Genomic DNA, 56,134 nt, shown 5'->3' on the forward strand with positions numbered 1-56,134 from the left:
ACCGCCTGCAAAGGGGTCTGATGCGGATCGCAGGCCAGCAGGACGGGGCGGTCGTTCGACATGGACGCAACCTGTGGTCAACCGGGAATCGATTGACCACAGGTTACCCTTCCATACCGAGCCGCCTAGCTGGCAGAACTGTCAGGTAAGGGTTCAGCCCTGCCACTTGCCGCCTTCGACGATCACGCTCTCCGGCTTGGTGTCGTCGCTCAGTTCCTTGCGCACGTACTGGTCGTACAGCTTGAGCAGGTACTTCTGCTCGCCCAGGCGCGAAAGCTCGGCGTTGACCCAGTCGCGCAGCTCGATATTGCCCTTCTTCACCGCCGGTGCGATCGGTGCTTCCTCGCCCAGCAGCTGCGGCAGTACGCGGTAGCCCGGGTTCTGCTTGGACCAACTGAACAGGATCAGGTTGTCCTGCGCGTAGGCATCACCACGGCCGTTGGCCAGGGCCTGCAGCGACTCGCTGTTCTTCTCGAACTTGAGCAGTTTCCAGTCCGGGTGGTTCTTGGTCAGCCAGATATCCGCGGTGGTGCCGGTGGTGACGATGGTGGTCTTGTCCGCCAGGTCGTCGAGCTTCTGCACGCTGCTGCCGTCCGCCACCAGGGCCTGCACGGCGACGCGCAGGTTGGGGTTGGTGAACTCCACCGCTTCCTTGCGCTCGGGGGTGACGGTCATGTTGGCCAGGATCAGGTCGACCTTGTCGCTCTGCAGGAACGGAATGCGGCTGGCCGGTTCGACGGCGACGAACTCGACCTTGTTCTCGTCGCCCAGCAGCGACTTGGCGAAGGCACGACCGATATCGGTATCGAAGCCGACGTAGCGGCCCGTCTCGTCGACGAAGCCGAACGGCGGCTTGTCGGTGAACACGCCGACGATCAGCTTGTCGCGGGCCTTGATGGTTTCCAGGTAGCTGGAGGTGGCCGGCGCGGGTGTCGCGGCGGCGGCCTTGGGCGGTTCTTCGGCCTTGTTGCAGCCGGCGAGCAAGGCCAGGCCGAGCAGGGACAACAACAGTTTCGAGGTCTTGGCAGTTTTCATATCAGTTCCTTTTGAGGTCGCTCCGGCAGGTTTTCGACGTAGGAGAATTTCTCCAGGAACTGCTGCGCGCGTGCGGTCCGCGGGTTCGTGAAGAAGCGCTCGGGGGGGCTCTGTTCAAGGATCCTGCCGGACTCCATGAACACGATGCGATCGGCCACCGCGCGGGCGAAGGCCATTTCGTGGGTAACGATGAGCAGGGTCATGCCGTCGCGGGCCAGGCCCTGGATCACCTGCAGGACTTCCTTGACCATTTCCGGGTCGAGGGCCGCGGTGACCTCGTCGAACAGCATCATCCGCGGGTTCATGCACAGCGAACGGACGATGGCGATGCGTTGCTGCTGGCCACCGGAGAGCTGGCGCGGGTAGGCGTCGCGCTTGTCCAGCAGGCCGACCCGGGCCAGCAGCGCCTCGGCCTGGGCCTGGGCCTCGTGGCGTTCGCGCTTCTGCACCTTGAGCGGGCCGAGCAGCAGGTTGTCGAGCACGCTCATGTGGCCGAACAGGTGATAGCTCTGGAACACCATGCCGACCTGCTGGCGGATCTCGCGCCAGTCGGTCTTCGGGTCGAGCAGTTCGCGGCCCTCCAGGCGCAGGCTGCCGCTGTGGGCGGCCTCCAGGCCGTTGAGGCAGCGCAGCAGGGTGCTCTTGCCGCAGCCGCTGGGGCCGAGGATCACCACTACCTCGCCGGCCTGCACGCTCAGGTCGAGGTCGGCGAGCACCTGCTGCTCGCCGAAGAACTTGTTGAAACCCTTGAATTCGATCAGTGCGCTCATGCGTGCGTCCAACGCCGCTCCAGGGCCTTCGAGGCCGCCGAGAGCGGGTAGCAGATGAAGAAGAAAAACAGGAACAGCGCGCCGTAGATCAGCACCGACTCGTAGGTGCGCTCGATGATCTGCTGGCCGACCTTGATCACGTCGACCACGCCGATCAGCACCGCCAGGGAGCTGGTCTTGATGATCCGCGTGTAGACGTTGATGGTCGGCGGGGTCATGCGCTTCAGCGCCTGCGGCAGCAGCACGTAGCCGTACAGCTGCCAGGCGGACAGGCCGATGGACAGGCCGGCTTCACGCTGGCCGCGCGGCAGCGACTGCAACGCCCCGCGCACCACCTCGCCGACCTCGCTGGCGCCCCACAGGGCCAAAACCAGCACGGCGCACCAGAAGCTCGGCAGGCTGATCTTGAAAAAGATCGGCAGGCCGAAGAACAGCAGGTACAGCCAGACCAGCACCGGGATGGCGCGGAACAGCTCCAGGTAGATGCGCAGCAGCGCATTCACACCGCCCTTGCCGAGGGTCGCCAGCACGCCGTAGAGCACGCCGCCGAGGGTCGCGAACAGAATGCCCAGGCCGGAGATCGCCAGGGTTTGCGCGGCGCCCTTGCCCAGTTGCGGCAACGACACCACGAGCAGCTCAAGACCCGAACTGGCCATGTTGCAGCCTCCTTTCCAGACGGCTCAGCAGCAGCGACAGGGGCAGGAACAGCAGGACGCAGATCAGCGTCATCACCGCGAGCATTTCGTAGGTCTTGTAGTAGAGGGCGATGTAGCTCTTGGTGGTGTAGAGGACTTCCGGCACCGCCACGGCGGAGACCACCGTGGTTTCCTTGAGCAGGAAGATGAAGTTGGCGAACAGCGCCGGCAGGCTGAGCAGGCCGGCCTGGGGCAGGATCACATGGCGCAGCAGCTGGCCTTCGGAAAGACCGATGGAGCGCCCGGACTCCAGTTGCGCGGCGGGCACCGCCTCGACACCGGCACGCAGCACCTCGGTGAGGTAGGCGCCGCCGAGGAAGGTCATGGTGATGATCGCCGCCGCGAAGCCGGAGACTTTCACGCCCAGGGCCGGCAAGGCGAAGTAGACGAAGAACAGCTGGATCAGCAGCGGCGTGTTGCGCGCCAGCTCGACGTACAGGGCGACCAGGCGATGCAGGACGGGGGTGCGGTAAAGCAGGATCGGCGCGTTGATCAGTGCAACCAGCAGCGAGGTGGCGATGGTGATCAGACCGACCTGCAGGGTCACGCCGACGGCCTTGAGGAAGGCGGGGAGCGTGCCGAGGATGAAGGTGAAGTCGAAGCTCATGGGATGGAGTCTTTTCCGAACCGACCCGGGGGTAGACGGGTGGTGTCCACAGGTTTCGAGGCGGGTAAGCCTTACTGGGGAAAGACTCTAAAGGTATAAAAATAATTATTTAAATACCGTTATTGCATATTGATATGCACGTCGGATCCTAACGATGCCCTCCTTACCTGTTTCCACGAACAGTGGACACCATTCTCTCGAGGAATTCGTATAGTTCCGAACCTGGCTGAGACCGCTGCAACGTGCGCAAATCTTTCATTTTGAACTCATCGAATCTCGTTCTCGCTCTCGCCTGCGGACTTGATGTCGGTAGGTGCTCTTTCATTTTTCGCAATACATTCGGTCTATTGGGGCCCTCTCTGGCGTATCGGGATAACGTCGCGCTGTCGAGGTTATCGATCACAGCCTTCATCCATTCGCCATCGCCTCTCCTTCCGGGATAAGGGGGCGACAAAGTGGGTTCCGGGAAAGGCTGACGGGGGGCGCGCGCAAGCGAGGCGAGTCGCGACAATGGATCCCCGCCTTTAGGCAAGCTCAGATCCATAGGCTGTGTTTGCGGAGCTGGCACGGACAGGTCCAGTGGGTGTGTTTGCGGAGCTGACGAGGACAGGTCCAGCGGGTGGGTTTGAGGAGACGCCGAACGTCGTCTCCTTCCAGCAGCCAACATGCCCCCGACACCCACCATCGAGGCCACACCAAGACCGATGGAAAGCCACATCCATAGCGACGATCCTCCTCCACTTTCTCCCTGCGTCGACGTATCCGCCCGCGAGCCCGGGGAAGCCAGCAACATCAATGCCTCCAGCCCAACCCCGCCGAGCCAGGCCATGTGGCCGGTGGGGTCGCGAAAGTTGATCGGATCGCCCAGGCAGTACACGTAGGGATTGAAACCACCCGCTCCGAACGGACTCCAGCTGTCCGGCTGGTGAAAACGCATCAGCACGGGGTTGTAGGCACGGTAGCCGTTACCCAGCAGGTAAAGGCCTGTGGCAGGCTCGGGCAGTTCGCCGTTGAACCCGGGTTGCGCGACATGCGACCGCGCGTGGCGCTGGCCGTAGGGCGAATAGGCGGTAGCGTCGTGTGCTTCGGCGGATCGCGCCGCCAGCACGCTCTGCTGTGAGTCGCAGGCGAACAAGACCACCCTGGAGTCATCGTTTCGAACCGCCATCGCGCACCCTGGTTCCCGTGGAACAAGCATGTTCGCAGTGTATAGACAGGCCGAACGGCTCATAACTGGCAGAACTGTCAGGGCTAAAGCAATTGGGGCCGCTTTGCGGCCCTTCGCGAGCACGCTCGCTCCTACAGAGTCACGCGAATCCTGTAGGAGCGAGCGTGCTCGCGAAGGGCTGCAAAGCAGCCCCAAACAGCGTATTCAGAGACGAATCAGAACGCCGGCAATACCGCGCCGCTGTACTTCTTCTCGATAAAGGTCTTCACCTCAGGCGAAGTCAGGGCCTTGGCCAGCTTCTGGATCGCTTCGCTGTCCTTGTTGTCCGGACGGGCCACCAGGAAGTTCACGTAAGGCGAGTCGCTGCCCTCGATCACCAGCGCGTCTTTCGCCGGGTTCAGACCCGCTTCCAGCGCGTAGTTGGTGTTGATCATGTCCAGGTCAACCTGGTCCAGCACACGCGGGAGCATGGCCGATTCCAGTTCGCGGAATTTCAGTTTCTTCGGGTTCTCGGCGATGTCTTTCGGGGTCGCCAGGGCGTTCTTCGGATCCTTCAGGGTGATCAGGCCGGCCTTCTGCAACAGAAGCAGGGCACGACCACTGTTGCTGCCCTCGTTCGGGATGGCGACGGTGGCGCCTTCCTTCAGCTCGGCCAGGCTCTTGACCTTCTTCGAGTAACCACCGAACGGCTCGACGTGAACGCCGATCACGGTTTCCAGGTGGGTGCCCTTGCCTTCGTTGAAGTTCTTCAGGTACGGCAGGGTCTGGAAGTAGTTGGCGTCCAGACGCTTCTGGTCGACCTGCACGTTAGGCTGCACGTAATCGGTGAAGACCTTGATCTCCAGGTCCACGCCTTCTTTGGCCAGGGTCGGCTTGATCAGCTCCAGGATCTCGGCATGCGGCACCGGGGTGGCGGCCACCACCAGTTTCTCGCCCGCATGGGCAAAACCGGCAACCGACAGCGCGGCAGCCAGGGCAGTCATCAACAGAGCTTTTTTCATGTGCAGTCCTTATTGGTATTCCGCGCCTCGTGGGCGTCGATGTGTTGGTTCGCCAGGCCCGTGCTGCCCGGCGTGAGGCGGACAATATCGGGATTTTTTATTCCCGAACAATATCTTTTGGTTAGTCACTTATTCCTTTTTTTCACAAACCCCTCGATGCATGAAGCGCAACGCGCTAGATCACGTCTTGCGTAAGGCGCAACAAGGTTTGCTCAAGCAGCTTCTGCAATGCCCGTCGCTCCTGGGCATCGCCCAACTCGCTGAGGCGCTCCAGGCGCTGGGCCAGGGCATGCAGCGGGGTCGGCAGGTTCAGGTGTTCGGCGAGGATTTCGTCGCCACTGCCCTGCAGCAGGGCGAAGTGAATGACGTTCTCCAGTTCGCGGGTATTGCCCGGCCAGTCGTGCAGTTCCAGCACACGCTGGGCTTCCTCGCTGAGCAGCGGCACCGGGCGGTTGAGTTTCGGGCTGTAGATGCCGACGAAGTATTCGGCCAGCGGCAGGATGTCGCCGACCCGCTCGCGCAAGGCCGGCAACTCCAGGCGACCTTCGTGCAGGTAGTCGAACAGCCGTGGGTGGAAGTGCCCGGCGGCGACCGCCTCGGCCAGGTCGATGCTCGACGCGGCGACCAGGCGCACGTCCACCGGGTGCGGCTGCTGCGCGCCGACGCGATAGACCTCGCGGTTCTCCAGGGCGGCCAGCAGCTTGACCTGGATCGCCAGCGGCAGGTCGGCGATCTCATCCAGGTACAGCGTTCCGCCATTGGCCGAACCGAACCAGCCGGCGCGGCTGCTGGCGGTGCCGCTGTGGGCACCGGCGGTGTAGCCGAACAGCTCGGCATCGGCATAGGTCGGGCTGATCGCCCCGCAGTTGACCGAGACGAACAGGCCGCCGCGGTCGCTGGCGCGGTGGATCTGCCGGGCCAGCAATTCCTTGCCGGTACCGCTTTCACCGCGGATCAGCACCGGCAGGGCCAGCGGCGCCAGCAGTTCGAGTTCCTCGCGCAACTGGCGCGAGCGCGGATCGACGAACACCAGCGCCTTGGCGCGAATGCTCAGCGGGCTCTTGTCGAGTTCGGGAAAGGTCAGCAGCGGCTGGCCGAAGGTGTCTTGTGCAGTCATGGCAAAGCTCCCGCCCGGGCTCCTGGCCCGGGCGTTACGAAGAGAAAGATGAAGAAAGGCGGTGGCGGATCAGGCGCGACGCAGGGCGCCCTGTTCCATTCGACTCTGCAGGCGGTACAGGTAGGCGAAGCCCTGTTCCCAGCGCTGGTGGCCGGACTTGACGTTGATATGCCCGGCACCACCGAGCACCCCGGCTTCGGCGCCCCAGGCGCGGGCCAGTTGCATGGCACGCGGCGTGCTGACGGCCGGGTCGTTGTCGGAGGTCACCACCTGGCTGGGGAACGGCAGCAGGTTCATGGGAATCGGCGCGAAGTTGCGCAGAGCCGGCGAGCAGGCCGGTCGCTCGACATCCGCCGGCGCCACCAGCAGCGCACCACGGACCCGGCGCAGCAAGGCCGGGCTGGCCTGCGCGGCCCAGTGGGCGACGGTGATGCAACCCAGGCTGTGGGCGATCAGGATCACTGGCGCCGCGTCGGCGGCAATCGCCTCTTCCAGCGCCGCGACCCAGTCCCCGCGCGTCGGCGTCAGCCAGTCGGCCTGCTCGACACGGGCGCTGTTGGGCAGCGTCCGGTGCCAATGGCTTTGCCAGTGCTGCTCTGGCGAACCCTGCCAGCCCGGCACAATCAGGTAACGGATCGACTCGTTGCGCATGGGGAACTGCCTCCTGCTGCGGTTGCTTGCATGCGAGGAAGTATTGGCGAGGGAGTTATATCCGTAAAGGAATAAGAAGCTATTTATTAATAACCATATTGAAAGCGGGACCACTGCGGGTCCCGCCAGGCGTCAGGCGGTGGGCTGCTGCCAGTCGCGGCTTTCGTAGCCGTCGATCAAGGCGTCGACCAGGCCCTTCGCCGCTTCCACGGCATGCATCGTCAGCCAGGGGAAGCTGCTGGTGCCGGGTTCCGGGGTGAGGGAGAGCTGGGTGGATTCGTAGGCGCAGCGCAGGAACATGGAGATGTGGATCAGGGTGCTGTGGGGGTCGATGCCGGGGTTTACGGAGAAGAGTGGCGGGTGGGTGGGGCATGTGCCGAAGGGGCGGGCGCAGGTTGGGGCCAAAGGTGGGTCGGGGACTATTTTTTTCATCGATACCTCCAGTGATGGTTGGGACCGACACCCGATCGTTTCCACACGAATTGGGTGGCAGCTGCACGCGGGGTGGAAAACCGGGTCACTGGAAAACCCGGCAGACCCAAAGGTCTCCCGCGCACAGCCGCCGTAGAGGCTGTCTTCCAAGTGATTCCCAATGGGTTTCCACACCCACTCGCCAGTGCATCAGCGAACGGAGAAGACTAGAAGGTGGGGTTTCCATGGGCAAGGAAGACAGGATCGACAGAACGCGTAGGTTACGTCCTAGGATTTTCAGCTTCCACAAACTTTATGTTTGCAGGTGTCTGGAATGGGCCTGCTGCGCAGGCCTTCGCGGTGGTTCGTCACACGACAAGCCACGCTCCTACGGAGGTACAGTCATACGAAATATCGCGGTTGATTGCCCTCCCCCGGTAGGAGCGAGGCTTGCCCGCGAAGGACCGTAAAGCGGTCCCGGAAGGTGGCCACTGCATAGGCGGTGGAAAACCGAGGGGTAAGGACAAACCCCGGCAGGCCATTACGCCTCACCCATGCAGCAGCCATTGAGCCAGGAAACGGTATCCCTCCAGCCCAGACCCGGCCAGCAGCTTTGTGTTTGGAAATCTGTGATCTCCCGGCTTGCCGAAGCCGGCGTGGGAGCGGAATCGCATCAGGGCTGCCAGGTGTTCGCCTTTATAGGTGCAGCGTCCTCCAGATCGAGCGCCGCCCGCGCGGCGCATCGCGGGCAAGGCCCGCTCCCACATCTTTTGCAACGTGCCATGGCCTGTTGGATTTGAGTTGTCAGCCTTTGTTTTTTCGGCAATGCATCGCGGGGAGGCTGTTGGGCTCGACTCGGTATCGCGTCGAACCAACAAGGCGGTCAACCATGGCCTGTCAGGCATAGGTACGTTGCAACCGATGTGGGAGCGGGCCTTGCCCGCGATGCGCCGCGCGGGCGGCGCTCGATCTGGAGGGCGCTGCACCTGTCAAGGCGAGCACCTGTCAGCCCTGATGCAGTTCAATGTCAGGCTTTGGGGTTTGCGGAGATACCCATGCTCTTGAGGACCAGCCACTGAAAAAATTCGGTATTTCCGAATTATCTTTCCCACTGAAACGCCATCAACCGAAAAAAAAGCCAGCCCCTGCCACAGGACCGGCCTCAAATGTGCCTGAGTTGCGTGTTGCTCAGCGTGCAGTGATCACCGACAACTTGGTGATCCCCGCCCGTTCAATGGAAGCCATGGCACGCGCCACCTCCCCGTAATTCACTCCATCGTCCGCCTGCAGTTGCACCCGTACCTCGGGGTCCTTGGCCTTCGCCGCCTGCAGGTTGGTTTCCAGCAGATCCGGCTGGATTTCATCCTTGTTGATGAACAGCTTCCCTGCCCCGTCGATGCTCACCACCAACGGATCCTTCTGTTCCACCGGGGCCACGGCCTCGGTCTTGGGCAAGTTGATCGGGATGGCGTTGGTCAGCAGCGGCGCGGTGACGATGAACACCACCAGCAGCACCAGCATCACATCCACCAGCGGGGTCACGTTGATCTCGCTGAGTACCTCGTCGCTGTCCTGGGTCGAAAAGGCCATGTCACACCGCCTCTTTCACGGGCTGGCCCGCGGCGTTACCGGCCTTGAGCAGCGTAGGGTGGGCGATGACGCGGAAGGCGCTCTTCTGCGCGAGGCTGTAGAAGTCGTGGGCGAAGTCGTCGAGGTCGGCGGCGGTCAGCTTCAACCGACGCAGGAAGTAGTTGTAAACCAGCACCGCCGGCACCGCGACGGCGATACCCACGCCAGTGGCGACCAGCGCCGCGCCGATCGGCCCAGCCACGGTTTCCAGGCTCGCCGAGCCCGCCGCGCTGATGCCCTTGAGTGCTTCCATGATGCCCCACACGGTGCCGAACAGGCCGATGAAGGGCGAGGTGCTGCCGATACTGGCGACCACGGCCAGGCCGGTTTCCAGCGAGCGACGCTCCCGCACGATCTGCTGGCGCAGGGCCCGCTCCAGGCGATCCTGGTGGTTGATGGCGTGGCTCAGGTCGGTGGCCTGGCCCGGCTCGCCGACGGCGATGGCGGCGTAACCGGCCTGGGCGACACGGGCCGCCGAGCCTGGTTGCGAGTGGGCCAGTTCAGCCGCCGAGTCGAGACTGGAGGCGGCCCAGAATTGCTTGTGGAAACGCTTGTCCTGGTTCTTCAGACGGACAAACTGCACGGTCTTGACCAGGGCCAGGCCCCAGGTGACCACGGAGAAGCCGACCAGCAGCCAGATCACCGCGCTTTCGATGGATTCAAGGGGGGAAGCCAATACGCTCATGATGTGTTCTCTCTCTCGTTGCGCGAATTTGGGTTAGCGAATCTTGAAGTCGATGGGCACGCTCACCCAGCCTTCCTGGGGTACATCGCCCTGCTTGGCCGGCACGAAACTCCAGCGCTTGACCGCGGCCAGCGCGGCGTCGTCGAGTTGCTGGCGACCACTGCTCTGCTGGATCTGGATCTCGCCCGGCTTGCCGCTGGCGAGCACCTTGACCCGCAGCAGCACCGTGCCTTCCCAGCCGCGACGCTGGGCCAGCGACGGGTACTCCGGTGCCGGGTTCTTCAGGTACGCGGCGTTGGCCGAGGCCGGCGTCACCGGTGCCGGCGCGGGTGGCGCGGGCGGCTGCGGCGCGGCGACCGGCGGGGCCGGGGTTGGCGGCTGTTCCACCGGTTTCGGCTCGGGCTTGGGCGTTGGCTTGGGCACGGGCTTCGGTTTGGGTTTCGGTACCGGTTTGGGCGGCGGCGGTTTCACCGCCAGTTCGTCCTCCACCGGCGGTGGCGGCTCCACCACCGGCGGCGGGGGCTCGACCACGGGTGGTGGCGGTTCGATCACCGGCGGTGCGGGCTGGGAAAACTCGATGGTCATCGGTGGAATTTCCGGCGGCACCACGGGCAGCACCGGGGTCGGTTTCTGGCTGATCCAGTACGCGGCCGCGCCATGCAGAACCAGGGCGAAGACGCCGAGCAGGACTTTCTCGCGGCGCTTCAGCGCACTGCGCGGCGCCCGCTGCAGGCGCTGTTGGCCGAGCGGCGAACGGTGCGGCCGGCCGAGATCGACCAGTTCGCCCGGCGTCGGGCGCCACAGCACGTCAACGGCACTGGCGGCGGTCTGGACATTACCCATTGATAAACTCCTGGGGGTTCGGTGCATTCCATCGAAGGGGATAAGGTGGGCCTTCGCTTGGCTGGAATGATCCGGGTCAGACGCTTATCTCTGAAAGTAATCTTTAAAGTTATAGATAGAATTTTTGGGAATATATTGTTTTCACCGATCGCTACAGCCCTTGCAGATCAAGGCCTGCAGCGGCGACGGTATTTTCTGATGCCTTTGCGGCATTAAAAATATTCGCCAAAGGCATGGAAAATCGGGGCTTTGCCTGACCGAAATCATATGCATTTCAGTTATTTATTTATGTTTTTACATGCTTTTACTGAATAAATGATTGCCTTTATAAGGTGTGCCATGCACATCGACCTGCGCCAGTTGCGCCACCTCCTCGCCCTCGCCGAACACCGCAGCTTCGTTGCCGCGGCGGGTTCGGTGCGTCTTTCCCAGTCCGCTTTCAGCCGCAGTATCCAGGCCCTCGAACACAGTGTCGGTTGCCAGCTGGTGGACCGCGCGAGCAAGGACCTGACGCCGACCCGGCAAGGGCTGGTGGTGCTGGAGCATGCGCGGCGGCTGGTCAGTGGCGCGCATCAGCTGAGCAACGAGATTCGCCAGTTCAATGATCTGGAGACGGGAGAGCTGCGCTTTGGCCATGCGCCGGCGAGCGGGCTGGTGACGCGGGCCGTGGCCGGGTTCGTCGGGCGGTATCCGAAGGCACGGGTATGTGTCCAGACAGCAGAACTGGGCAAGCACTTGCTGGCGGATAAGCTGGAGTTCTTCGTGGCCGACAGTCGTGGTTTCGATGGGGATTCTGCGTTCCAGGTTCTGCGGTTGAAGCCGAGGGCCTGGCAGTTCTTCGTTCGCCACGGGCATCCGCTGGCCGAACAGGCCCGCATCACGCAAGAGGACCTGAAGGCCTGGCCGCTGGCCATTTCCGCCGGGGAGCCGAGCCTGGTCGAGCTGGGTGCGACGATCGAATGCGCGGAAGGCTTGCAGGCGCTGGTGGCCGGGTCGGATGCGATCGGGGTCAGCCATGACGGGGGCGGGCTGGTGCGGTTGCAGGTGAGCGGGGTCGAGGTGCCGGAGGCGCGGTATGCGATCGTCAGCCGGGCCCGGCAGAGATTGTCGCCGTTGGCGGAGGCGATGGTCGGGGAGATTCTGCTGGTGGATCAGGCCGAGGACGGGGCAAGCCTGGAGAGGATGGCGGTGTAGGTGGGGACCGCGTTGCGGTCCTTCGCGAGCAAGCTCGCTCCCACAAGCATGGAGTGATCCTGTGGGAGCGAGCTTGCTTGCGAAGGCCTGCGGAGCAGGCCCAACGGCCTCAGATATTCTCGACCTTCTGCCACACCTTCGGCTTGAAGAACAAAGTCTCACCCCGCGCCAGACCGCTCAGGCTGTCATGGTCCTTGACCACTTCCGCCTCGATCAGCTCGCTCTGCCCTTCCACCTTCAGGGTCACCCGGGTGGTCGCGCCCAGCGGACGGATATCGCGCACCTCGGCGACGTGGTGCCCTTCCATTTCATGCCGCGACAGCGACACTTCGTGCGGACGGAACAGCACGTGGTGGTTCTCGCTCAGGTGCAGGCGGTTGGAGTCGCCGAGGAAGTGATAGACGAAATCGCTGGCCGGGTTCTCGTAGACCTCGCCCGGCGAACCGATCTGCTCGATCACGCCCTTGTTCATCACCACGATGCGGTCGGCCACTTCCATGGCTTCTTCCTGGTCGTGGGTGACGAACACCGACGTCAGGTTGATGTCCTCGTGCAGCCGCGCCAGCCAGCGGCGCAGTTCCTTGCGCACCTTGGCGTCGAGCGCGCCGAACGGCTCGTCGAGCAGCAGCACCTTGGGCTCCACCGCCAGGGCGCGGGCCAGGGCGATGCGCTGGCGCTGGCCGCCGGACAGTTGCTCCGGGTAGCGATCGGACAGCCAGTCGAGCTGGACCATGTTCAGCAGCTCATGGACCTTCTCGGCAATCCTGCTCTCGCTCGGGCGCTCGCCCTTGGGCTTCATGCGCAGGCCGAAGGCGACGTTGTCGAACACGCTCATGTGGCGGAACAGCGCGTAGTGCTGGAACACGAAACCGACGTTGCGATCACGCACGTCGTGGCCGGACACGTCTTCGCCGTGGAAGACGATATTGCCATTATCCGGGGTCTCCAGGCCGGCGATGATGCGCAGCAGGGTGGTCTTGCCGCAGCCGGACGGGCCGAGCAGGGCCACCAGCTCGCCGCTGTTGATATCCAGGTTGATGTTGTCCAGGGCCTGGAAGCTGTTGAAGCGCTTGCTGACGTTACGAACTTCGATCGACATGAATTATTCCTCCGCCGCACTGTGGCGCAGACGGTTAATGCGGTTCTCGCTCCACTGCTTGAGCAGCAGGATGAAGAGCGCCAGGATCAGCAGCAGGCTCGCCACGCTGAACGCCGCGACATGGTTGTATTCGTTGTAGAGGATCTCGACATGCAGCGGCAGGGTGTTGGTCACGCCGCGGATGTGCCCGGACACCACCGACACCGCGCCGAACTCGCCCATCGCCCGCGCGGTACACAGCACCACGCCGTAGATCAGGCCCCATTTGATGTTCGGCAGGGTCACGTGCCAGAACATCTGCCAGCCGTTGGCGCCGAGCAGGCGCGCGGCCTCCTCTTCCTGGGTGCCCTGCTCCTGCATCAGCGGGATCAGTTCACGGGCGACGAAGGGCACGGTGACGAAGATGGTCGCCAGGACGATGCCCGGCAGGGCGAAGACGATCTGGATATCGTGGTCCTGCAGCCACGGCCCGAACAGGCCCTGGGCGCCGAACATCAGCACGTAGACGAGACCCGCGATCACCGGCGAGACCGAGAACGGCAGGTCGATCAGGGTGACCAGCACGCTCTTGCCGCGGAAGTTGTACTTGCTCACGCACCAGGCGGCGCTGACGCCGAATACCAGGTTCAGCGGCACCGAGATGGCCACGGCGATCAGGGTCAGCTTCAGGGCGGACAGGGCATCGGCTTCGAAGATCGCCTCGAAGAAGGTGCCCAGGCCCATCTTCAGGCCCTGGGACACCACGATCACCAGCGGCAACAGGAGGAACAGGGCGAAGATCAGCCAGCCAAGGCCGATCAGGATGCGCCGGGCAGTGGCGCTGCCACGGCGGGCGGCGTTGGCCGAAGCGGCCGCGCCAATTGCGGATGCAGACATGCTCAGGCCTCCTTCAAGGGGTTTCGATGCGCCGCTGCAGCAGGTTGATCAGCAGCAGCAGGATGAAGGAAACCACCAGCATCAGCACGCCGATGGCGGTCGCGCCGGTGTAGTCGTACTGGTCGAGCTTGACCATGATCAGCAGCGGCAGGATCTCGGTCTTCATCGGCATGTTGCCGGCGATGAAGATCACCGAACCGTACTCGCCCACGCCACGGGCGAAGGCCAGGGCAAAGCCGGTCAGCCAGGCCGGCAGCAGGGCCGGCATCAGCACGTGGCGGAACACCTGCAACGGCTTGGCGCCAAGGCAGGCGGCGGCCTCTTCGACTTCCCGGGGGATGTCGGCGAGCACCGGCTGCACCGTGCGCACCACGAACGGCAGGGTGACGAAGGTCAGTGCCAGGGTGATGCCGAGCGGGGTGTAGGCGATCTTGAAGCCGAGGTCGGTGGCGAACTGGCCGACCCAGCCGGACGGCGCGTACAGCGCGGTCAGGGCGATGCCGGCGACCGCGGTGGGCAAGGCGAACGGCAGGTCGATCATCGCCTCGATGATCTTGCGTCCGGGGAAGGTGTAGCGCACCAGGACCCAGGCCAGCAGGGTACCGATGATGCCGTTGATGATGGCGGCGCAGAGGGCGGTGCCGAAACTCAGCTGCAGCGCGGCGAGTACCCGCGGTGCGCTGACGATGTTCCAGAACTGCTCCCAGGTGAGCTGGGCGGCATGCACGAACATCGCCCCCAGCGGTATGAGCACTATCAGACTGAGGTACACCAAGGTGTAGCCCAGCGTCAGCCCGAAGCCGGGTATGACGGGGGATATACGACGTGACATAAAGGTCCTTGGTCTAGCTGGTTTTCATACGGGGTGTTCGGGGGCTGCGTTGCAGCCCTTTCGCAGGCAAGCCAGCTCCTACAAGGACCACGTGAATCCTGTAGGAGCTGGCTTGCCTGCGAAAGGGCCGCAAAGCGGCCCCAAAAAATCACTGTGCAGAGTAGATCTGGTCGAACACACCGCCATCGTTGAAGAACTTGGGTTGGGCAGTCTTCCAGCCACCGAAGTCTTTGTCGATAGTCACCAGGTCCAGTTTCGGGAACTGGTTGGCGTATTGCGCGGCGACCTTCTCGTCACGCGGACGGTAGAAGTTGTCGGCGGCGATCTTCTGCCCAGCCGGGCTGTACAGGTACTTGAGGTATTCCTCGGCGATCTTCTCGTTGCCCTTCTTCTCGGCGTTCTTGTCGACCACGGCCACCGGCGGTTCGGCGAGGATCGACAGGGACGGCACGACGATTTCGAACTTGTCGTTGCCACCGTCTTCCTTCAGTGCCAGGAAGGCTTCGTTTTCCCAGGCCAGGAGCACATCGCCCTGACCGTTGTTGACGAAGGTGATGGTCGAGCCGCGGGCACCGGTGTCGAGAACCGGCACATGCTTGAACAGCTCCTTCACGTATTCCTGGGCCTTGGCTTCGCTGCCGCCGGCTTTCAGGCCGTAGGCCCAGGCGGCGAGGAAGTTCCAGCGGGCGCCGCCGGAGGTTTTCGGGTTCGGGGTGATGACCGAGACGTCTTTCTTGATCAGGTCGCCCCAGTCCTTGATGCCTTTCGGGTTGCCCTTGCGCACCAGGAACACGATGGTCGAGGTGTACGGAGTGCTGGCTTGCGGCAGACGGGTCTGCCAGTTGTCCGGCAGGGTCTTGCCGAGCTTGGCGACTTCGTCGATGTCACCGGCCAGGGCCAGGGTCACCACGTCGGCGCGCAGGCCGTCGATCACGGCGCGGGCCTGCTTGCCCGAACCACCGTGGGATTGCTGGATCTTCACCTTGTCGCTGGGGTTGGCCTGTTGCCAGTGCTTGATGAACTCGGCGTTGTACTGCTGATACAGCTCGCGGGTTGGGTCGTAGGACACGTTCAACAGCTCGTAGTCCTTGGCGATGGCGGAACCGGCAAAAACAGCACTGGCGAGTGCGGCCAGGGCATAACGGCGGATAGACATGGTGAAGCTCCCGATTGGCTTTTTTCTAATAGGTAGACCTGGGCACGCGAGCTTCAGCTCGGTTTGTTGCCCGAGTTCTGCAGGCGGAATTTTTCCTTGCGTTCGATCTGCACGACCTGGGCGTTGTGCACGGTGATCTCCACCGCGCCGAAACGCAGGTCACGCAGTGCGCTCTGGATTTCGCGCAAGATGGTGGCTTCGTCCTGACCGTCAACGCTACGCAGAGATGCGCTCATGCTCGTGCTCCTTTGATAGTGGGGGCCCGGGAGCAGCATGTAGGAAGGTGACTGCGCCTGGTGTGGGAGCAATCTTATGAGGGGCTGAATATTCTTAAAAATACTATTTAAGAATTTTTATATAACCGAATTATCAGAGCCTGTAGGAGCGCGGCTTGCCCGCGAAAGGACCGCGCAGCGGTCCCATCCTGGTGAATCATTTGTGGGACCGCTGCGCGGTCCTTTCGCGGGCAAGCCGCGCTCCTACGGTAAGGGGGGGACGCGGCTTACCAACGCAGCTCCTGCGCCGGCACCGGCCGCCCGTACCAGTAGCCCTGCCCCATGTCGCACTGGTGCTCCAGCAGGAAGCGCGCCTGTTCGGACTGCTCGATGCCCTCGGCATGAATCGCCATGCCCATGCTCCGCGCCAGGGCGATGATCACCCGGACGATCGCGACATCGTCGTCATCACCGGGCAATCCGGCAACGAAGCCCTGGTCGATCTTCAGCTTCTGCACCGGCAGGCGCTTGAGCCGCAGCAGCGACGAATAACCGGTGCCGAAGTCGTCGATCGCCAGGCGCAGCCCCAGGTCGCGCAGGCGGTGCAACTGCTCCAGCGCCACTTCCGGGTCGTCCATCACCGCGCTCTCGGTCACCTCGACCTCCAGCCGCGACGGCTCCAGCCCGGTGTCGTCGAGCACCTGCGCGACCTGCTTGTACATCTCGCGATGGGCAAACAGGCGACTGGACACGTTCACCGCGACGAAATCGAGCACCTTGCCATCGCCCAGCCAACGGACCATCTGCTGGCACGCCTGGCGCATGACCCACATGTCGATGTCGGCGATCAGCCCGGTGCGTTCGGCGATCGGGATGAACTCGCCCGGTGGCACCAGCCCGCGCTGCGGGTGCAGCCAGCGCACCAGGGCCTCGGCACCGATCATCCTGCCGCTGAACAGGTCGTGCACCGGCTGGAAGTACACACGCAACTCGCCCTGCTCCAGGGCCCGGCGCAGTTCACTGGCGGTTTCCACCCGCTGCTGGGCATGGGCGGTCAGTTCTTCGGTGTACAGCGCGTAGCCGGCCCGGCCATTGCTCTTGGCCTTGAACAGCGCCGCGTCGGCGTTGCGCAGCAGTTGCTCGGCGCTCTGCGCATCGCTGGGGAACAGGCTGATGCCGATGCTGACGCTGCTGAACAGGCGGTGATTCTCCAGTTCGTAAGGCTCTTTCAGCACATTGACGATCAGTTGCGCCAGGTCCGCCGCCTGCCCCACCTGCGAGCAGTTTTCGCTGAGGATGGCGAATTCGTCACCGCCCAGGCGGGCCAGGGTGACGCCCGGGTCGATCACCAGCTTGAGGCGATCGGCCACGGCCTTGAGCAACTCGTCGCCGATGTTGTGGCCAAGGCTGTCGTTGATGCTCTGGAAGTGGTCGAGGTCGAGCAGGAGCAAGGCGCAGCCGCGCTTGTTGGCCTGGGCCGTGGCCAGGGCCTGCTCGGCACGGTCGTTGAACAACAGGCGGTTGGGCAGGTGGGTCAGCGGGTCATGGTGAACCAGATAGGCCAGCTCGCGCTCGGTGTGCTTGATCGCGCTGATGTCGCTGAACACGGCGACATAGTGAGTCAGTTCGCCGCCATCGTCGCGGATCGCGCAGATGGTCTGCCACTGCGGGTACACCTCGCCGCTCTTGCGCCGGTTCCACACCTCGCCGCTCCACTCGCCCTTGTCGTGCAGGGCGGCGTACATGGCCTGGTAGAAGGTCTGGTCGTGGCGACCGGACTTGAACTTGTTCGGCCGCTGGCCGATGACTTCTTCGCGCTGGTAGCCGGTGATGTTCATGAAGGCGCGGTTGACATGCACGATGATGCCGTCGCGGTCGCTGACCAGCACGCCTTCCAGGGTGCTGTCGAACACCGCCGCGGCCATGCGCAGGCGCTCGCGGTCTTCACGACGCAGGCGCGCGCCGAGGCCGATGAAGTTGAGCAGGCGCACCCGGGACAGGAAAATCAGCACGGCACTGCAGGCCGCCCAGGTGTAGGCGTTGATCAGCTGCCAGCTGGCCTTTTCCCCCGGATCATCGAAAACACTGCTTAATATTTGATCAGATACGACCAGCCACAACAGCGACAGCACCAGGTACAGCGCAGCCATGCGCAAGGCGTCTCGTGCGGAAACAGACATAGCGTCTCGGATGCCCACATCAAAAGATGGGGCATTATAGGGACACTTTTCCCCGTTGACCTCTTATCTAAAAGGCAGACTGGTTTTATTTGACATCATGGTAATAATGTCGATCGCTGTTCATCCGCTCTGAGAGGGCACTTCCACCCATGTGGTACTACGGTTTACTCGACCTGTCGGCCTGGCAACTGCTGGCGGTCACCCTGCTGATGACCCATGTGACCATCGTCGCGGTCACGGTCTATCTGCATCGCTACTCGGCGCACCGCTCCCTGGAACTGAACGCCGGGCTCAAGCATTTCTTCCGCTTCTGGCTGTGGCTGACCACGGCGCAGAACACCCGAGAGTGGACCGCCGTCCACCGCAAGCACCACGCCAAGTGCGAAACCGAGGACGATCCGCACAGCCCGGTGATCAAGGGCCTGTCCACGGTGCTGCGCAAGGGCGCCGAGCTATACCGCGAAGAGGCGCGCAACCCGGAAACCCTGCGTATCTACGGCAAGAACTGCCCCGAGGACTGGATCGAGCGCAACCTCTATTCGCGCTACAAACTCGGCGGCATCGCCCTGATGGCGGTGATCGACCTGCTGCTGTTCGGCACCATCGGCATCACCATCTGGGCGGTGCAGATGATGTGGATTCCGTTCTGGGCCGCCGGGGTGGTCAACGGCCTCGGCCATGCCGTGGGCTACCGCAACTTCGAATGCCGCGACGCCGCCACCAACCTGGTGCCGTGGGGCATCGTCATCGGTGGCGAGGAGCTGCACAACAACCATCACACCTACCCCAACTCGGCCAAGCTCTCGGTCAAGCGCTGGGAGTTCGACATGGGCTGGGCCTGGATCAAGCTGTTCACCTGGCTGCGCCTGGCCAAGGTGCAACGGGTCGCGCCGATCGCCCACCGCGTCGAGGGCAAGGGCCAGCTGGACATGGACACCGCCATGGCGATCCTCAACAACCGTTTCCAGATCATGGCCCAGTACCGCAAATTGGTGATCGCCCCGCTGGTGAAGCAGGAGCTGGCCAGGGTGGACGACTCGGTACGCCACCAGTTCCGCCGGGCCAAGCGCCTGCTGTCGCGGGAGACCAGCCTGCTGGAAGAGCGTCATCACCAGCGCATCCAGACCATGCTGGAGCACAGCCAGGCGCTCAAGGTGATCTACGAGAAGCGCCTCGCCCTGCAGCAGATCTGGGCCCGCACCAGCGCCAACGGCCACGACATGCTCGCGGCGATCAAGGACTGGGTGCACGAGGCCGAGGCCAGTGGCATCCATTCGCTGCGTGAATTCGCCGCGCAGCTCAAGACCTACTCGCTGCGCCCTGCCCTGGCCTGACGGCCACTGATCGGAGCGCCCCACCACGGGGCGCCCGTTCTGGAACTTCCCTCCCCGATCAAGTTCATACCAGATATGTCGCCCGCCTGGCGGGCCGGGTCGTGGCCACACGTTCCCGCCTTACTAGAAGTACTGCGAACATGGTCAAGAACACCCCGCCGTTCACTCCGCCTCCCGAGGCTGCCCAGACACTGCTGGCCCTGATGCACGCGCAAGGCGAAGTTGCCCGCCTGAGCGAGCGCGAGCAGCTGTTCAGCTCGCTGCTGGACAGCGTCAACGCGGTGCTCTGGGCCTTCGACTGGGAGACGCGCCAGGTGCTGTACGTCAGCCCCGCCTACGAGCGCATCTTCGGTCGCCCGGCGAGCCTGCTGCTGGCCGACTACAACCAGTGGCGCGACGCGATCTACCCCGACGACCTCGACTACGCCGAACGCAGCCTGGCCGATGTGCTGGTCAAGGGTGCGGTGGAGGATCGCGAATACCGCATCATCGCCGCCGACGGCCAGGTGCGCTGGCTCAGCGACAAGTGCTTCATCAACCAGACCGAGGGGCAGCGGGTGATCGTGGTCGGCATGGCCGAGGACATCACCGAGAAGAAGCAGCTCGAAGGTGAGCTGCAGCGCCTGGCCACTACCGATGTACTGACCCAGAGCAGCAACCGCCGGCACTTCTTCGAATGCGCCGAGCAGGCGTTCGAGAAAGCCCGGGGCGACGGCGCGCCGTTTTCGTTCCTGCTGCTGGATATCGATGACTTCAAGCAGGTCAACGATACCTACGGCCACCCCGAGGGCGACCAGGTGCTGCAGCGCATCGCCGACAGCGGCAAGGCGGCGCTGCGCCGGGGCGATCTGTTCGGGCGGATTGGCGGCGAGGAATTCGCCGCGGTGTTCCCCGGCTGCCCGCCGGAGATGGCGATGCAGGTGGCGCTGCGCCTGCAGCGGGAGATCCAGCGCCTGAGCTTCAGCCATGACGGGCAGACCTATGGCGTGACCGTGAGCCAGGGGCTGACCGGGATGAGCGACGACGATGGCCTGCTGGACGATATGTTCGCCCGGGCGGATGCGGCGATGTACCAGGCGAAGCGGCAGGGCAAGAATCAGATTGTGTTGGGCTGACCGGCCTGCGAAACGCCTGTATGCGCCGACTTGCCTGCGAAGGCCCCGTAGGAGCTGGCTTACCTGCGAAAGCCCCGTAGGAGCTGGCTTTGCCTGCGAAAGGACCGCGCAGCGGTCCCAAAAACTCTGAGTCTTCACCATTTTGGGACCGCTGCGCGGTCCTTTCGCAGGCAAGCCAGCTCCTACAGAGGATTGCGCGGCGCCAGTACCTACTCCTTGCGCAACCGCGCCAGCTCCGCCCGCCCGACCTTGAGCAACCGGGCGGTCTTCCCGGCGGCGATCTCTTCCAGCCCGTCCTCCGGCCCCAACCGCGCCAGCTGCCCGGCCAGGTTCATCACCAAGTCTTCCCGCGAATACACCCCGCCACCCAACTGATAAACCGCGGCAATCAACTCGCGCAGCTCCAGCGGCAAGCGCCAGCGGGTGCGCAACGCCGAACCATAGGCCGCCCCCGACTGCTTCAGCGCCAGCTCGATCTCGTTCTCGTCCAGCTCGCCACCGCCCAGTCGCCATTCCTGCAGGCAGCGCAGCAACGCCAGGTCACCCAGGCAATGCAGCAGCCCGGCGCAGTAGCAGCGCTCCTGATCCAGTTCGAGCATCTGCGCCAGGTTGCGACCGTACTCGGCGCAGCGCAGCGACAGGTTCCAGTATTCCTCGGCATAGCGGCCCAGCAGGGGATCACTGAGCCTGGCACTGCGCTTGAGCGCCAGGCCGAGGATCAGGTTCATGCTCTGGGTACTCCCGAGCTTGTTCAGCGCCTGCAGCAACGTCTGCACGTTGCCCTCGCGGTGCAGGGCGGCGCTGTTGGCCGCGGCGATCAGTACCGCGGTGATCTGCGGGTCCGCGCGCACTTGCTCCTCCAGCAGCCGCAAGTCCAGCCCCTGCGGATTCAGCGCGCGCTTGATCGCCTGCTGCACATCGGCGAACAACGGCCCGCCATCGGCGGTGGCGCGGTGCTCCTCGATGAAACGCGACAGGGTCAGGCCAGCCCGCAACGGCGGCACTTCGCAGGCGATCGACTCGCCCACCTTGAGCAATTGCTCTTCCAGGCGCTGGCGCAGCAGATCGAGGTTCAGCGGCTTGCTCAGGTACGCCGTCGGCGCCAGCGGCAGTGCCTCGCGCACGCTGGTCACGTCGCTGCGGCTGCTGATGAGGATGAACGGCAACGCCGGCGTGCGCGGCCGCGCACGCACCTTGCGCAGCAGGTCCAGGCCATCGAGGCCCGGCAGTTCGCGGGCGGCGATGATCAGGTCGGGCTTGCCGGCCAGGCCGTCCAGCGCTTCGTTGCCATTGGCACACACCCGCACATCGGCATCGCAGCGCACACTGAGCAACATCTGGGTGAGCATGTCCCGCACCCACGGATCTCCCTCGGCGATCATCACCTTGGGCGCGGCAGCGAGGTCTACAGCAGTCATCGGGATCTCCTTACAACCATGACGCGGTCCAGCGTACCTTCCGGTACATCTCCTGTAACCCTTGAGAAACCTTAGCGCCCAAAGTTCATCCCGGAGATGAAAAAAAACCCGCCGAAGCGGGTTTTTCTCTAACGCGTCACAGATCAGGCGAGTTCAGCGAAGCACTCTTCGATGATGGCCAGGCCTTTGTCCAGCAGCGCGTCTTCGGCGGTCAGCGGAACCAGGATCCGCAGGACGTTGCCGTAGGTGCCGCAGGACAGCAGGATCAGACCCTTGTCACGTGCCTTGGCGACCACTTGGGCAACGGCGGCGGCGTTCGGGGTGTGGGTGCCTTTCTCGAAGACTTCGATGGCGATCATCGAACCCAGGGCACGCACGTCACCGATGATCGGGTGCTTGGCCTGGATCTGCTTCAGACCGGCGACCAGACGCTCGCCAACAGCCTGGCTGCGCTCCAGCAGTTTCTCTTCTTCGAACACTTCGATCACGGCCAGGGCCGCGGCGCAAGCGATCGGCGAACCGGCGTAGGTGCCGCCCAGACCACCCGGGGCGATGGCGTCCATGTACTCGGCCTTGCCGCACACACCGGCCAGCGGGAAGCCGCCAGCGATGGACTTGGCGAAGGTGGTCAGGTCAGGCGCGACGCCCATCTGCTCCATGGCGAAGAAGGTGCCGGTACGGCCAGCGCCGGTCTGCACTTCGTCGGCGATCAGAAGGATGCCGTGCTGGTCGCACAGGGCGCGCAGACGCTTCATCAGCTCTTTCGGAGCAGGCAGGAAACCGCCTTCGCCCTGAACCGGCTCGATGATGATCGCGGCGATGTCACGTGGCTCGGCGTCGTTCTTGAAGATGCGCTCGATGGAAGCGATCGACTCGTCGACGCTCACGCCGTGCAGCTCGTTCGGGAACTGGGCGCGGAAGATGCCGCCTGGCATCAGGCCCATGCCGGCCGAGTAAGGCACGACTTTACCGGTCAGACCCAGGGTCATCATGGTGCGGCCGTGGTAGCCGCCGGTGAAGGCGATCACGCCAGCGCGGCCGGTGGCGGCACGGGCGATCTTGACGGCGTTTTCAACGGCTTCGGAGCCGGTGGTGACCAGAAGGGTCTTCTTGGCGAAGTCGCCTGGAACGCGGGCGTTGATCTTTTCGCACAGCTCGACGTAAGGCTCGTAGGCCAGCACCTGGAAGCAGGTGTGGCTGACCTTGGTCAGTTGTTCCTGGACAGCCGCGACCACTTTCGGGTGCAGGTGACCGGTGTTCAGTACTGCGATACCGCCGGCGAAGTCGATCAGTTCGCGGCCTTCAACGTCGATCACGGTGGAGTTCTTCGCGGTGTCGACGAAGATCGGGTGGATCTGGCCAACGCCGCGTGGAACGGCATTGACGCGACGCTGCATCAGGGATTCGTTGGTCTTGCTCATAGTGTCCTCAATTCGCCGCTTGGGCGGCGAGTTCAGATTGGCGACCGGTATTCACGGCAGACAGTATTCGTTGATCGACTGCTGCCGTGGCCCGGGCCGCCGGGTGTTCCTGTGTAAAAAAGGCCAGCGAGACGTCGCTCTCGCGCCCCGCTGGCAGAGGTAAAGCCTTTAACCGTGGATCAGACGCTGATGCACAGGTATTTGATTTCCAGGTAGTCCTCGATGCCGTACTTGGAACCTTCACGGCCCAGGCCCGACGCCTTGATACCACCGAACGGCGCGACCTCGTTGGAGATCAGGCCGGTGTTGATGCCGACCATGCCGTATTCCAGCGCTTCGGCGACACGGAACACACGGCTCATGTCACGGGCGTAGAAGTACGAGGCCAGGCCGAATTCGGTGTCGTTGGACATGGCGATGACTTCGGCCTCGTCCTTGAAACGGAACAGCGGCGCCAGCGGGCCGAAGGTCTCTTCCTTGGCGACGGCAGCGGTCTTCGGTACGTCGACCAGGATGGTCGGCTCGAAGAAGTTGCCTTCGATCAGCTTGCCGCCGGACAGGACCTTGGCGCCTTTCGAGACCGCGTCCTCGATGTGCTCCTGGACCTTGGCCACGGCCTTGCCGTCGATCAGCGGGCCGGTGGTGGTGCCGTCTTCCAGACCGTTGCCGATCTTCAGCTTGGCGACCGCGGCTTTCAGCTTCTCGGCGAAGGCGTCGTAGACACCGTCCTGCACGTAGATGCGGTTGGCGCAGACGCAGGTCTGGCCGTTGTTGCGGTACTTGGAGATGATCGCGCCCTCGACGGCCTTGTCCAGGTCAGCGTCGTCGAACACGATGAACGGTGCGTTGCCGCCCAGTTCCAGGGAAACCTTCTTGATGTCCTTGGCGCATTCTTCCATCAGCTGGCGACCGATTTCGGTCGAGCCGGTGAAGGACAGCTTGCGTACCAGGGAGTTGCCGGTCAGCTCGGAGCCGACTTCGCCGGCGCTGCCGGTGATCACGCTCAGCACGCCAGCCGGGATGCCGGCACGGGTAGCCAGCTCGACCAGGGCCAGGGCGGAGTAAGGGGTCTGCGACGCAGGCTTGAGGACCATGGTGCAGCCAGCGGCCAGGGCCGGGCCGGCTTTACGGGTGATCATCGCCGCCGGGAAGTTCCACGGGGTGATGGCCGCGGTGACACCGATCGGCTGCTTGATGACGATCAGGCGCTTGTCCGGCTGGTGGCCAGGGATGACGTCACCGTAGACGCGCTTGGCTTCTTCGGCGAACCACTCGATGAAGGACGCAGCGTAGGCGATCTCGCCCTTGGCTTCGGCCAGTGGCTTGCCCTGCTCGGTGGTCATCAGGCGGGCCAGGTCGTCCTGGTGCTCGATCATCAGCTCGAACCAGCGGCGCAGCTTGCCAGCGCGTTCCTTGGCGGTCAGTGCGCGCCAGGCCGGCAGGGCCTTGTCGGCCGCTTCGATGGCGCGACGGGTTTCGGCAGCGCCCATTTTCGGCACGGTACCGATGACTTCGCCGGTGGCCGGGTTGGTCACCTTGATGGTCTGGCCGCTGTCCGCGTCCAGCCACTCACCGTTGATGAAGGCTTGCTGACGGAACAACTGAGCGTCTTTGAGCTGCATGTCGACTTCCCTTGAACACCGTGCACGGACGGCGCGAATTATTGATTGTGGAGTCAGTACCCGAGGCGGGTACCAGCCTGTAGGAATTGAGGCACCGGATTCGGGCCAATGTTCCACTCGCAGGCGTCGAGCGTTTGAAATCTCGAACGAATCCTAGGAGCAACTCCTTAAAAGGACAATAGGGCGTTTGAAAAAAAGAACGATTGGCTGAACAGCCGGCTCCACTAATCGACCGGCGGCAAGATTTGACACGATGCAGGCCCGCGACGGATCTGTGGGAACTGGCTTGCCTGCGAAGCACCCGTAGGAGCTGGCTTGCCTGCGAAAGGCATGGGTATCTACACATCTTTGAGGGCCTGGCGGGAAACCGCATATAAGGCCGCCAGGTGCCTGTCTTGAGTTTTGCAGCGCCCTCCAGATCGAGCGCCGCCCGCGCGGCGCATCGCGAGCGCGCTCGCTCCTACGTTTTTTGCAACGTACCTATGCCTGACAGGCCATGGTTGACCGCCTTGTTGGCACGACACGGTACCGCGTCTAGCCCAACAGCTTCCCCGCGATAAATCGCCAGGCACCAAAAGCTGGCAACGCCGCTCTCACAGGCCATGGCACGTTGCAAAAAATGTAGGAGCGAGCGCGCTCGCGATGCGCCGCGCGGGCGACGCTCGATCTCAAGGACACTGCCCCCGTCACGACGAGCACTTGGCGGCCTTGATGCGGTCCCCCGACAAGCCTTCGAAGATGTGTAGATACCCATGCTGCGAAAGGCCCCGTAGGAGCTGGCTTGCCTGCGAAAGGACTGCGCAGCGGTCCCAAACAGCGGTGAGGTCCGGGACCGCTGCGCGGTCCTTTCGCAGTGGTTCGTCACACGACAAGCCAGCTCCTACAGGTTCTTCGCAAGCAAGCCAGCAAGGTGAACTGCGCCCGGGTGTTCGATCCAACGAGTACCGCAGTCTCAGCCCAATTCCTTCAGGTAAGCCCAGGGATAGATCCCCCGCTCATGCCCATCACTGAACACCAGCTGGACACCATAGCCCTGCCCCTCGATCCGCTCCACCCGCACGCTGTCGCGAACCAGATCGATGCGCCCGCCCAGGCGCCCTGCTCGACATTGCGAACACGGACACGCGCCGCGCAGCCGGGCATGGCTGATCACCTGCTCGCCGTCATCCCATTGCAGGACCAGCTCGCCGTGCTCGCGTCGATTGCGCACGCCGCGGGGCACGCTCACTGCAACTGAACCAAGGCGATGCGCACGGCCTTGCGCACTTCGGGATCGCCGTCCGCCTCGGCGGCGCGCAGTGCCGGCAGCGCCGCCGCATCGCCCAGCTCACCAAGGGCCAGCGCCGCTTCCTTGCGCAGGTTGGCGATGCCATGACCGAGCAATTCGGCCAGCCCGCCCAGCGCCGGACGGTGCCGCAGGCGCCCGAGGGACCGCGCCGCACGCAGGCGCACCTGCCAGTAGCCATCGCTCAAGGCCTCGATCAACGCCGGACCCGCCGCCTCATGCCCGACCTTGCCCAGCGTGGTCGCCGCTTCCTCGCGCACCTGCCAGGCCTCATCGCGCAAGGCGGCGGTCAGGGCTTCAAGCACACCGCTGTCGCGGGCCAGGCCAAGGGCGCCGATGGCGGCACGGCGGACTTCGGTATCCGGCTCCTCGGCGGCCAGCCGCGCCAGGGCCGGCAACGCCGGTTGGTGCTTGAGCCAACCAAGGATGCCCACCGCCTCGCGGCGTACCGTAGCGTCGCTGTCCGCAAGCGCCCGCAGTGCCGGACCCGCAGCATCTTCCAGGCGCAACTCGCGCAGCGCGCGCAGGGCACTGGCGCGGACGAAGGCATCGGCATGCGTGGCCCAGGGCAGGATCAACTGCCCGGCCTCCAGGCTTTTCAGTTCGCTCAGACTCTGCGCCGCCGCCAGACGGACCGCTTCGGCGCTGTCGGCGAGGGCGGCGCACAGTGCCTGCACCACTTCCGGCTCTTCCCAGGCTTCCAGCAGGCGGGCGGCTTCGGCGCGCACCTCCGGCGCCGGGTCCACCAGCAGGGCATCGGTCAGCCAGGGCAGGCCATCGGGCTCTTCAAGGTCGGCGAGGTCGATCAAGGCTATCCGGCGCACGGCGGCATCGCTGTCATGGAGGCGTGGCAGCAGTTCGAGAATGTCGGGGTTGTCGCTGGTTCTGTCGGTCATAGGGCGATCCGTAGCGGTGGATGGTCGCTGTCCGGCAGGCCGAGCGGGGTCAGGCGCGGCAGTTCGCGGCCCTCCTCGTGGCGCAGCAGGGCCAGGCAGTGACGCTTGAGATGGGTGAACTCCGGGCTGGTCAGCAGGCTGCTGCGCCGTGGCCGCGGGAAGCTCAGGCGCAGGTCCTCGATGAAGCGCCCGGGACGCGGGCTCATGACCAGGATGCGGTCGGCGAGGAACAGCGCCTCGTCGATGTCGTGGGTGACGAAGACCACGGTGGTGCGGATGCGCGTCCAGATATCCAGGAGCAGCTCCTGCATGCGCGAGCGGGTCTGCGCATCGAGGGCGCCGAACGGTTCGTCCATCAGCAGCAGGCGTGGGCGGTTGATCAGCACCCGGGCGATCTCGGCGCGCTGCTGCATGCCGCCGGACAACTGGCTGGGCCAGCGCTCGGCGAAGTCGGCGAGGCCGACCAGTTGCAGCATGTCCAGGGCCCGGCGCTGCCGCTCGGCCTTGCCCTGGCCTTGCATCTTCAGGCCGAAGGCGACGTTGTCCAGCACGCTGCGCCAGGGCAGCAGGGTGTGGTGCTGGAAGACCATGCCGCGTTCCGGCGACGGCCCGTCGACGAGACGACCATCGACCCGCAACTGGCCGCCACTGGGCACCAGGTGCCCGGCCAGGGCGCCAAGCAGGGTGGACTTGCCGCAACCGGACGGGCCGAGAATGCACACGAACTCCCCCGGCTCGACGGCGAAGTCCAGCGCCTGAACCGCCTCGAAGGCCTGGCTGCCCTGGCCCAGGCGGATCGACACACCGCGCGCGTCGATGCGCCCCGGTTCCGGGGCTTGTTGGTAACTGCTCATCACGCCGCCCTCCGCACGCGATACCAGGGTGTGGCCAGCGCGCCGAGGCGCTTGACCAGCACGCTGCTGCCCATGCCCAGCACGCCGATCAGGAGCATGCCGACGATGATGTCCGGGTAGTTCTGCAAGGTGTACGACTCCCAGGTGTAGTAACCGATGCCGAACTGCCCGGAGATCATCTCGGCGGTGACCAGGCAGAACCACGAGGTGCCCATGCCGATCGCCAGGCCGGTGACGATGCTCGGCAAGGCCCCCGGCAGCACCACCTCGCGCAGGATCGCCCAGCGCCCGGCGCCGAGGCTGCGCGCCGACGCCACCAGGCGCGGATCGACCGCCTCGACGCCGTGCACGGTATTGAGCAGCACGGGAAACAGTGCGCCGGTGAAGGTGATGAACACCATCGACAGCTCGGACGACGGGAACATCAGGATCGCCAGCGGAATCCACGCCACCGCCGGAATCGGCCGCAGTACTTCGAGAGGCGGCAGCAGGGTGTCCTCGGCCCAGCGCGAGCGGCCGATCAGCAGGCCGAGGCCGACACCGAGCACGGCCGCCAGCAGGTAGCCGGAGAACACCCGCGACAGGCTGCTGCCCAGGTGCATGGCCAGGCTGCTGGAGGTGAACAGTCGCCAGGCGGCATCGAGCACCGCCCCCGGCGTCGGCACATAAGTGAAGGTGAACAGGCCCAGGTCGAGCTTGTGGCTCGCCGCGACCTGCCAGAACAACAGGCAGGCCAGCAGCGACGCCACGCGCACGGGCCAGCGGACAAAGGGGCTGGTCATGCGGGTGGCCTCCGGTCAGCGCTGGGCGACCAGCTTGCGGCTGGCGTCAACGAAGTCCACCGCCTCGCCGCCATGGGCCTTGGCGTACTGCTCGGCCTGGTCCTTGAGGAGGAAGGCGGACAGTTCGCCCTGGCCGTTGCGCACGAACCAGGCCTGGTTGGCCAGCAGCTTGATGCCGCTGTCCGCCGCCTGGGCGTAGATGGCGCGGATGTCCTTGCCCTCCTGCTCAAGCTGGGCCAGGGCCGCGAGGGCCGCTTGCGGCGAGGCGTAGTGACGGACCTTGTCCTCGCCACGCACCCAGATCTGCGCCAGGCGGCTGAAGTCGGTGATCGGCTTGCCGGTCAGCGCATCGCTGGCCTTGAGCGGCAGCGGCGCGTAGTTCTTCAGCGCGACGTCGTAGTCCTGCCCGGCCTGTTTGAAGGCGGCGCGGATGTACTGGTCGTCGATGAACTTGTCGGTGTCCAGGCCGCGGTCGGTCTTCTTCAGCAGTTTGAGGGTGTCGATGGAGGTCGCCACCGCCTGACGGTACTCGGGCTTCCAGGTCAGGTCGCGGGTCTGCAGGCCCAACGGACCATGGAACAGGTAATTGACCTCGGCCTCGATGCCGGTGACTTTCTCGATCAGCTCGCTGTACTTCTCCGGCTCGGCGGCGATCAGACGGTCGGCTTCGAGGCTGGCGCGCAGGTAGGCGGTGACCACTTCCGGATATTTCTTCGCGTAGTCCGAGTCGACCAGGGCGCCGTGGAAGGTCGGCGCGTTGGCCTGGGCACCGTCGTAGATCTTGCGGGCGAAACCGCGGTTGGGGAACAGCTCGGCGAACGGCACGAAGTCGGCGTGGGCCTCGATGCGGTTGCTGCGCAGGGCGGAACCGGCAATCTCCGGGGCCTGGGCAATGATCCGCACATCCTTCTGCGGGTCCCAGCCCTGGGCGGCGACCGCACGCAGGAGCATGCCGTGGGCGGTGGAGGCGAACGGCACGGAAATGGTCTTGCCCTTCAGCTCGGCCAGCGACTGCACGCTGGACGCCGCCGGCACCACGATGCCATTGCCGCTGCCGTGCACGCTGCCGGACAGCACGCTGATGAACAGGCTGCGCTTGCCGGCGTCGAGGTGGGCGACGCCGTTGAACGAGCCGGGGAAGTCGGCCATGGCGCCGAAGTCCAGCTTGCCGGCGACCATCTCGTTGGTCAGCGGCGCGCCGCTGGTGAAGTTCTTCCATTCGATCTGGTACTTGGCGTCCTTGTACTTGCCGTCGTGCGGCAGGTACTTGTCGAGCAGGCCCAGCTCGCGGATCAGCAGGCCGCCGGTGGCGCAGTTGATGGTGGTGTCCTGGGTGCCGATGGCGACGCGGATGGTTTCGGCGCTGGCGTTGAGGCTGGCGATCGCCAGCGCGAGGCCGGCCACGGTGGTTGCAAGGCGCATGGGTGTTTCCCCTCGAATCGTTAGGTATTGGAATCGTCTCCGCCACCAGGCGGGGTGGTGGGAAACGAGGGGCATCGGAATGGGCGTCCGGTGGTTCGGCCGGATGGCGTGCTGCTGGGTGTTGTTGGCTCAGCGCAGCAGGTAGGGAATCTCCACCTTTACCGCGCCGGTGGGGCAGTCCTTCTCGCAGGGCATGCAGTACCAGCATTCGTCGAAGGCCATGTAGGCCTTCTGCGTGGCCGGGTTGATCGCCAGGAGGTCCATGGGGCAGACCTCGACGCAGACGGTGCAGCCTTTTTCGGCGATGCACTTGTCTTCGTCGATGGTGACCGGGGCGCTGCTGCGAAAGAAGATGTCCTGGGCTTGATAGGCCATTTCACGGGGTCCTTGGAGCCTGTGGCTCTCTTTATCTGAATGTTCGTGCACGACGCCCTTTTCGTAGGCAGCGACTTGATTGGGCCTGCCTTGCAGGCCTTCGCAGGCAAGCCAGCTCCTACAGGGGCGCGCGGTCAGGCGGCGTCGGATCGGACCCGAAGGCGCTCGTAGGCCGTCTGCTCATCCGCATCCAGCGCGATCAGGTACGGCTCGACCGCCTTCTTGAAACTGGTCATCGCCCCGTCCTCGCCCTTCTTCAGATGGCAGTGACAGAACCACTCACCATCGTTGCGCTCGGGGAAATCCACCCGGTGGTGATACAGCCCCCAGCGGCTCTCCTCACGGAACAGCGAGGCGCGCGCGGCCATCTCGGCGCAGTCGCGAATCACCGCAACTTCCATCGCCCGCATCAGTTCGTGCGGGTTGTGCGCCTTGATCTGCGCCAGGTCGCGTTCGATCTCGGCGAAGCGGGCCAGGCCGATCTCCATCTTCTTGGTCACCTTGGGCGGTTGCAGGTAGTCGTTGACCATGCGCCGCAGCTTGTACTCGACCTGCGCCGGCGGCAGGCCGTGCTCGCGCTTCAGCGGCGCGAAGACCCGCTCGCGTTCGCGCTCGACCTGGGCCTCGTCGACCTCGGCGAAGTCACGCCCGGCCACGTAATGCGCCGCGTTGACGCCGGCGAACCAGCCATAGGTAAAGGCACCGAGCATGTAGTTGTGCGGCACCGCGGCCATGTCGCCGGCGGCGTACAGGCCCTTGACGCTGGTCTCGGCCTTTTCGTTGACCCACACCCCCGACGCCGAATGCCCGGAACAGAAGCCGATCTCGGAGATGTGCATCTCGACCATGTGCTGGCGATAGTCGGTACCGCGATTGGCGTGGAACTGCCCGCGGCTGGGACGCTCGTTGCTGTGGAGGATTTCCTCGATGTTCTGGATGGTTTCCTCGGCCAGGTGATCGAGCTTGAGGAACACCGGACCGTTGCCACCCTCCAGCTCCTGGTGGAACTCCCACATCATCTGCCCGCTCCAGTAGTCGCACTCGATGAAGCGTTCGCCCTTGCTATTGGCCGTGTAGCCGCCCAGCGGCCCGGTGACGTAGGCGCAGGCCGGGCCGTTGTAGTCCTTGATCAGCGGGTTGATCTGGAAGCATTCGAGGTTGGCCAGTTCGGCACCCGCGTGATAGGCCATGGCATAGCCGTCGCCGGCATTGGTCGGATTCTCGTAGGTGCCCATCAGGTAGCCCGAGGACGGCAGGCCGAGACGCCCGGCGGCGCCGCAGGCGAGGATCACCGCCTTGGCGCGGATCACCCGGAATTCGCCGCTGCGGCAATCGAAACCGAGCACCCCGGCGGCGGCGCCTTCGCCGTCCAGCAGCACGCGGGTGCAGACCATGCGGTTGCTGATCTCGACCCGCGCACGCTTGAGCTGGCGGTACAGCACCTTCTTGATGTCGTGCCCTTCCGGCATCGGCAGCACGTAGGCACCCATGTGGTGAACCTTCTTCACCGCGTAGTCGCCGGTCTCGTCCTTTTCGAACTTCACGCCCCAGCGGTCGAGCTGCTCGATGGTTTCGAAACTGTGGGTGGCGTAGGCATGCACGGCGGTCTGGTTGACGATGCCGTCGTTGGCCACGGTGATTTCCTTGGTGTACTGCTCCGGCGTGGCGTGGCCGGGAATGATCGCGTTGTTCAGGCCGTCCATGCCCATGCTGATGGCGCCGCTGCGCTTGACGTTGGCCTTGTCCAGCAGCAGCACGCGCAGGCCCTTGTCCTGCTCCTTGGCCTTGATCGCGGCCATGGGCCCGGCGGTGCCGCCGCCGATGATGACGATGTCGTAGTCCTGGGTCGCGATGCTCATGCCTTGGGCCCCTTCTGCCGGTCGATGCGCAGGCGATACTGGAAGGCGTCGCCGCGGTAGTAGAGATGTTCGAAGTCCAGCGGCGTGCCGTCGGCGGCGTGGGTCAGGCGCTCGATGCGCATGATCGGCGAGCCTTCTTCCACGTCCAGCGCCTGAGTCAGGTCGCTGTCGGCGAGCACCGCGTCGATGGCCAGGTCGGCATGGCCGAGGGCGATGCCGCAGTCGTTTTCCAGGACCAGGAAGATGTCGCGGGTCACCAGGTCGGCCTTTTCCAGCTTTTCGCCGATGGCCCGTGGCAGCCAGGTCAGTTCCAGCGACACCGGCTCGCGATTGATCAGGCGCACCCGGCGGATCTCGGTGACGGGCGCGCCTTCCTCGATCTGCAAACGCGCCGCCACCAGGGCGTTGGCCGGCACATGACGCAGACTGCGCAGGCGGTTGATCACCTCATAGCCCATCTGCGTCATCGACTCGGCCAGACCCTGCAGGGTGCTGACGTTCTGGAACGCCTTGGGCTTGGCGACGAAGGTGCCCTTGCCGTGGATCTTGAAGATCAGCCCCTCCTTCTGCAGATCGCCCAGGGCCTGGCGCACCGTGATGCGGCTGACCTCGAACGCCTTGCCCAGCTCGCTCTCCGAAGGCATGCGGCTGAGGGGCGGATAAGTGCCATCAAGGATGCGCTCGCGCAGCAGTTCCTTGAGCTGGGAATAGAGCGGTACCGGAGACAGGGGGAGCAGTTCGGCCATGGTTCTCTTCGCTGAGTCGATGACTTGTTATAACAAGTTGTGACGAGAGAGTAGGCGATCTAACGGAAGGCAAGGAAATACCGATATCGCATATGGATAGTCCCCGGCGGCAGGGGAAAAATGCCGAAGATCAAGGCGATGGACGCCATACCCCAACATGGGTATCATGGCGCCCGCGTTGCACTCGTAGCTCAGCTGGATAGAGTACTGCCCTCCGAAGGCAGGGGTCGTGGGTTCGAATCCCGCCGAGTGCGCCATACATGAGAAGGCCCAGGTGAAAACCTGGGCCTTTTTCGTTTTCTGCCCCAGGGTGCTCGCACACGAGGCCCCCGGGGAAATCTGTCAGGTGTCCCTACAACGCTTCTACGCTTGATCGGAAAAGGCGCGCTGGCAGAGCGCGTCGAACGCGTTACCCAACTCATTGCCGAAAATGGTCATTGTTTCCTCGACGGCAATCACACGACGTACGATGGCGCTGAACTTCTCTTGCTCCGACTTTGGGGGTAACGGAACAGGTAGCGCCTTCAAAATCTCAAGATTGATATTTTTCTGAGCGGCCTGAGGCGCGTTCTCTTCCAGATTTTTCTGTAGAAAACCTAACCAGTGCTGAATATATTCAACCGTCACGCTGTTGTTTGGCAGAAAGCCGACCACGCTATCAGGGAAGCACGCTGGAAAATTCAAGATTCCAGTTTTCGCGATGTTCGCCGCGATCGTAATGCAGAGGGTACCAGCCTCCCACTTTTTGCTTTGGGACAACCCGAAATCAGAGTAAGTCGCAGAATATCGCTTGATGTAGCCTCTGGAGTTGGCAACTTCTCCCGTCTGGATCAGAGGGTGAGCGCCACCCAGCAATGCAGGGTCATTTCGCGGGCGGTGCCTGGAACGCCCTCTGTCCAACGTACCCACCGCCGAGAAAGGTGAGAGTTCCCATCCCTTGGAGTTGGTCACGGGGTCACCGAACATATCCACGAATAGCGCACGAAGAAACTCATCCGCAAGGTCGATTGCTTGATCACGTTTCTGGCGAATGGCGACGACCTTGTCGAGCATGGCCGCGATACGCCTTTGTTCGGACAACGCTGGGAGAGGGATCTCCAGTTCCCTGATCTGCCCAAGACTCAGATTCGATATGGTTGCCGTAACTTTCCTGCCGCTTATCTGCGCCACAGCATCATCCGTTGAAAACCAATGAAGTAGATAATTCGGACAAAGCCTTTCGTTATTGAACCTGAGTATCGCCACGGCTTGGTTACAGTTGCTTTCCGGGAAACCTGACGGAACGACCGCAGTACGCCCAACCGTCCCGGCAATTGTAATGAGAAAGTCTCCGCCTCTGACTTTCGACCGCTCGAGTGCGTGATGCGTCGCGCTGTCGATGTAAAGAACATTCTCCAGCGAAACGGTGTTGCCGCCGATGTCCTGAACACGCAGAAACGGAATACCTGCTTGCGCAAAATCAAGTCCCACGGACGTCGGGGTAGTCCCCTTGGTAACGACACTGCAAAGATCGCCCAGTTTCACACTAGCCCGCTTCACAGCGATTTCTCCAACTCGTCCAGACGTTCCAGTATTTCCTGCTGCAACGCTTGCAGACGATGCAGTATCACCTTCGGGTTCTCATGGACTTCCTGCTCGTACACTGCCTCCCTGTAACGCTTTATGGAAAGGTCATATTTTTTAGCTGCTATATCTTCAACCGAGACGACGAAGGCCTTCCTGGTCTTGTCGCCGAACACCACATCGATGGTATTGCTGCTGATACTGCCCTGCACCAGTTGCCGGTATTTTTCCCATTGGACAATGGCATCGGGGAGGTCGTTACTACCCTCGCCTTTCAACTCGATACGCTTGTCGTCCAGGGAATAGCCATCCGCCTGCAGATCGTAGAACCAGACACGCTCGGTCGTGCCGCCCTTGGTGAATATCAAAATGGCGGTGCTGACCCCGGCGTAAGGCTTGAATACGCCACTGGGCAAACTGACGATACCTTCGAGCTGGTTGCTTTCGAGCAACTCCTGACGCAACTGCTGGTGCGCCTTGCTCGATGTGAACAACACCCCATCCGGCACAATCACCGCCGCCCGACCACCCAGTTTGAGCGAGCGCAGAATATGCGCAACGAACAACAATTCGGTCTTCTTGGTCTTCACCATCTCGGTCAACCGAGGATTGACGTTGCTCTCATCCAGGCTGCCCTTGAATGGCGGGTTGGCGAGGATCACATCGAAGAAGTTTTCCTGTTGCTCAGGGTACTTTCCGAGAATGTCCTTGTTCAGCGTGTCCAGGTAATGAATGTTCGCGCCGTTCACCCCGTGCAGCATCATGTTCATGCTGGACACCCGCAGCATGGTGGTGTCGAAGTCGAAGCCCCAGAACATGTGCTTGTTGATGTGCTCGCGATAGGGCTCGAGCAGGTCGCCGCTGTAGTGCAGGTTGCCCTCTTCGTCGGTGAAGATGCCGGCGTCGCTGGAATGCACCTGATTCAGGTATTCCATGGTCCGGGCGAGGAATCCGGCGGTACCACAGGACGGGTCGCAAATGATGTCGGTCGGCTGTGGCTCGATCAGCTGGATCATCGCATCGATGATATGCCGCGGGGTACGGAACTGGCCGTTGATGCCCGCGGTGGTGAGCTTGCTCAGCAAGTACTCGTAGATATCGCCCTTGACGTCGCTCTGGGTCAGCGGCAGGTCGTTGACCATCTCGACAGCAGAAGTCAGCACCGCCTCGTTCTTGATCTCGAGATCGGCGTCCTGCATGTATTCGCCGATATGACCCAAGGCTCCCAGCGCACTGCCCTCCTCGCCCAGCCCATCCTCGGCATCCGACTGCTTGCCCAGGCTGGCGAAGAACGGATAGACCTTCTGCTTCAGGTGCTTGTGCAGTTCGCTGCCGCCCAGGTTGTGGAAGTTCTTCCAGCGCAGCAGTTGACCTTCCGGCGTTTCAGGGAACAAGCGATCGAAGGCCTTGCACGTGCGCCTGGCCTTGCGCTCGGCCAGGTCCTCCTGCATGTCGAGCATGCGCGCGAACATCAGGTAGCTGATCTGCTCGATCACGGTCAGTGGGTTGGTGATACCGCCAGTCCAGAATTTCTCCCAGAGCTTGTCGATATCGGTGCGGAGTTTGCCGGTGAGCATCAGTTCATCTCGTGTTCGGTTTCAGTATCGGTGTCGGTAGCTGCTAGCAAGTTTTCATCGTTAGCGCTGTCGTTCAGCGTCTCGACATCCTGCACCACAGGGATGAAGTCGATTTCCAGTGCCGCCTTGTCGACGAAATAAGCGGGAAGCTGGGCCTTGATGGCCGGTGCGAGGTTCTTGAACTCGCCCACTTGCTTGACCAGGTTGCCCTTGCCGCTGACCAGTTGCCCCTCGGCCTTGACGTAGGCATCGGTGGCAGTTTCCAGGCCCTTCTTGATCTTCTCGAAGCTGCCAAGGAAGGTATTAAGCTTCTTGAATACCGTCTCTGCCCGGTTGGCCAGCGCGGCAGTGTGCTTGTTCTGGTCCTCGTAACGCCAGAGTTGGCGAACGATATTGAGGCTGGTCAGCAGGGTGGTCGGCGTCGCCACCAGCACATTGTTCTCGATCGCCTGCTGGAAGAGGGTCTCGTCAGCCTTGAGCGCCTCGACGAAAGCGGACTCGATGGGAATGAACATGAACACCATGTCAGGTGAGTTCAGCCCTGGCAGCTTGTAGTAGTCACGATCAGCCAGCTCCCGGATACGAGCAGCGACGGCCTGGACATGCTCTTTCAACGCCACGGCACGCTCGCGTTCATCCTCGGCGTTGACGAAGCGGGTATAAGCGTTGAGCGATACCTTGGCGTCGATGATCAGGTGTTTGTCCTGAGGCAGGTAAACCACGGCATCGGGGCGCTGGCGACCTTCTTCCGTGGTGATGCTGACCTCGCGCTGGTAGTCCTTGCCCAGCTCCAGCCCCGAACGATCCAGAACGTTCTCCAGCACCAGCTCGCCCCAGTTACCCTGCAACTTTTTCTGCCCACGCAATGCGGTGGATAGCTCATGGGCTTCGGTGGTGATCTGCTGGTTCAATGCCTTGAGGGACTCCAGCTCCTTGCGCAACTCGCCCTGCTGGGTGGTCTCGCGGTGATGGATTTCCTGCACCTCACGCTTGAAGCTGTCGATGGATTGCTGGAAGGGCGTCATCACTGCGTTCAGGCTGAGCTTGCTGTTCTCCTGGAGGGCTTGGGCCTTCGCCTCCAGGATCTCGTTGGAAAGCAGCTTGAACTGCTCGGCCAGGCTGTTCTTCTGCTGTTCGAAGTTGGCCAGCTCGCGAGCATGACTGGCCTGCCGCTCATCCATCTCGGTGCTGAGCCTGGTGTAGTCCCTGCCTAACGCGGCAAAGCGGGTCTGGAGATCTTCATAGCGCTCGGCGGCCGAGATTTGCTGAGCCTTGATGTCCTGCAGTTGCTGGCGCAATTCCTGCTCGGAGGTTTCCAGAGCCTTGCTACGCTGGCCTTCGCTGGCCAGCACGTCCTTGCACTGATTCCATCCGGTTTGCAGTTGCGCGCTGGCGAGCTGTGCCGCATTCAGCCGATCACGCAGGTCGGTGACCACTTCTTCACCCTTGCCCAGCGCGGTCCTGAGTTCCGCATGCTGATTGCTCAATGGCTGGTAACGCCCCATCAGTTCCTTGTAAACCTGAACCTGCTCAGCCAGCTTCTGCCGCAGTTCAGCAAGCTGCTCACGCGCTTCGCGCTCACCCGTTGTTGCAACCTTGGCGCTGGCATCCATCGCAGACAGTTCGTCCTTGAGCGTGTTGCGCTCGCCTTGCAGTGTATTGACGGTCGTTTGCTCGGCCCCCAGACGCTCGCGCAACTCGGTGACCTGCCTCTGCAACCCCTGCCCTTCAATCTGCGTGGTTTCCAGGCGCGTGACGGCTTCGTGATGCTGACGGCTGCCCTCCTCCAGCTTCTGCTGCAATAGGGCGACGGCATCCTTGCTGTCCTGCTGCTCTCGGACCAACCGTGCCAGGTTATCGGTAGATGCCTGAAGTTGTTCGTTCAAGCGACCTTCACCGACCAGCAACTCCTGACTGCGTGCCTGTGCCGCCTTGAGCTGCTCACCGAGGTCGAGCTGTGCGGCCGCCGCCGACGCCCGTGCCTGCTCGGCCTGCTCAAGCCGGGCAGCAAGCTGACTGGCTTGGCGCCCCTGGCGCAACGCTGCAGCCAGGTACCCCAGCAACATGCAGCACACGGCGAGCACTGCACAGATGACAACGATGTCCGTAGTCCATTGACTCGCTTGCATGGTCACTCCTGAACGCCAGATGGCGAGTCGTTCTCACGTAGGTAGGGTTTGAGCACCGCGATCAACTGATCGGCATCCGCGGTCTTGAACACGCCATCGATGCCATCGGGAGACAGCTTGCTGAAGGGTGCGTCATAGAGCTTTTCAACAACGATGCTGCCGTTCTGCGCGATGTAGTTCTTCAGCAGGTTCATGAAGCTAACCTGCTTGGCAGTCAGCGCTGGATGAGCATGAAGGAAGCGCGTGAAATGCGCTTCGATGGCATGGGGGTCCAGCCCAATGATGTCGCGCACGGTCAGGTGCAATTGCTCCGCAGTTCGACCGTAGAACTCGTTCAGCACATCCAGGCTTACGCCCGGATGGCTGGTGAGAATGGTCGAAGTGAGGGTCTTCAGTTCCTGCTCGGCGATCGCCTCGCCCTGATGGATCTTCTGCAGGATCGGGTTGGCGGCCAGCATGGCATCGAGGATGCCCTTGAGGCGATGGCGATACTGCAGAGCCTCATTGACCCCGGCGATGTACACCTTGCGGTCTTCCGCCTGGACATTGTCGTCCCGGGTTCTGGTGGTTCCAACCCCGTAGCCGACCGTCCTCTGCGTCTGCCGATACTTCATGATGTCGCGCAGTTCCTTGCGGGCATTTTCCAGCCTGGAGATGCTCGGCTGCTGCCAGAAGTCGGCGCTGCGCACGTCGGCAAGGGTCGCCGCCTTCTGACGTACGGCCTGGATATTCACGGCCAGCTTGTCCAGCTCAGAAAACAGCACCAGCTTGCCATCCTCGAAGCCACTCGATTTCTCCACCAGGCAACGCTGGATACCGGCAATCAGTTTGTCCAGGGCGGTGGCATGCTTGTCGTGCAATACCCGAGCAGTCATCAGCGGAGCGATGACGTCACTCAGCAAATGCTGGGTTCTGCCGTCGAAGCGTTGCATCAGATCGGTCTGCTGCAGTTGGTGCACATTGCGCAGTTCGCGCCTCACCGCGACGCTGGTTTCCGGCAGGTCATTGATGTCCGCACGCAGCAACCCGATGGCGGTATCGAAAGCTTCGCCATGGCCGAGCCTGAGAGCCGCTTTTGCAAGCTCCAGGCGCGCCTCGAAGGCAGCCTGCAACAACGACTTGCCGCCGGTATCCTCCGGTTCCTGATACGCCTGCTCGAAGAAGTCGAAATTGCCGTAGTGGTCGAAGATGTAGAACTCTTCCTTGTCCTTGCCGGGGCCGAGCAGGTTGGGGCTCAATCGAGTACCACGGCCGATCATCTGCCAGAACTTGACCCAGGACTTCACCGGCTTGGCGAATACCAGATTGACCACTTCCGGCACATCGATACCGGTATCGAGCATGTCCACCGAGATGGCGATCCGGAAGCTGTTGTCCGGCTTCTTGAACTCCTGGATCAGCGTGTCCACATGGGCAATCTCGTTGTGGATGACCTTGCAGACTTTCGTCCCGTATTGCGGGTAGAGCTTGCAGAAGAGCTTTTCCAGGTGCTCCGCGTGGTCCTGGCGTTGAGCGAAGACGATGGTCTTGCCTACAAGGGAGCCGCTTTCATCCTTGATGCCGTTGTCGACCAGGTTCTCCAGGATGATCCTGTCGGTGTCCTCGCTGAAGATCTTGCGCCCGATATCCTTGCCGGCAATGGTGGTGCGCCTGGCCTCCTCCTCGCCAAGATCCTCTTCCAGCTGGCGTTTCTGCTCATCGCTCAGGTCCCGGTAATGAATGCCATCGCGGAGGAAGTCGGTGGTCAGGTCCTTGACCCGGAACGGCACCAGGTACGGCGGTTCATTGTTGATGGCCGCATCCAGGCCGAACTCGAAGGTGGGGTCGGTGGTTTCGCAATCGAAGATATCGAAGGTATTGCGGCTGATGAACTTCACTGGCGTCGCGGTAAGACCAACCTGCAGCGCATCGAAGTAGTCGAACAGGTCGCGGTATTTGTTGTAGATGCTGCGGTGACTCTCGTCGGCGATGATCAGGTCGAAAAAGCCCACGTCAAGCTGGGCGAAGCGGTTCATCATCCCCGGATAGGTCGCGATGTAGATACGCGCGGTCTGATCCACGCGGGTGGTCTTGCCGATCACACAGCGCGGCGCATCGGGCAGATTCTTCCTGAAGGCGTCATCGGCCTGAACCCGCAGTTCCTTGCGGTCACAAAGAAACAGCACCCGCTTGGCCCAGCCGGTACGCAGCAGCAGTTCAGCCAGAGCGATCGCGACCCGGGTCTTGCCGGTGCCGGTAGCCTGAATGATCAGGGCCTTGCGACGCTGCTTCTGAAAATGCGCTGCAACGGTCTTGATCGCTTCGATCTGGTAAGGGCGGTCGGCAATCTTCAGATCGGGGTTGTGCTGTTCCAGTTCGTCAACCCGGTACTGATGCTGGTAGGCCAGGTATTCGAGGCTGCTCTTGCTGTAGAACCCGTACACCGGACGGTAGGTGTTGTATTGCCGGTCATCCCAGATGAAGGTTTCGTAGCCATTGCTGTAGAAGATCACCGGTCGCTGCATGCCCATGCGCTCGAAACCATCGGCATACATGCGCGCCTGCTCCCGTCCTGCCTGCAAGCTGACATTTCCGGATTTCTTCGCTTCGATCACCGCCAGTGGCTGGCCGTTATCGCCCCACAGCACATAGTCGGCACGCCCTTTACCGGTAGCATTGCCCGGGAAATCGACCTCAACTTCCTGTCCAACCCGCTCTGGATCGCTTACATCCCAGCCCGCCTGCACGAGCATGGCGTCGATCAGCAAGGCGCGAGTCCTGGCTTCGCTCCATTGCAGACTGTCAGCGACGTCCTGGCTCTGTTGCCGGCGCTTGTGCTGGTCGGCCTCGGCAGGCGGCGCTAGGTGGTCAAGATTGCGCGTGCGCTCCTGCTCCAGCTTGTCCATCACCCGTTGCAGCGCATCCTGCTGCTGGTTGAGCTCCTTCTCGTAGCTGGAAACGGTCTTCTGCAATCGGGCCAGCATCGCAGCCGGATCCGGCACCTCGGCAAATGACGGAATCTCGGCCTGTGCGGCGCGGTAGTACTTGATAGCCATGTACATGGCGAGTTGATGGGCGGTCTTCAGCGCCAGCTGGGCATTGCGCAGATCACCCTCTGCTCCATGGGCCGTGTCGTTGCCCTGGATGCGCAGGAAATTGATCTGGTGAACCAGGGGTTTGCTGACGCAATCGACGAACACCGGGCTTTTCACCAGGTCGTAGAAGGTCGACTGCGGCATACGCGGCAGCACTTCTTCCTTGTAGATGGATTTGGTCAGTTCCTCGGCAAAGCTACGCAAGCGAGTGAGTGCACTGCCCGGATCGATGTGCAGTACGGCCTCGGCCAGGCCAGCCAGGTTTGCCAGCAATTCGTTGCCGGGGCGAAGAAACTCGAAGTTCACTGATTTCATGTAGGCGATTCTGTCCATGACGACCCTTCAGCGAGGACCGTGCCAAGTTTTTAGTCGATGCCGTACTTGCTCATCCAGTTGCTCAACGTCTGCTGGCTCTTGAGACCCAACAGGGCTGCAGCACGGGTCTTGTTGTGCGCCGTGACACTCAGCGCCTCACGTACGTAGCGTCGCGCCAAATCAGAAATTATTTCTTGCAAATCAACACCTTGAGACAATTCAGGGATGATTGAATCTTGCCGATTCTTCGGTAGCTGAAAAAGCGCCTGTTCGATATCGAGTGCACCGACCACATCACTGGAACACCAGAGCACTGCCCGCAACAAGGTGGACTGCAGCTCACGAACATTCCCCTTCCATGCATGACGCAGAATAAGTTTCTTTGCTTCAGCGGAAATTCTCTTACCCTTCAGGGTCTCGTCCTGGCGGGTAATTTCTTTCAACAGGGTGTCAGCCAACAGCAGCAGGTCACCCTCCCGCTCGCGAAGTGGCGGTAAATGCAGAACGCCCACTGCAACGCGGTAAAAAAGATCTTCGCGAAAACCCTCTTCAGCGACAGCCTGCATGAGGTTGCGATGGGTGGCAGTAATCAGGCGCACGTTCACCCGGATATCCCGACTTCCACCGACCGGCGTGACCACACCCTCCTGCAACACGCGAAGCAAGCGTACCTGAGCATCCGCTTCAAGCTCACCGAACTCATCAAGAAAAAGCGTGCCGCCATGCGCCTGTTCAAAAACCCCGGCCCGATTTGCAATCGCTCCGGTGAAAGCGCCTTTGCAATGACCAAATAACGTGGAGTCAATCAACTCGGGGGGAATCGCCCCGCAGTTGAGCGCAATGAAAGGTCTGGACGAACGCGGGCCGGCATTGTGGATTGCCCTAGCGAAAAGCTCCTTCCCCGTACCTGTCTCGCCATAGATCAATACCGGAACCTGCTTCTGCGCCAGGATCTGCGCCTGGGATTTCAGGACCAGCATGCGCTCGCTTTGCGTGACGATGCTGTCGAACGCGGCATTGACCGGAGCTTGCGCCCCGGCCAACTGCAGCAACTTATCGTCCGGAATGGCGTTGGCGGCCGGCACATACTCTGCGGCGATCTCGAAGGGAACCACGACCTCCTGCACCCCCTGCTCCAGGGAAGACTGATAGAAGGTCGCGGGATAGCGTGTCTTGCCGAGCAGTATCCAGATGGCCTGCATGGCAGGCGTTCCGGGGCTGAGCAATATGGAGAGATCCGCAGCGCCATCGGAGAGTCGCTGCAGATGGGCATGCGCGACTTCGTGGATGTCCGGAAAATGAACCGGAGAACTCAACGACACATAGTGAGGCTCGATGGCGACGTCGATGTTCGAACGGAGCCATTCGAGATAAGGCTCGACGCGTTCAGCCGGGTAAGAGCACAACAACTCCAGACGCTCGAAGGGAACCGCACGCAGCGTGGACAGGATCGGACCGACCTCACCACCGTCCGAAGCCTTGAGGTCGTTTCCTCCCACCCAACAAATCAACGTGCGCTGCTGCTTCGACACTGTCCTTGTACTCCCGACTCGTATTCCCGGCTGGCCCAGCCCGGGGACATCGCGCTGCAATTCAGAGTATGGATAGTAAACTATTGAATCAATTCAGATTCGGCAAACAGTGTCTTCTGGCCATTACTCACAGGCGTGTTCAGGCCTTGAGCAACCGCGTATCCAATCCAAACCGCTCCTGACTGACCAACCGATACTTCCCCTGCGCCAGCTCGCAACTCACCAGCAGATTCCACGAATGCCGGGCAACCGCCGACGGAATCAGCACGAACGGATGCTCCGCCAGCAAGGCTTCCGCGAACTTCTGCTGATTGGGCGAGGCCGCTGCCCCGGTCAACCAGACCGGATTGGGCACGTCCTCGGGTTGCACCACCTTGATCAGGCTTTGATCCAGCACTTCGAAACAGGTCAGCACATGCCCGACCGTATCCAGGGCATCGAAGCCGATATGCACCGCCACTTCGAGAATGGCGGTCGAGGGATCCGCCGAGGCATACACGACATTGCGCCCCGAAGGGTTCCAGCGCCCACCGAGCCGGTGCGCGCCAATGCCGCTGTCCCATGTGTCCTTGAAGATCTCGCGATCGAGGCGCCATGCGTACCACGAACCGGACCATGGCAACGGATTCACTGATAGACCCCGTACTCGATGCGCTCCAGGTAGTCCTCGACGGCCTGGAAGCCAACGGGGTTATCGATCATGTCCAGCGGCACATCGCCATCCAGGTGCTTGCAGGGACGCCCCAGCCATTCTTCGGCCAGCCGCAGTGAGCCGAATACGTTGATCGCATGCTCCAGTACCCTGGCGAACTGGAAGGCCACGGCACTTTGCTGGGAATTGAGATGCGCCTCCTGCTTGCTGCCCTGGCGCTGCAGCGTCCTGACCGACTTGCCGACGATGCGGCTCATGATCTTCTTCGTCGAATACAGGTCGGACAGCGCCAGCATGGCCTGCACGTCCTTCAGGTCGAAACCCTTGGCCGTGAGCCGATAAACCATGACAGGACTGAGCTGGCCCACGTCCTCCCGAAGAAGGTATTCCGTTGGCCGGCGGCGGGTGCGAAGCGCCTCGTGGGGGTAACTGTCAGCGGTAACCATGGCGAACTCCATGCGCGTCAAATGACGCAATGATAACGCCATTTGACGCAGCAGGCATCGACTGGCCGTCGCCTTCAGCGATCTCGGCTATCCACCGCCGAAGCTCAGAATGAGCACACGGCGATTGTCCACCGCAGGGAGACAGTCATACCGTTTCCAGCCAATTTATCCTTTTTCAAGAAACCCCTAATCTGGCCTCACACCGCAACAACAACCCAGAACAACTTCTCGAACAAAAGGATTGCCACCATGACCAACGCCACTTCCTACACCTACAACCGCCTGAACAAAGACGACGCCGTAGTCCTCCTGGTCGACCACCAGACCGGCCTGATTTCCCTGGTCCAGGACTTCTCGCCGAACGAGTTCAAGAACAACGTGCTGGCGCTGGCCGACCTGGCGAAGTTCTTCGACCTGCCGACCATCCTCACCACCAGCTTCGAACAAGGCCCCAACGGCCCGCTGGTTCCCGAGCTGAAGGAAATGTTCCCCGATGCGCCGTACATCCCGCGCCCCGGCCAGATCAACGCCTGGGACAACGAGGACTTCGTCAAGGCGATCAAGGCCACCGGCCGCAAGCAACTGATCATCGCCGGCGTGGTGACCGATGTCTGCGTGGCCTTCCCGACCCTGTCGGCGCTGGCCGAAGGCTTCGAGGTGTTCGTGGTGACCGATGCCTCCGGCACCTTCAACACCACCGTGCAGCAGGCCGCGTGGAGCCGCATGACCCAGGCCGGCGCGCAGATGATGAACTGGTTCTCGGTGGCCTGTGAGCTGCACCGCGACTGGCGCAACGACATCGAAGGGCTGGGCAATCTGCTGTCGCAGCGGATCCCCAACTACCGCAACCTGATGAACAGCTACGCAGCCTTCACCCAGTGAGCGCTGAATGACCGAAGCCCGCTCGCTCAGAGCGGGCTTTTTGCATCCTGCGCGGCTTGCACCCCGCCACGCCGGAAAGCGTTCGGCGACTGCCCGCTGAGCCGCCGGAAAAACCGCGAGAAATACGCCGGGTCGGCAAAGCCCAGGGTGTCGGAAACCTGGGCCACGGTCATGTTGGTGTAGATCAGGCTGCGCCGCGCCTCCAGCAGCAGGCGCTGGTGGATGATCTGCAAGGCGCTCTGCCCGGCCAGCTGGCGGCACAGGGTGTTCAGGTGCACGGCGGACATGCCCAGGCGATGGGCGAAGGTTTCCACCGCCAGGTGCTCGCGATAATGCTGCTCCACCAGCTTGATGAAGCCACCGAGCAACTGCCGGTTGCGCTCGTCGCGGCCGCTTGGCGCCCTGCTCTGCTGGCGCCGGCTGATCCACACCATGAGCACGTTGACCAGCGAGCCGAGCACCAGGTCCCGCGATGCGGCACTGCCCTCGTACTCCTTGAGCAAGGCTGCGAACAGGGTGTCGAGGTAGCCACGATCCTCCCCCAGTGGATAACAGCCCGACGCGGCCAATGGCGCACCGAGCTGCGCTTCCAGTTGCGCCACCAGCGGCGCGCCGAGGCTCAGCACATAGCCTTCGATATCCTCGGAAAACTGGAAGCCATGCACGCACAGCGGCGGCGTGACCTGAATCGACGGCGCGGCGATCCCGCTGCGCCGCCCTTCCACCTCGACCACGGCCTGGCCACCTTGCACATAGAGCAGCTGGAACAGGTCGGCATGCCGGTGCGGCTTGATCTCCCAGTGGTACAGGCTGCTGCGCTTGGGGATCGACTCGCAGTGCAACAGGTCCGGGGTCGGCCACGCCTGGCTTTCGCCATACAACTTGAAGATGGGAACGCCGCTGCTACTGGTCTTCATGAAATTCCTCAGTGACGCGCCTGGCGTTGCGCCAATCCCGCTGGGAGGCACCCGGCGAGCGATGCCCGATAATCGGACACATTTTTCAAAAGTGCAATTTACCTGCGGGAATTCACCTTCTTTTCCATCAACTGCCGGCAAAAAATACAGGAGCGCGCACACCGAACAACGTCCTGGAACGAGACAAGAACAATGAACACTCAGGTTGCCATCATCGGAGCCGGTCCGTCCGGCCTGCTTCTCGGTCAGTTGCTGCACAAGGCCGGCATCGACAACATCATCATCGAGCGTCAGACCCCGGACTACGTCCTCGGCCGCATCCGTGCCGGCGTGCTGGAACAGGGCACCATCGACCTGCTCCGCGAGTCCGGGGTCAGTGCGCGCATGGACGCCGAAGGGCTGGTCCATGAAGGCGTCGAACTGGTATTCGACGGCAAGCGCGTGCCGATCCACCTGAGCGCGCTCACCGGCGGCAAGAGCGTGATGGTCTACGGCCAGACCGAGGTCACCCGCGACCTGATGGACGCCCGCGCGGCCAACGGCGCACCGATCATCTACGCGGCGAACGACGTGCGGTTGCACGAGCTCAAGGGCGAGCGCCCCTATGTGACCTTCGAAAAGGACGGCCAGCCGCAGCGCATCGACTGCGATTACATCGCCGGCTGCGATGGCTACCACGGCGTCTCGCGCAGGACCATTCCCGAAGGCGTGCTGACCGAGTACGAGCGGGTCTACCCGTTCGGCTGGCTGGGCTTGCTGTCCGATACGCCGCCGGTCAATGAAGAACTGATCTATGCCCAGCACCCGCGCGGTTTCTCGCTGTGCAGCCAGCGCTCGCTGACGCGCAGCCGCTACTACCTGCAGGTGCCACTGAGCGACAAGGTCGAGGACTGGAGCGATGCGCGTTTCTGGGATGAACTGAAGGCCCGTCTGCCCGAGGAGGTTGCCGCCCGCCTGGTCACCGGCCCGTCGCTGGAAAAGAGCATCGCGCCGCTGCGCAGCTTCGTGGTCGAGCCGATGCAGTACGGCAAGCTGTTCCTCGTCGGCGACGCCGCCCACATCGTCCCGCCCACCGGGGCCAAAGGCCTGAACCTGGCGGCATCGGACGTCTGCTACCTGTACCGCATCCTGGTCAAGGTCTACCGCGAAGGGCGCACCGACCTGCTGGAGAAGTATTCCGAACTGGCGCTGCGTCGGGTCTGGAAAGGCGAGCGCTTCAGCTGGTTCATGACCAACCTGCTGCACGATTTCGACGGCGAGAAGGATGCCTGGGACCGCAAGATGCAGGAGGCGGACCGGGATTACTTCCTCAGCTCCACCGCAGGGCTGGCGAATATTGCGGAGAACTATGTCGGGTTGCCTTACGAAGAGGTGGATTGAGCCTTCTGGGGCTGCTTTGCAGCCCTTCGCGAGCAAGCTCGCTCCCACAGTGTTTTGTGCCGGCTTCAGGTTGCTGGGCTTGCCCAGAACCTTGTGGGAGCGAGCTTGCTCGCGAAGCGGCCCCAGCACCTACTGCACGAACTGCGAACTCACGAACGGCGTGTAATCCGGCAACACCGTCTCCACCTTGCCCTGCTCCTTGAGGAATTTCGCCGTCTCGGCAATCGCTGCCGGTGTCTGGCTCTGCAGCAGCCCCGCCTGCGCCTGGGCATCAGGGAAGGCCGAGCCCGCGAGCAGCTCGGGCACGTCGGCCGGGTTGGAGCCGGTCAGCTTGGCGATCTTCTGCACCGGCACCGAATCCGCTGTCCATTGCGCCTTGTTCGCCGCGTAGTCGGCGAAGGACTGCAGGGTGACCTTGGCGAACTTCGCCACCACGTCCGGATGCTTCTCGGCGAAGTCCTTGCGTGCCACCCAGACCTCGAAGGTCGGGGCGCCCCAGCCGCCGACTTCGGCGGCGTCGGTGAGGGTCTTGCCGGTCTTGCGGATTTCGCCCAGCGCCGGCGACCAGACGAAGGCGCCGTCGATATCCCCACGCTTCCACGCCGCGGCGATTTCCGCCGGTTGCAGGTTCACCACTTTCACCTGCCGGGTATCCAGGCCCCAGTGCTTGAGCGCGCCGAGCAGGCTGTAGTGCGAAGTGGAAACGAAGGGTGTGGCGATGGTCTTGCCGATCAGGTCCCGCGGGCTGTTTATCCCGCTGCCATTGCGCACCACCAGCGCTTCGGCGGCATTGATCTGCGCCGAGACGATGAAAGCCACGATCGGCAGCTTGCGCGAAGCGGCGGCGGCCAGCGGGCTGGAGCCAAGGTTGCCGATCTGCACGTCACCGGAGGCGATGGCGGTGACCACCTCCGGACCGCTGTTGAAGCGGCGCCAGTCGATCTTTTCACCGATGGCCTGTTCGTAGGCGCCGTCGGCCTGGGGGACTTTGCTCGGGTCGATGCCAGTCTGGTAACCGACCGTGAGCCCGGCGGCGTGGCTGACCAGGGTCAAGCCGGTCAGGGCCAGGGCGGTGAACAATCTGAGCGGGCGTGACGGCTTCATGGCGGCCAATTCCAGTAAGGACAAGGCCTATAAACCTATACGCTCTAAAAAACTACAGAAAAATACCTTTTTGGAATTAGCTTATGTGACGGAAGGTTTGTGAAAAATTTGTTGTATATGTCTAAAAAATCTTAAAAATACACAAATAATTCTTTTTGGATTTATCAAATTGTAATTATCCTTCGCCCCCAGCTTGGCGCATTAGACCAAAGTCTTGAAACGACTAGTTACGATTGACTCGACGGTCACCCTTTGGTGCTAATCGCCCATCGACGGTGAGCGGGACACAGATTCCGCCACGACGAACCACAAGAATTAGAAACGAGAGGAGCAATTCATTTATGAAGAAGTCGACCCTGGCTCTTGCCGTGGCCCTTGGGGTTCTGGCCCAGCAAGCAGGTGCTGCCGGTTTTATCGAGGACAGCAAAGCCACGCTGAAACTGCGCAATTTCTACATCAACACCGACAACCGTGACACCAACGCCAACCCGAACAAGCAGGAAGAATGGGGTCAGGGCTTCCAGCTCGACTACACCTCCGGCTACACCGAAGGGACCGTCGGTTTCGGCGTCGATGCCATCGCGCTGTACGGCGTGCGCCTGGATTCGGGCAAGGGCACGCACTACAACCCGACCAGCTCCAGCTACGGCGGCACCGTGTTCCCGACCGACAGCGATGGCCGTGCGGTGAACGACTTCGCCAGCCTGGGCGCCACCGCCAAGGTCAAGATCTCCCAGACCGAACTGCGCTACGGCACCCTGCTGCCGAAGAACCCGGTCATCGCCTATAACGACGGTCGTCTGCTGCCACAAACCTTCGAAGGTGGCCAGATCGTCTCCAACGAGATCAAGGACCTGACCCTGACCGCCGGCCAGATCGAGCACGTCAAGGGCCGTAACTCGTCGAACACCGAAGGCCTGTCCATCGCCGGCGCCAACAACGCGCGTACCGGCAAGTTCAGCAACCAGTTCCGCTACGCCGGTGCCGACTACAAGCTGACCAAGGACCTGCTGGTGCAGTACTGGTACGGAGGCCTGGAAAACTTCTACAACCAGCACTTCCTGGGTGCGGTACACAACTGGGCGATCGGCCCGGGCGTGCTGAAGTCCGACTTCCGCTACTTCCACAGCACCGATGACGGCAAGAACGGCGATACCGCTGCGTACTACACCAGCGGTTACTACGGTGGCACCACCACCAAAGGTAAGGTCGATAACGATCTGTACAGCGCCCTGTTCCTGTACACCGTCGCAGGTCACACCTTCGGTGGCGGCTATCAGGTCAGCAACGGCGACAGCGACTTCCCATGGCTGAACCAGGGTGACGGCTCGTCCAACTACACCATCACCGACTCGCAGATCCAGAAGTTCGGCCGTGCCGGTGAGCGTACCTGGCAGGCTCGCTACTCCTACGACTTCGCCAAGGTCGGCCTGGCGGGCCTGACCGCGGGTGTGGTTTACCTGAAAGGCGACAACATCGATTCCACCATCGGTGACCGCAGCGAGTGGGAACGCGACATCACCGTGGCCTACGTGGTGCCGGAAGGCCCGCTGAAGAACTTCGGCGTGATGTGGAAAAACGCCGCCTGGCGTAGCGACCTGACCAGCGCCAACCACGCTCAGGACGAAAACCGCGTGATCCTCAGCTACTCCATCCCGCTGCTGTAACACGCCGCGAGAAAAACAGCGCCCGCCCGGTCCCCCATACCGCGCGGGCGTTGTTTTGTCCGTTATTTGTTATTCGTTTCAGGAATGAATAAATCAATATTTATTCTTTTTAATTTCCCTTGGTCACAGGCACAGTTGAGCCATAACGCACTCAGCCAAGGAACCGCACCATGAGCCTCAGACTCGGCGATATCGCCCCCGACTTCGAACAGGACTCCAGCGCCGGCAAGATCCGCTTCCACGAGTGGCTCGGTGACAGCTGGGGCGTACTGTTCTCGCACCCGGCCGACTTCACCCCGGTGTGCACCACGGAGCTGGGCTTCACCGCCAAGCTGAAAGAGCAGTTCGCCGAGCGCGGGGTCAAGGCCATCGCCCTCTCGGTCGACCCGGTGGATTCCCACCATCGCTGGATCGAAGACATCAACGAAACCCAGAACACCACGGTCAACTTCCCGATCCTGGCCGACGCCGATCGCAAGGTGTCCGACCTCTACGACCTGATCCACCCCAACGCCAGCGACACCCTCACCGTGCGCTCCCTGTTCGTGATCGATCCGAACAAGAAGATCCGTCTGACCATCACCTACCCGGCCAGCACCGGGCGCAATTTCCACGAGATCCTGCGGGTGATCGACTCGCTGCAGCTCACCGACAACCACAAGGTCGCCACGCCGGCCAACTGGCAGGACGGTGACGAGGTGGTGATCGTGCCGTCGCTGAAGGATGAGGACGAGATCAAGCGCCGCTTTCCGAAGGGCTACCGCGCGGTCAAGCCGTACCTGCGCCTGACCCCACAGCCGAACCGTTGAGATTCATCGTATTGCTTTAGCCATCGCAGGGATTTTCGGGCCGTTTCGACGGCCCTTTTTTTTGCCTGCGTGTCAGCCGAGGCAGGCGCCGTCCCCGTAGGAGCGCGGCTTGCCCGCGAAAGGACCGCGAAGCGGTCCCCGACAGCGGTGAGGTCTGGGACCGCTTCGCGGTCCTTTCGCGGGCAAGCCGCGCTCCTACGGGAAGAGGGAAAGTACAGAAAGCGCATATCTCAAAATCATATAAACAAATGAAAAAATATGATTTCTAGATATATGCATCCCCCTGTTAATGTCACCTCATTCCAGCGAGCCACCTAACTCGCGGGCCCCTTCAGTTCAGTTCCAAGGATGCGCATTCAATGTTGGTCGTTTCTATTGGTGGAAGTCCCAGCCTGCGTTCACGCTCCGGCGTCCTGCTCGAACGCGCCCGCGACTGGCTGCAGGGCCAGGGCGTGGAAGTGGTGACTTTCCAGGTGCGGGACTTCCCGGCCGAAGACCTGCTTCACGCCCGCTTCGACAGCCCGCGGGTCCAGCACTTTCAACAACTGGTGGAACAGGCCGATGGCCTGATTGTCGCCACCCCGGTGTACAAGGCGTCCTTCTCCGGAGCCCTGAAAACCCTGCTCGACCTGCTGCCCGAGCGCGCCCTGAACCACAAGGTGGTACTGCCCATCGCCACCGGCGGCAGCATCGCCCACATGCTGGCGGTGGACTACGCCCTCAAGCCGGTGCTCTCGGCCCTCAAGGCGCAGGAGACCCTGCAAGGGATCTTCGCCGACGACAGCCAGATCGCCTACGGCCAGGGCAACCTCCCGGCCCACCTGGCGCCTGCCCTGGAGCAGCGCCTGAGCGAATCGCTGGAACTGTTTCACAGTGCCCTGGCCCGCCGCCCGAAACCCGTGGCGCCCGGCCTGCTCAACGAACGCCTGATCAGTGCCCGCTGGAGCATCTGAGCCGAATCAACCGTTTCATCGTGTCACCCCTCACCTTACTCGCCCGCCAACGAGGCAAGCAGGTGCAGCCCGAACCCAACACTGCAAAAGGAGAGCGCTATGCGCACTGTCGTTTTGCGTCGTGGTCTGGCCGCTCTGTTCGCTGCGGCTGTCACCTTCGGCGCCATCACCCAAGCCCAGGCCGAGACCCTGCGTATCGGCTACCAGAAGTACGGCACCCTGGTCCTGCTCAAGGCCAAGGGCTCCCTGGAAAAACGCCTCGCCGCCCAGGGCGTGCAGGTGCAATGGACCGAATTCCCCGGCGGCCCGCAGCTGCTCGAAGGCCTCAACGTCGGCTCGATCGATTTCGGCGTGACCGGCGAAACCCCACCGGTCTTCGCCCAGGCCGCCGGCGCCGACCTGCTCTACGTCGCCTATGAGCCGCCCGCTCCGCACAGCGAGGCGATCCTGGTGCCGAAAGGCTCGCCGGTGCAGTCGGTGAAAGACCTCAAGGGCAAGAAAGTCGCGCTGAACAAAGGCTCCAACGTGCACTACCTGCTGGTCCGCGCCCTGGAAGACGCCGGCCTGAAGTACAGCGATATCCAGCCGGTGTTCCTGCCGCCCGCCGACGCCCGCGCCGCCTTCGAACGCGGCAGCGTCGACGCCTGGGTGATCTGGGATCCGTACCAGGCTGCCGCCGAACAGCAACTGCAGGCCCGCACCCTGCGCGACGGCCAGGGCATCGTCGACAACCACCAGTTCTACCTGGCGACCAAGCCCTACGCCCAGCAGCACCCTGAAGTGATCAGCGCGCTGGTGGACGAGGTCCGCGCGGTCGGCGAATGGTCCAAGGCCAACCCACAGGAAGTCACCGACCAGGTCGCGCCGCTGCTCGGCCTGCCCGCCGACATCACCCTGACCTCGGTCAAGCGCCAGGGCTACGGGGCCGGCTTCCTGACCCCGGAAGTGGTCGCCGCGCAACAGAAGATCGCCGACACCTTCACCGCCCTGAAGCTGATTCCCAAGCCGCTGAGCATCAAGGACGTGATCTGGACGCCACCGGCCAAGGTCGCTACCGCGCCCTGACGTTTCGCCCGCGCCGGGGCGCCGCCCCGGTCTGAGCCACCCTTAGGAGACAACTCCAATGAGCCTCAACGTTTTCTGGTTTCTACCGACCCATGGCGACGGCCATTACCTTGGCACCGCCGAAGGCGCTCGCGCCGTCGATCACGGTTATCTGCAGCAGGTGGCCCAGGCGGCCGACCGCCTCGGTTTCGGCGGCGTGCTGATCCCCACCGGGCGCTCCTGCGAGGACTCCTGGCTGGTCGCCGCCTCGCTGATCCCGGTGACCCAGCGCCTGAAGTTCCTCGTTGCCCTGCGCCCGGGGATCATTTCGCCGACCGTGGCGGCGCGTCAGGCCGCGACCCTCGACCGCCTGTCCAATGGCCGCGCGCTGTTCAACCTGGTGACCGGTGGCGACCCCGAGGAACTCTCCGGCGACGGCCTGTTCCTCAGCCACGAAGAGCGTTACCAGGCTTCGGTGGAATTCACCCGCATCTGGCGTCGGGTACTGGAAGGCGAGACGGTCGACTACGACGGCCAGCACCTCCAGGTCAAAGGCGCCAAGCTGCTCTACCCGCCGATCCAGCAGCCGCGTCCGCCGCTGTACTTCGGGGGTTCGTCGGAGGCCGCGCAGGATCTGGCCGCCGAGCAGGTCGAGCTGTACCTGACCTGGGGCGAGCCACCGGCCGCCGTGGCCGAGAAGATCGCCGAGGTCCGCGAGAAGGCGGCGAAACTGGGCCGCACTGTGCGCTTCGGCATCCGCCTGCATGTGATCGTGCGGGAAACCAACGACGAGGCCTGGAAGGCCGCCGAGCGCCTGATCTCCCATCTGGACGACGACACCATCGCCCGCGCCCAGGCATCCCTGGCGCGCTTCGATTCGGTCGGCCAGCAACGCATGGCTGCCCTGCACGGCGGCAACCGCGACAACCTGGAAGTCAGCCCCAACCTGTGGGCCGGCGTCGGCCTGGTGCGTGGCGGTGCCGGCACCGCGCTGGTAGGCGACGGTCCGACCGTGGCGGCCCGCGTCAAGGAATACGCCGCCCTCGGCATCGACACCTTCATCTTCTCCGGCTACCCGCACCTGGAAGAGTCGTACCGGGTCGCCGAACTGCTGTTCCCGCATCTGGATATCGAGCGCCCGTCGCTGCCGAAGGAACGCGGCTATGTCAGCCCGTTCGGCGAGATGGTGGCCAACGACATCCTGCCGAAAAAATCCGCGGCGCAGTTGTGAGGAACCGGACATGAGTCGTTCTTCTTCCACACCCTGGACCCAGCGTCTCGCACCTTGGGCCTTGCCGGTCGCGCTGCTGGCGGTCTGGCAACTGGCGGTGAGCGCCGGCTGGCTGTCGACGCGCATCCTGCCGGCCCCCAGCGCGGTGATCGAGGCCGGCGTCGGCCTGGTGCGCAGCGGCGAGATCTGGAACCACCTGGCGATCAGCGGCTGGCGTGCCGGCCTCGGCTTCCTCATCGGCGGCAGCATCGGCCTGACCCTGGGCTTCATCACCGGCCTGTCGCGCTGGGGTGAGCGCCTGCTGGACAGCTCGGTGCAGATGATCCGCAACGTGCCGCACCTGGCGCTGATCCCGCTGGTGATCCTGTGGTTCGGCATCGACGAGTCGGCGAAGATTTTCCTGGTCGCCCTCGGCACCCTGTTCCCGATCTACCTGAACACCTACCACGGCATCCGCAACGTCGATCCGGCGCTGGTGGAAATGGCGCGCAGCTATGGCCTGAGCGGCTTCGCGCTGTTCCGTCAGGTGATCCTGCCGGGTGCGCTGCCGTCGATCCTGGTCGGTGTGCGCTTCGCCCTCGGCTTCATGTGGCTGACCCTGATCGTCGCCGAAACCATCTCGGCCAACGCCGGCATCGGCTACCTGGCGATGAATGCGCGGGAGTTCCTGCAGACCGACGTGGTGGTCCTGGCCATCGTCCTCTACGCCGTGCTCGGCAAGCTCGCCGACCTCGCCGCCCGCGGCCTGGAACGGGTCTGGCTGCGCTGGCACCCGGCCTATCAAGCGAGCAAGGGGGACGGCGCATGACCATTCTCAAGGAACAACCGCCGCGCCTGCTGCGCGGTATCCCGCTGGCGGCACGGAATGTCGAGAAGGCCTTTGGCCAGCGCAAGGTCCTGCGCGATATCGACCTGCACATCCCGGCCGGGCAGTTCGTCGCCATCGTCGGCCGCAGCGGCTGCGGCAAGAGCACCCTGCTGCGTCTGCTGGCCGGCCTCGACAAGCCCAGCGGCGGGCAACTGCTGGCCGGCAGCGCGCCGCTGGAGGATGCCCGCGAGGACACCCGCCTGATGTTCCAGGAAGCGCGTCTGCTGCCGTGGAAACGGGTGATCGACAACGTCGGCCTGGGCCTCGAAGGCAACTGGCAGGACCGTGCGCGCCAGGCGCTGGAAGCGGTGGGCCTGGCTGACCGCGCCAATGAATGGCCGGCAGCCTTGTCCGGCGGACAGAAACAGCGCGTGGCCCTGGCCCGCGCCCTGATCCACCAGCCGCGCCTGCTGCTGCTCGACGAGCCGCTGGGAGCGCTGGATGCCCTGACCCGCATCGAGATGCAGCAACTGATCGAAGACCTGTGGCGCAAGCACGGTTTCACCGTGCTGCTGGTGACCCACGACGTCAGCGAAGCGGTGGCGGTAGCCGACCGGGTGATCCTCATCGAAGACGGCGAGATCGGCCTGGACCTGCTGGTCGATCTGCCTCGGCCACGGCAGCGCGGCTCGCACCGCCTGGCCGCGCTGGAAACAGAAGTGTTGAACCGTGTTCTCTCAGTCCCGGGCACCCCGCCC

Annotated in this window: 51 protein-coding genes and 1 tRNA gene (2 of these 52 cut by a window edge); 13 read left to right on the plus strand and 39 right to left on the minus strand. The window is 63.0% G+C overall.

The features are described 5' to 3' along the window. The 13 genes from CHB99_RS03540 to CHB99_RS03600 form a co-directional block, all read right to left on the minus strand. On the minus strand, positions 1-62 hold the start of the coding sequence (locus tag CHB99_RS03540; RefSeq protein WP_052419348.1) for an RHS repeat-associated core domain-containing protein. It extends 877 nt beyond the left edge of the window; the window shows 62 of its 939 coding nt (coding positions 1-62); the start codon lies at positions 60-62; its stop codon lies off the left edge, out of view. A 91-nt stretch (positions 63-153) separates the two neighbouring features. Further along, positions 154-1,035, minus strand: coding sequence for a transporter substrate-binding domain-containing protein (locus CHB99_RS03545; protein WP_042120637.1), 882 nt, complete (start codon positions 1,033-1,035; stop codon positions 154-156). Further along, complete coding sequence (locus tag CHB99_RS03550) at positions 1,032-1,805, minus strand: amino acid ABC transporter ATP-binding protein (protein ID WP_042120638.1); 774 nt, start codon at positions 1,803-1,805, stop codon at positions 1,032-1,034. Before CHB99_RS03550 ends, CHB99_RS03545 begins: the two co-directional genes overlap by 4 nt. After that, on the minus strand, positions 1,802-2,461 hold the full coding sequence (locus CHB99_RS03555; RefSeq protein WP_042120640.1) for an amino acid ABC transporter permease: 660 nt from the start codon (positions 2,459-2,461) through the stop codon (positions 1,802-1,804). The genes CHB99_RS03550 and CHB99_RS03555 overlap by 4 nt, the downstream gene beginning before the upstream one ends. After that, complete coding sequence (locus CHB99_RS03560) at positions 2,442-3,107, minus strand: amino acid ABC transporter permease (protein WP_042120641.1); 666 nt, start codon at positions 3,105-3,107, stop codon at positions 2,442-2,444. Before CHB99_RS03560 ends, CHB99_RS03555 begins: the two co-directional genes overlap by 20 nt. A 163-nt stretch (positions 3,108-3,270) precedes the next feature. Then, positions 3,271-4,275 (minus strand): RHS repeat-associated core domain-containing protein, encoded by a 1,005-nt coding sequence (locus tag CHB99_RS03565; protein ID WP_245655561.1) that lies wholly within the window; start codon positions 4,273-4,275, stop codon positions 3,271-3,273. A gap of 215 nt (positions 4,276-4,490) precedes the next feature. After that, on the minus strand, positions 4,491-5,276 hold the full coding sequence (locus tag CHB99_RS03570; RefSeq protein ID WP_042120643.1) for a MetQ/NlpA family ABC transporter substrate-binding protein: 786 nt from the start codon (positions 5,274-5,276) through the stop codon (positions 4,491-4,493). A gap of 175 nt (positions 5,277-5,451) precedes the next feature. Continuing rightward, complete coding sequence (locus CHB99_RS03575) at positions 5,452-6,393, minus strand: sigma 54-interacting transcriptional regulator (RefSeq protein ID WP_042120644.1); 942 nt, start codon at positions 6,391-6,393, stop codon at positions 5,452-5,454. 69 nt (positions 6,394-6,462) lie between these two features. Then, entirely contained in the window at positions 6,463-7,044 is a 582-nt protein-coding gene (locus CHB99_RS03580; RefSeq protein ID WP_042120646.1) for an alpha/beta hydrolase, read from the minus strand. A gap of 132 nt (positions 7,045-7,176) precedes the next feature. After that, positions 7,177-7,476: a hypothetical protein gene (locus CHB99_RS03585; RefSeq protein ID WP_042120648.1), complete on the minus strand. Its 300-nt coding sequence runs from the start codon at positions 7,474-7,476 to the stop codon at positions 7,177-7,179. 1,167 nt (positions 7,477-8,643) lie between these two features. Beyond that, complete coding sequence (locus tag CHB99_RS03590) at positions 8,644-9,045, minus strand: ExbD/TolR family protein (protein ID WP_009041659.1); 402 nt, start codon at positions 9,043-9,045, stop codon at positions 8,644-8,646. Between the two features lies 1 nt (position 9,046). After that, on the minus strand, positions 9,047-9,769 hold the full coding sequence (locus CHB99_RS03595; protein WP_042130055.1) for a MotA/TolQ/ExbB proton channel family protein: 723 nt from the start codon (positions 9,767-9,769) through the stop codon (positions 9,047-9,049). 33 nt (positions 9,770-9,802) lie between these two features. Continuing rightward, positions 9,803-10,612 carry an energy transducer TonB gene (locus CHB99_RS03600; RefSeq protein ID WP_042130057.1) on the minus strand — a complete coding sequence of 270 codons (810 nt, stop codon included), beginning with the start codon at positions 10,610-10,612 and terminating at the stop codon, positions 9,803-9,805. Positions 10,613-10,951: 339 nt separating this feature from the next. Between CHB99_RS03600 and CHB99_RS03605 the strand changes: the two genes are divergently transcribed. After that, a complete protein-coding gene (locus CHB99_RS03605) occupies positions 10,952-11,806 on the plus strand; it encodes a LysR family transcriptional regulator (RefSeq protein WP_042130059.1) in 855 nt (284 codons plus the stop codon). Between the two features lie 109 nt (positions 11,807-11,915). On the opposite strand, the gene CHB99_RS03610 is transcribed toward CHB99_RS03605, so the two are convergent. From CHB99_RS03610 to dibA, 6 genes are all read right to left on the minus strand, one after another. Further along, positions 11,916-12,905 (minus strand): sulfate/molybdate ABC transporter ATP-binding protein, encoded by a 990-nt coding sequence (locus CHB99_RS03610; protein WP_042130061.1) that lies wholly within the window; start codon positions 12,903-12,905, stop codon positions 11,916-11,918. A 3-nt stretch (positions 12,906-12,908) separates the two neighbouring features. Beyond that, positions 12,909-13,781: a sulfate ABC transporter permease subunit CysW gene (cysW, locus tag CHB99_RS03615; RefSeq protein WP_042130064.1), complete on the minus strand. Its 873-nt coding sequence runs from the start codon at positions 13,779-13,781 to the stop codon at positions 12,909-12,911. 13 nt (positions 13,782-13,794) lie between these two features. Next, the gene (gene cysT / locus CHB99_RS03620) at positions 13,795-14,613 is read right to left on the minus strand and encodes a sulfate ABC transporter permease subunit CysT (protein WP_042130065.1); all 819 of its coding nucleotides are present in this window, start codon (positions 14,611-14,613) and stop codon (positions 13,795-13,797) included. A 148-nt stretch (positions 14,614-14,761) separates the two neighbouring features. Next, the gene (locus CHB99_RS03625) at positions 14,762-15,769 is read right to left on the minus strand and encodes a sulfate ABC transporter substrate-binding protein (protein WP_042130067.1); all 1,008 of its coding nucleotides are present in this window, start codon (positions 15,767-15,769) and stop codon (positions 14,762-14,764) included. A gap of 53 nt (positions 15,770-15,822) precedes the next feature. After that, positions 15,823-16,005, minus strand: coding sequence for a sulfur starvation response protein OscA (gene oscA, locus CHB99_RS03630; protein ID WP_009400195.1), 183 nt, complete (start codon positions 16,003-16,005; stop codon positions 15,823-15,825). 266 nt (positions 16,006-16,271) lie between these two features. Further along, a complete protein-coding gene (gene dibA, locus CHB99_RS03635) occupies positions 16,272-18,164 on the minus strand; it encodes a phosphodiesterase DibA (RefSeq protein WP_042130070.1) in 1,893 nt (630 codons plus the stop codon). Positions 18,165-18,313: 149 nt separating this feature from the next. On the opposite strand from dibA, the gene desA reads away from it, so the two are divergent. Then, positions 18,314-19,498 (plus strand): delta-9 fatty acid desaturase DesA, encoded by a 1,185-nt coding sequence (desA, locus tag CHB99_RS03640; RefSeq protein ID WP_042130072.1) that lies wholly within the window; start codon positions 18,314-18,316, stop codon positions 19,496-19,498. A gap of 140 nt (positions 19,499-19,638) precedes the next feature. Beyond that, complete coding sequence (locus CHB99_RS03645) at positions 19,639-20,613, plus strand: sensor domain-containing diguanylate cyclase (RefSeq protein WP_042130073.1); 975 nt, start codon at positions 19,639-19,641, stop codon at positions 20,611-20,613. Between the two features lie 209 nt (positions 20,614-20,822). Here the strand turns inward: CHB99_RS03645 and CHB99_RS03650 are convergent, their stop codons facing one another. The 11 genes from CHB99_RS03650 to CHB99_RS03700 all read right to left on the minus strand — a co-directional run bounded on the left by CHB99_RS03650 (position 20,823) and on the right by CHB99_RS03700 (position 33,293). Further along, positions 20,823-22,031, minus strand: coding sequence for a response regulator (locus tag CHB99_RS03650; RefSeq protein WP_042130075.1), 1,209 nt, complete (start codon positions 22,029-22,031; stop codon positions 20,823-20,825). 143 nt (positions 22,032-22,174) lie between these two features. Beyond that, the gene (gabT, locus tag CHB99_RS03655) at positions 22,175-23,452 is read right to left on the minus strand and encodes a 4-aminobutyrate--2-oxoglutarate transaminase (protein WP_042130077.1); all 1,278 of its coding nucleotides are present in this window, start codon (positions 23,450-23,452) and stop codon (positions 22,175-22,177) included. A 179-nt stretch (positions 23,453-23,631) separates the two neighbouring features. Beyond that, a complete protein-coding gene (gabD, locus tag CHB99_RS03660) occupies positions 23,632-25,074 on the minus strand; it encodes an NADP-dependent succinate-semialdehyde dehydrogenase (RefSeq protein WP_042130079.1) in 1,443 nt (480 codons plus the stop codon). 952 nt (positions 25,075-26,026) lie between these two features. After that, a complete protein-coding gene (locus tag CHB99_RS03665) occupies positions 26,027-26,302 on the minus strand; it encodes a DUF971 domain-containing protein (RefSeq protein ID WP_042121359.1) in 276 nt (91 codons plus the stop codon). Continuing rightward, positions 26,299-27,255 (minus strand): HEAT repeat domain-containing protein, encoded by a 957-nt coding sequence (locus CHB99_RS03670; RefSeq protein WP_042121361.1) that lies wholly within the window; start codon positions 27,253-27,255, stop codon positions 26,299-26,301. The genes CHB99_RS03665 and CHB99_RS03670 overlap by 4 nt, the downstream gene beginning before the upstream one ends. After that, a complete protein-coding gene (locus CHB99_RS03675; RefSeq protein WP_042121363.1) occupies positions 27,252-28,109 on the minus strand; it encodes an ABC transporter ATP-binding protein in 858 nt (285 codons plus the stop codon). Before CHB99_RS03675 ends, CHB99_RS03670 begins: the two co-directional genes overlap by 4 nt. Next, entirely contained in the window at positions 28,109-28,891 is a 783-nt protein-coding gene (locus CHB99_RS03680; RefSeq protein WP_042121365.1) for an ABC transporter permease, read from the minus strand. Before CHB99_RS03680 ends, CHB99_RS03675 begins: the two co-directional genes overlap by 1 nt. Positions 28,892-28,906: 15 nt before the next feature. Next, positions 28,907-30,313 carry an ABC transporter substrate-binding protein gene (locus CHB99_RS03685; protein ID WP_042121367.1) on the minus strand — a complete coding sequence of 469 codons (1,407 nt, stop codon included), beginning with the start codon at positions 30,311-30,313 and terminating at the stop codon, positions 28,907-28,909. A gap of 129 nt (positions 30,314-30,442) precedes the next feature. Beyond that, the gene (locus CHB99_RS03690; protein ID WP_009400169.1) at positions 30,443-30,688 is read right to left on the minus strand and encodes a 4Fe-4S dicluster domain-containing protein; all 246 of its coding nucleotides are present in this window, start codon (positions 30,686-30,688) and stop codon (positions 30,443-30,445) included. A 134-nt stretch (positions 30,689-30,822) separates the two neighbouring features. Continuing rightward, complete coding sequence (locus tag CHB99_RS03695) at positions 30,823-32,547, minus strand: fumarate reductase/succinate dehydrogenase flavoprotein subunit (RefSeq protein ID WP_042121370.1); 1,725 nt, start codon at positions 32,545-32,547, stop codon at positions 30,823-30,825. After that, complete coding sequence (locus tag CHB99_RS03700) at positions 32,544-33,293, minus strand: GntR family transcriptional regulator (protein WP_042121372.1); 750 nt, start codon at positions 33,291-33,293, stop codon at positions 32,544-32,546. The genes CHB99_RS03695 and CHB99_RS03700 overlap by 4 nt, the downstream gene beginning before the upstream one ends. A 180-nt stretch (positions 33,294-33,473) precedes the next feature. Here CHB99_RS03700 and CHB99_RS03705 point away from each other — a divergent pair. After that, positions 33,474-33,550 (plus strand) — tRNA-Arg (locus CHB99_RS03705). Between the two features lie 106 nt (positions 33,551-33,656). Here the strand turns inward: CHB99_RS03705 and CHB99_RS03710 are convergent. The 7 genes from CHB99_RS03710 to parS all read right to left on the minus strand — a co-directional run bounded on the left by CHB99_RS03710 (position 33,657) and on the right by parS (position 44,581). Beyond that, positions 33,657-34,817, minus strand: coding sequence for a restriction endonuclease subunit S (locus CHB99_RS03710; RefSeq protein ID WP_141137238.1), 1,161 nt, complete (start codon positions 34,815-34,817; stop codon positions 33,657-33,659). A gap of 11 nt (positions 34,818-34,828) precedes the next feature. Further along, positions 34,829-36,433: a type I restriction-modification system subunit M gene (locus tag CHB99_RS03715; RefSeq protein ID WP_042121376.1), complete on the minus strand. Its 1,605-nt coding sequence runs from the start codon at positions 36,431-36,433 to the stop codon at positions 34,829-34,831. Continuing rightward, positions 36,433-38,562, minus strand: coding sequence for a DNA recombination protein RmuC (locus tag CHB99_RS03720; protein WP_245655573.1), 2,130 nt, complete (start codon positions 38,560-38,562; stop codon positions 36,433-36,435). Before CHB99_RS03720 ends, CHB99_RS03715 begins: the two co-directional genes overlap by 1 nt. Before the next feature lie 2 nt (positions 38,563-38,564). Further along, positions 38,565-41,951, minus strand: a complete 3,387-nt coding sequence (locus CHB99_RS03725) for a type I restriction endonuclease subunit R (RefSeq protein ID WP_042121378.1) — start codon at positions 41,949-41,951, stop codon at positions 38,565-38,567. Between the two features lie 50 nt (positions 41,952-42,001). Continuing rightward, positions 42,002-43,483, minus strand: a complete 1,482-nt coding sequence (locus CHB99_RS03730; RefSeq protein WP_042121379.1) for a sigma-54 interaction domain-containing protein — start codon at positions 43,481-43,483, stop codon at positions 42,002-42,004. 139 nt (positions 43,484-43,622) lie between these two features. Beyond that, entirely contained in the window at positions 43,623-44,114 is a 492-nt protein-coding gene (locus tag CHB99_RS03735) for an RES family NAD+ phosphorylase (protein WP_042121382.1), read from the minus strand. Then, positions 44,111-44,581 (minus strand): type II RES/Xre toxin-antitoxin system antitoxin, encoded by a 471-nt coding sequence (gene parS, locus CHB99_RS03740; protein WP_042121384.1) that lies wholly within the window; start codon positions 44,579-44,581, stop codon positions 44,111-44,113. Before parS ends, CHB99_RS03735 begins: the two co-directional genes overlap by 4 nt. Before the next feature lie 249 nt (positions 44,582-44,830). On the opposite strand from parS, the gene ycaC reads away from it, so the two are divergent. Continuing rightward, complete coding sequence (gene ycaC, locus CHB99_RS03745; RefSeq protein ID WP_042121385.1) at positions 44,831-45,463, plus strand: isochorismate family cysteine hydrolase YcaC; 633 nt, start codon at positions 44,831-44,833, stop codon at positions 45,461-45,463. 26 nt (positions 45,464-45,489) lie between these two features. Here the strand turns inward: ycaC and CHB99_RS03750 are convergent, their stop codons facing one another. After that, complete coding sequence (locus CHB99_RS03750) at positions 45,490-46,380, minus strand: helix-turn-helix domain-containing protein (protein WP_042121387.1); 891 nt, start codon at positions 46,378-46,380, stop codon at positions 45,490-45,492. Positions 46,381-46,572: 192 nt separating this feature from the next. On the opposite strand from CHB99_RS03750, the gene pobA reads away from it, so the two are divergent. Beyond that, the gene (gene pobA / locus CHB99_RS03755; RefSeq protein WP_042121389.1) at positions 46,573-47,760 is read left to right on the plus strand and encodes a 4-hydroxybenzoate 3-monooxygenase; all 1,188 of its coding nucleotides are present in this window, start codon (positions 46,573-46,575) and stop codon (positions 47,758-47,760) included. 129 nt (positions 47,761-47,889) lie between these two features. Here pobA and tauA read toward each other — a convergent pair whose 3' ends face one another. After that, positions 47,890-48,864, minus strand: a complete 975-nt coding sequence (gene tauA / locus CHB99_RS03760; protein ID WP_042121391.1) for a taurine ABC transporter substrate-binding protein — start codon at positions 48,862-48,864, stop codon at positions 47,890-47,892. A 341-nt stretch (positions 48,865-49,205) separates the two neighbouring features. Between tauA and CHB99_RS03765 the strand changes: the two genes are divergently transcribed. The 7 genes from CHB99_RS03765 to ssuB all read left to right on the plus strand — a co-directional run. Further along, on the plus strand, positions 49,206-50,531 hold the full coding sequence (locus CHB99_RS03765) for an OprD family porin (RefSeq protein WP_042121393.1): 1,326 nt from the start codon (positions 49,206-49,208) through the stop codon (positions 50,529-50,531). A 170-nt stretch (positions 50,532-50,701) separates the two neighbouring features. Continuing rightward, complete coding sequence (locus CHB99_RS03770) at positions 50,702-51,340, plus strand: peroxiredoxin (protein WP_089266416.1); 639 nt, start codon at positions 50,702-50,704, stop codon at positions 51,338-51,340. 359 nt (positions 51,341-51,699) lie between these two features. Further along, positions 51,700-52,293 (plus strand): NADPH-dependent FMN reductase, encoded by a 594-nt coding sequence (gene ssuE / locus CHB99_RS03775; protein ID WP_042121403.1) that lies wholly within the window; start codon positions 51,700-51,702, stop codon positions 52,291-52,293. A gap of 99 nt (positions 52,294-52,392) precedes the next feature. After that, positions 52,393-53,358, plus strand: a complete 966-nt coding sequence (locus CHB99_RS03780; protein WP_042121405.1) for a sulfonate ABC transporter substrate-binding protein — start codon at positions 52,393-52,395, stop codon at positions 53,356-53,358. Between the two features lie 58 nt (positions 53,359-53,416). Beyond that, complete coding sequence (gene ssuD, locus CHB99_RS03785) at positions 53,417-54,568, plus strand: FMNH2-dependent alkanesulfonate monooxygenase (protein ID WP_042121407.1); 1,152 nt, start codon at positions 53,417-53,419, stop codon at positions 54,566-54,568. Positions 54,569-54,578: 10 nt separating this feature from the next. After that, positions 54,579-55,376 (plus strand): aliphatic sulfonate ABC transporter permease SsuC, encoded by a 798-nt coding sequence (ssuC, locus tag CHB99_RS03790; RefSeq protein WP_042121409.1) that lies wholly within the window; start codon positions 54,579-54,581, stop codon positions 55,374-55,376. Further along, positions 55,373-56,134, plus strand: partial view of an aliphatic sulfonates ABC transporter ATP-binding protein gene (gene ssuB / locus CHB99_RS03795; protein WP_042121411.1) — the 5' portion only. It continues 51 nt past the right edge of the window; the window shows 762 of its 813 coding nt (coding positions 1-762); it begins with the start codon at positions 55,373-55,375; its stop codon lies off the right edge, out of view. Before ssuC ends, ssuB begins: the two co-directional genes overlap by 4 nt.

Source organism: Pseudomonas japonica (assembly GCF_900188455.1).
Lineage (GTDB): Bacteria > Pseudomonadota > Gammaproteobacteria > Pseudomonadales > Pseudomonadaceae > Aquipseudomonas > Aquipseudomonas japonica.

What these genes read in the sequence shown, in the direction of transcription:
- CHB99_RS03695 (WP_042121370.1), bottom strand. Translation starts at nt 32,547, where the DNA reads ATGAGCATCGCGACCCAGGACTACGACATCGTCATCATCGGCGGCGGC.
- ssuD (WP_042121407.1), top strand. Translation starts at nt 53,417, where the DNA reads ATGAGCCTCAACGTTTTCTGGTTTCTACCGACCCATGGCGACGGCCAT.
- CHB99_RS03560 (WP_042120641.1), bottom strand. Translation starts at nt 3,107, where the DNA reads ATGAGCTTCGACTTCACCTTCATCCTCGGCACGCTCCCCGCCTTCCTC.
- CHB99_RS03605 (WP_042130059.1), top strand. Translation starts at nt 10,952, where the DNA reads ATGCACATCGACCTGCGCCAGTTGCGCCACCTCCTCGCCCTCGCCGAA.
- CHB99_RS03555 (WP_042120640.1), bottom strand. Translation starts at nt 2,461, where the DNA reads ATGGCCAGTTCGGGTCTTGAGCTGCTCGTGGTGTCGTTGCCGCAACTG.
- CHB99_RS03645 (WP_042130073.1), top strand. Translation starts at nt 19,639, where the DNA reads ATGGTCAAGAACACCCCGCCGTTCACTCCGCCTCCCGAGGCTGCCCAG.
- CHB99_RS03685 (WP_042121367.1), bottom strand. Translation starts at nt 30,313, where the DNA reads ATGCGCCTTGCAACCACCGTGGCCGGCCTCGCGCTGGCGATCGCCAGC.
- CHB99_RS03675 (WP_042121363.1), bottom strand. Translation starts at nt 28,109, where the DNA reads ATGAGCAGTTACCAACAAGCCCCGGAACCGGGGCGCATCGACGCGCGC.
- gabD (WP_042130079.1), bottom strand. Translation starts at nt 25,074, where the DNA reads ATGCAGCTCAAAGACGCTCAGTTGTTCCGTCAGCAAGCCTTCATCAAC.
- CHB99_RS03550 (WP_042120638.1), bottom strand. Translation starts at nt 1,805, where the DNA reads ATGAGCGCACTGATCGAATTCAAGGGTTTCAACAAGTTCTTCGGCGAG.
- CHB99_RS03585 (WP_042120648.1), bottom strand. Translation starts at nt 7,476, where the DNA reads ATGAAAAAAATAGTCCCCGACCCACCTTTGGCCCCAACCTGCGCCCGC.
- CHB99_RS03545 (WP_042120637.1), bottom strand. Translation starts at nt 1,035, where the DNA reads ATGAAAACTGCCAAGACCTCGAAACTGTTGTTGTCCCTGCTCGGCCTG.
- CHB99_RS03575 (WP_042120644.1), bottom strand. Translation starts at nt 6,393, where the DNA reads ATGACTGCACAAGACACCTTCGGCCAGCCGCTGCTGACCTTTCCCGAA.
- CHB99_RS03590 (WP_009041659.1), bottom strand. Translation starts at nt 9,045, where the DNA reads ATGGCCTTTTCGACCCAGGACAGCGACGAGGTACTCAGCGAGATCAAC.
- CHB99_RS03680 (WP_042121365.1), bottom strand. Translation starts at nt 28,891, where the DNA reads ATGACCAGCCCCTTTGTCCGCTGGCCCGTGCGCGTGGCGTCGCTGCTG.
- CHB99_RS03570 (WP_042120643.1), bottom strand. Translation starts at nt 5,276, where the DNA reads ATGAAAAAAGCTCTGTTGATGACTGCCCTGGCTGCCGCGCTGTCGGTT.
- cysT (WP_042130065.1), bottom strand. Translation starts at nt 14,613, where the DNA reads ATGTCACGTCGTATATCCCCCGTCATACCCGGCTTCGGGCTGACGCTG.
- cysW (WP_042130064.1), bottom strand. Translation starts at nt 13,781, where the DNA reads ATGTCTGCATCCGCAATTGGCGCGGCCGCTTCGGCCAACGCCGCCCGC.
- CHB99_RS03625 (WP_042130067.1), bottom strand. Translation starts at nt 15,769, where the DNA reads ATGTCTATCCGCCGTTATGCCCTGGCCGCACTCGCCAGTGCTGTTTTT.
- pobA (WP_042121389.1), top strand. Translation starts at nt 46,573, where the DNA reads ATGAACACTCAGGTTGCCATCATCGGAGCCGGTCCGTCCGGCCTGCTT.
- CHB99_RS03565 (WP_245655561.1), bottom strand. Translation starts at nt 4,275, where the DNA reads ATGGCGGTTCGAAACGATGACTCCAGGGTGGTCTTGTTCGCCTGCGAC.
- CHB99_RS03770 (WP_089266416.1), top strand. Translation starts at nt 50,702, where the DNA reads ATGAGCCTCAGACTCGGCGATATCGCCCCCGACTTCGAACAGGACTCC.
- CHB99_RS03690 (WP_009400169.1), bottom strand. Translation starts at nt 30,688, where the DNA reads ATGGCCTATCAAGCCCAGGACATCTTCTTTCGCAGCAGCGCCCCGGTC.
- CHB99_RS03725 (WP_042121378.1), bottom strand. Translation starts at nt 41,951, where the DNA reads ATGAAATCAGTGAACTTCGAGTTTCTTCGCCCCGGCAACGAATTGCTG.
- CHB99_RS03670 (WP_042121361.1), bottom strand. Translation starts at nt 27,255, where the DNA reads ATGACCGACAGAACCAGCGACAACCCCGACATTCTCGAACTGCTGCCA.
- CHB99_RS03715 (WP_042121376.1), bottom strand. Translation starts at nt 36,433, where the DNA reads ATGCTCACCGGCAAACTCCGCACCGATATCGACAAGCTCTGGGAGAAA.
- CHB99_RS03600 (WP_042130057.1), bottom strand. Translation starts at nt 10,612, where the DNA reads ATGGGTAATGTCCAGACCGCCGCCAGTGCCGTTGACGTGCTGTGGCGC.
- CHB99_RS03780 (WP_042121405.1), top strand. Translation starts at nt 52,393, where the DNA reads ATGCGCACTGTCGTTTTGCGTCGTGGTCTGGCCGCTCTGTTCGCTGCG.
- tauA (WP_042121391.1), bottom strand. Translation starts at nt 48,864, where the DNA reads ATGAAGCCGTCACGCCCGCTCAGATTGTTCACCGCCCTGGCCCTGACC.
- ssuE (WP_042121403.1), top strand. Translation starts at nt 51,700, where the DNA reads ATGTTGGTCGTTTCTATTGGTGGAAGTCCCAGCCTGCGTTCACGCTCC.
- CHB99_RS03610 (WP_042130061.1), bottom strand. Translation starts at nt 12,905, where the DNA reads ATGTCGATCGAAGTTCGTAACGTCAGCAAGCGCTTCAACAGCTTCCAG.
- ycaC (WP_042121385.1), top strand. Translation starts at nt 44,831, where the DNA reads ATGACCAACGCCACTTCCTACACCTACAACCGCCTGAACAAAGACGAC.
- gabT (WP_042130077.1), bottom strand. Translation starts at nt 23,452, where the DNA reads ATGAGCAAGACCAACGAATCCCTGATGCAGCGTCGCGTCAATGCCGTT.
- CHB99_RS03580 (WP_042120646.1), bottom strand. Translation starts at nt 7,044, where the DNA reads ATGCGCAACGAGTCGATCCGTTACCTGATTGTGCCGGGCTGGCAGGGT.
- CHB99_RS03595 (WP_042130055.1), bottom strand. Translation starts at nt 9,769, where the DNA reads ATGAGCGTATTGGCTTCCCCCCTTGAATCCATCGAAAGCGCGGTGATC.
- CHB99_RS03650 (WP_042130075.1), bottom strand. Translation starts at nt 22,031, where the DNA reads ATGACTGCTGTAGACCTCGCTGCCGCGCCCAAGGTGATGATCGCCGAG.
- CHB99_RS03700 (WP_042121372.1), bottom strand. Translation starts at nt 33,293, where the DNA reads ATGGCCGAACTGCTCCCCCTGTCTCCGGTACCGCTCTATTCCCAGCTC.
- parS (WP_042121384.1), bottom strand. Translation starts at nt 44,581, where the DNA reads ATGGTTACCGCTGACAGTTACCCCCACGAGGCGCTTCGCACCCGCCGC.
- dibA (WP_042130070.1), bottom strand. Translation starts at nt 18,164, where the DNA reads ATGTCTGTTTCCGCACGAGACGCCTTGCGCATGGCTGCGCTGTACCTG.
- CHB99_RS03720 (WP_245655573.1), bottom strand. Translation starts at nt 38,562, where the DNA reads ATGCAAGCGAGTCAATGGACTACGGACATCGTTGTCATCTGTGCAGTG.
- CHB99_RS03750 (WP_042121387.1), bottom strand. Translation starts at nt 46,380, where the DNA reads ATGAAGACCAGTAGCAGCGGCGTTCCCATCTTCAAGTTGTATGGCGAA.
- oscA (WP_009400195.1), bottom strand. Translation starts at nt 16,005, where the DNA reads ATGAGCGCATCTCTGCGTAGCGTTGACGGTCAGGACGAAGCCACCATC.
- desA (WP_042130072.1), top strand. Translation starts at nt 18,314, where the DNA reads ATGTGGTACTACGGTTTACTCGACCTGTCGGCCTGGCAACTGCTGGCG.
- CHB99_RS03765 (WP_042121393.1), top strand. Translation starts at nt 49,206, where the DNA reads ATGAAGAAGTCGACCCTGGCTCTTGCCGTGGCCCTTGGGGTTCTGGCC.
- ssuC (WP_042121409.1), top strand. Translation starts at nt 54,579, where the DNA reads ATGAGTCGTTCTTCTTCCACACCCTGGACCCAGCGTCTCGCACCTTGG.